This is a genomic window from Streptomyces sp. NPDC017943 (assembly GCF_044328425.1).
Classification (GTDB): domain Bacteria; phylum Actinomycetota; class Actinomycetes; order Streptomycetales; family Streptomycetaceae; genus Streptomyces; species Streptomyces djakartensis_A.
Genome location: NZ_JBIRHH010000008.1, coordinates 242,622 through 298,480, shown reverse-complemented (window position 1 = coordinate 298,480; position 55,859 = coordinate 242,622). Strand labels below are relative to the sequence as shown.

Here is a 55,859-nt window from a genome sequence, read left to right as displayed (position 1 = left end):
CGTACGCCTCCACGCCCGACTTGGACGCGCAGTACGCGGTCATCATCGGCGCCGGGGTGATGGCGGCCAGGGACGCGATCTGCAACAGATAGCCCCGGCTCTCCAGCAGCGCGGGCAAGAAGGCCCGTGCGGTCACCGCCGAGCCGATCAGATTCACCTCGATCACCCGCCGCCACGACTCCGGGTCGGAGTCGGCGAACGGACCGCCGGTCGCCACACCGGCGTTGGCCACGACGATGTCCACCCGGCCGAAGCGCTCCTTGACCGCCGCGGCGACCCGCGCCATCTCCTCGTGGTCGGTGACGTCGGCGTGCCAGTGGTCGCTGTCGCTGTGCAGCCGCGCCGAGACCTGCTTGAGCGCGTCCGGCTCCAGCCCGACCAGGGCGACCTTCACGCCCCGCGCGGAGAGCTTGCGGGCGAGCAACTCCCCCACGCCGCGCGCCGCTCCGGTCACCACGGCGACCTTGCCCTCGAGGCTGACCCTGCTCATGCGCTCTCCTCGGATTCGACCTGGATGTGGGTGGTGACGAGCTCGCGTATCGCCCCGGTGACCTGCTCGGGCGCCTCGATGGGCGCCATGTGGCCGATGCCGGGCAGTTCGGTGATCCCGGTGCACACCGGCAGCGCCTCGCACAGCGCCCGGGCCTGCGACGGCGGCGTCAGCCGGTCCGCCGTCCCGACGACGACCGCCGTCGGGACCCGCAACTCCCGCACGCCGTAATCGAGATCGAGCAGGTCGAGCACCTGCGACCAGGTGTGGCGGACCGTGCGGGGGCAGGCGTGCACGATGCGGGCGCACGCCTCGACCATGTGCGGCGCCGAAGCCGGCCCCATCGTCCCGTACTTGAGGATCCGGCGGGCCAGGGGCGTCACCGGCCCGAGCGGGGCACGCGAGCCGAGGATCCGCCGGGTCAGCCAGGTGCGCAGCCGCCCGGGCCGCAGGGGCACGACGGTGGAGGCCGCCACCAGCTGCGAACTGCCCGTGCTGCACAGCAGGACGGCGGCCGCGTGGGCGCGGAAGCCGGCCCGGGCGGCGGCCGCCATGACGGTCATGCCGCCCATGGAGTGCCCCGCGATCACGGCCTGCTCCCCGGGCGCCAGAGTGGCTTCGAGGACGGCTTCCAGGTCGTCGGCGAGCGCGTCGGTGCTGCATGCCCGGCTCGCCGGGCTGCGGCCGTGGCCGCGCTGGTCGTAGGCGATGACCCGGTGGTCGGCGGCCAGGTCGCGGATCTGCGCCGCCCAGAAGGCCGTGGAGCAGGTCCAGCCGTGGGCGAGGACCACCGCCGGGGCGCCCTCGGGCCCGTGGACCTCCACGTGCAGCCGGGCGCCGTCGGCGGAGACGGCGGTCAGCTCACGCGCCGGGGCGGGCGGGGCGTAGGGCCCGGAGTCGACGTGGAGGAGACGGCTCACGCGTCCACCCCCGCCTTCGTCGCGTCACGCTTCTCGCCCCGGCCGGCCGCGGGCGGCCGCAGCACGTCGTACTCGGCGAGGTCCACGCGCCGCGTCGCACGCCGGAACTCGGCCGTCGTCCCGGGCCAGATGGTGGTGTTGCGGCCGCTCGCGTCGAGGTACCAGCTGGTGCAGCCGCCGGTGTTCCACACCGTCCGCCTCATGCGTTCCTGCACGCGGTGGTTCCACCCCCGCACGGCCTCGGGCCGCGCGTCGAGGGCGACCCGGCCGCCCAGCACGTCCAGCTGGCGCACGAAGTCGGCCAGGTAGTTCAGCTGGGACTCGATCATGAGGATCATCGAGGAGTTCCCCAGGCCCGTGTTGGGCCCGATGATCGTCATCCAGTTCGGGAAGCCGGCCGCCGAGGCGCCGCGCAGGGCCTCCATGCCGCCCTGCCACGTCTCGGCCAGCGTCCGCCCGTCGGCGCCCACGACCCGGTCGGCGATGGGCATGTCGGTGACGTGGAAGCCGGTGCCGAAGACGATCGCGTCCACCTCGGCCTCACTGCCGTCGGCGGCGACCAGGGTGGAGCCGCGCACCTCGGCCAGACCGCTCGCCACGACGTCCACATTGGGCCGCGCGAGGGCCGGGTAGTACGCGCTGGACAGCAGGATCCGCTTGCAGCCGATGCGGTAGTCCGGCGTGAGCTTCGCCCGCAGCGCCGGGTCCTTGATCGCCCGGGCCATGTTCCGCTTGGCGAGCTGCTCGACGAAGCCCAGCTCGTTCGGGCGCTTGGTGAACGCCTGCACCTGCAGCTCCCGGATGCCCCACAGCAGTCCGCGGCGCAGCTGCGAGGTGAAGGGCAGCTGCCGGTGCAGCCACCGCTCGGCGCCGCTGACGGCCCGGTCCATCCGGGGCATCACCCACGGCGGGGTGCGCTGGAAGAGGGTGAGCCGGGAGACCTCCGGCTGGATCGACGGCACGATCTGGATGGCCGAGGCGCCGGTGCCCACCATGGCGACGCGCTTGCCGCGCAGGTCGTAGTCGTGGTCCCAGCGGGCGGAGTGGAACACCTTGCCGGGGAAGGACTCCAGGCCCGGGACGTCCGGGACCTTCGGGTCCGACAGCGGCCCGGTGGCCGACACGACCAGGTCGGCGGACAGGCTCCCGCTGCTCGTGTCGATGTCCCAGCACAGCCGCTCGCCGTCCCAGGCCATCCGCTTCACCTCCGAGTCGAAGCGGATGTGCGGCCGCAGCCGGAAGGTGTCCGCCACATGCTCCAGATAGGCGCGGATGTGCTCCTGGCCGGAGAAGGTGCGCGGCCAGTCGGGGTTGGGCGCGAAGGAGAACGAGTACAGGTGCGAGGGCACGTCGCAGGCGCAACCCGGGTAGCTGTTGTCCCGCCAGGTGCCGCCGACGCTGCTCGCCCGCTCCAGCACGACGAAGTCGGTGATCCCCTCCCGGCGCAGCCGCACGGCGGCCCCCAGCCCGCCGAACCCGGATCCGATCACCGCGACCCGTACGTGCTCGCGTTCACGCTCGCCCATGCCGACACCTCCACACACCACGAGAACCATGCCAGTGAACACTGGCGCAATGGGAGCGTAGGACAGGAACGTACCGATGGGTAGGGGGCAGGACGAGGAAGTTACCGGCGGTACGCCTTAAGGTGCCCAGGTGGCCGAGAAGCGTGAATACCGCATGGAAGAGCTGGCCCGCCTCGCCGGGATCACGGTGCGCACCCTGCGCTTCTACCGCGAACGCAAGCTGATCCCGCCACCACGCCGCGAGGGCCGCATCGCCTGGTACGACGACGACCACCTGGCCCGGTTGCGCACCATCACCGCCCTGCTGGAGCGCGGCCACACCCTCAGCGGCATCGCCGAACTGGCCGAGGCCTTCGACCACGGCCGGGACGTCGGCGACCTCCTCGGCGTCGGCCCGCCCACCGAGGAGGAACCGGTCCACCTCACCCCCGAGGAACTGGCCGACCACTTCGCCGGCGAGGCCACCCCCGAGAACCTCGCGGCCGCGATGGACCTCGGCTACCTCGGCACCGACGGCGGCGAGATCGTGCACATCAGCCGCCGCCTGCTGGACGTCTCCTCGGCCCTGGTCCGCGAGGGCATCCCGCTCGCGGAGGTCCTGGCCGCCGCCAAGGAGGTCCGCACCCACACCGACGCCCTGGCCGACCTCTTCACGGCCCTGGTCCTCCGCCACGCGACCCACCAGGACCTCCCCCGCCTGCGCCCCCTGGCCCGCAGCGTGGTGGAAGCGGAACTGTCCCTGGCACTGGACCGGCGGATGCGCGCGGGAGACTCCTAGGGCCGGACCGGTCTAGCGGTCGTAGACGACGGTCACGGGGGCGTGGTCGGACCACCGCTCGGCGTGCGTGGCGGCGCGCTCCACGAACCCCTTGACGGCCCGCTCGGCGAGCCCCGGGGTGGAGATGTGGTAGTCGATGCGCCAACCTGTGTCGTTGTCGAAGGCCCGCCCCCGGTAGGACCACCACGAGTACGGGCCCTCCGTGTCCGGGTGGAGGGCGCGGACCACGTCGGTGTAGCCGCCGTCCGCCGGGTCGAAGACCCTGGTCAGCCAGGCGCGCTCCTCGGGCAGGAAGCCGGAGGACTTCTGGTTGCCGCGCCAGTTCTTCAGGTCGGCCCTCTCGTGGGCGATGTTCCAGTCGCCGCAGACCAGCACCTCGCGCCCCTCGGCGGCGGCCCGTTGCCGCAGCTCCTTCAGGTGGGGGAGGAACTCGCCCATGAAGCGCTCCTTCTCGTCCTGCCGCTCCGTGCCGACCTCGCCGGAGGGCAGGTACAGCGAGGCGACGGTGACGCCCGGCAGGTCCGCCTCCACGTACCGGCCGCTGCCGTCGAACTCGGCGGAGCCGAAACCGATCCGCACCCGGTCGGGTGCGCGGCGGCTGTAGAGGGACACCCCGGCACGGCCCTTCGCGGCGGCCGGCGCGTGCACGACGTGCCAGCCCTCGGGCGCCCGGACGTGTTCGGGCAGCTGCTCCGGTTCGGCCCGCACCTCCTGGAGGCACAGCACGTCGGCCGCGGTCCCGGCGAGCCACTCCACGAAGCCCTTCTTCGCGGCGGCCCGCAGCCCGTTCACATTCACAGAGGTCACAGTCAGCACCCCGGCACGATACCGGCACCCTGGACTGCGTCCAGTTCCGGATCGCATACCGTATCCGTCATGGACATACGCCGGGTCTCCTTCGACCACCCCGACGCCATGAAGCTCAGCGACCAGGTCCAGGCCGAGTACGCCGTCCGCTACGGGGACGACGGCGACGCCACCCCCATGGCCGCCGCCGACTTCGACCCGCCGAACGGCACCTACCTGGTCGCCTACGACGCGGACGGCACACCGGTCGCCTCGGGCGGCTGGCGCACCCAGGACGCCAACGGCGAGGGCAACCTCGACGGCGACGCCGAGCTCAAGCGGATGTACGTGATCGAGCAGATGCGCGGCCGTGGCCTGGCCCGCCGCATCCTGGCCGCGCTGGAGGAGGACGCCCGGGCGGCGGGCCGCCGGCGCATGGTCCTGGAGACCGGCACCAAGCAGCCCGAGGCCATCGCCCTGTACACGTCCAGCGGCTACGCGCCCTGCGGGAAGTTCGGCTACTACCGTCATCACGAGGCGAGCCGCTGCTTCGCCAAGGACCTGCGGGCGGGCGGCTGACGGGCGCTCAGCAGATGTGGCTGCTGTGGCCCGTGTCACCCGGCGCGGGCCGCCGCCGGCCACCGGCTCGGCCGAGCGGGCCCTGAACATACGTCAGAGCCCGGTCGGTTTCCCGACCGGGCTCTGAGCTGCGTGGACCTGAGGGGATTTGAACCCCTGGCCCCCTCGATGCGAACGAGGTGCGCTACCGGACTGCGCCACAGGCCCTTGCAACGAGTGAAACTTTAGCACCCCGATCGGCCTGCTTGGAAATCCGTTCCGAAGGGGCGGCCACCTGCGGGTTCGCGGGCTACTCGTTGGCCGCCCGGGGGCGCTCGCCGTCCTCGTACTGGTCGAACAGGGGCGTGCGTCCGCGCTCCCGGGCCCGTCGGGCGGAGGCCGCGCGGCGTGCGTCGCTGCGCCCGTCGTCGTCGGCCGGCTCCTGGGGGCGGGGGTCCGCCGCGGCCGGCTCGGCGGGCGCGCTCTCGTGCTCGGCGTCCGGCGCGACCGCGCTGGAGCGGGCCGAGCTCCAGGTGTCGGGGGCGCCGAGGTCGACGTCGCTGGTGGCCCGCGGGGCGACCGGGGCGGTCACGTACGTCGGCAGGGGCACCGGCACCGGCTCCCAGCTGTCGCCACCCTGGCCGGGCCGCCGCTGCCGTTCGCGCTGCTGGTCGACCCACTCGGCGTGGTCGGTCTGCTCGACGAGGGCGCGCCGGTCGGCCGCGAGGGCGGACAGCCCGGGGTCGGAGACCGGCTCGGGCCCCTCCTCCGGCTCGGCGGCCGCCTCGTCGGCCGCCAGGCGCCTGCGGGGCTGGCGCTGCCGCTCGCGCAGCCGCTGGGCCGCGACCTCGGCCATGCGGCGGTCCATCTGGTAGGCGAACCGCCGGCGCTCCTGGGAGCGCAGGTAGGCGATGTACACGCTGAGCATGACCGCGGGCACGCCGGGAGCCCACAGGAACGCGAGTCCGCCGACGGCCGCGACGATCGCGCCGAGGGTGAAGGCGAGGAAGAGCATGATCGTGGTGCGCCGGCGGCGCGCGAGGACCTTCGAGCGCCGGGCCCGCGCTGCGGCCGCCTCGGCCTGCGGCGAGGGGCGCCGGGCGGCGGGGACGGACGCGCGGTCGCGGGTGCGGTCGCGGCCGGCCGGGTCCGGTGCCGGGTGGGCCGGCTGGTCGGGGGCGGGCGACGGTACGGGCACCTGGGTGTGCGGGCGGGTCTTGGACACGGCGAAGGCCCGGACGTCCACCGACTCGGTGGCGGCGTCCAGGTCGCCGGCGTCCTGCTCCCCCTCCTCGGTGGAGCGCGCCCGCAGGTCCTTGGCGTACCGGCGCTCCATGGCCGCCTTTCCGGACAGGAGCCGGATGGCGGTGCTGAAGCGTTCCGTCGGACGGGCCTCGTTCAGCTCGTCCTGCCTACGGAGCCACATCGGCACCAAGTAGGCGGCCCAGGCCCCGACAATGACTGCGTAGATGAGGCCGCTGCTGCTCACGCCTCACACCGTAGAGGGGTTTGCGTGAGGCCATCTGCCAATTGAGCCGGTGTGTCGCACGATCTGGCTGATATTTCGAACTTTTCTTGTGACCGATGCGATCAGCAGACCGCTCGGGCCGGGAATTCATGACCGCGAGACGGTCATCCGGCGATCAATTTCGAACACGCATTCAATTTCCGGGGTGGTGGCGCATTCCCGGATTACTCTGCGCGCGCGCCCGGTGCCAGCGCCTGAGCAGCCCGTCCGGCACTTCCTCCGCGGTGAGCGCGAAGACGAGATGGTCGCGCCAGGCGCCGTCGATGTGCAGATAACGCGGCCGCAGCCCCTCCTCGCGGAATCCGAGTTTCTCCACCACCCGGCGGCTCGGCCCGTTCTCCGGGCGAATGCAGACCTCGATGCGGTGCAGTCCGACCGTGCGGAAACAGTGGTCCGTCACGAGGGCGACGGCCGTGGGCATCACGCCGCGCCCGGCCACCGCCTCGTCCACCCAGTAGCCGATGTGCCCCGAGCACATCGAGCCCCAGGTGATCCCGGCGACCGTCAGCTGCCCGACCAGCTGCCCCTGGTACTCGATGACGAAGGGCAGCATCCGGCCCGCGTTCGCCTCCGACCGCAGGTGGCGCACCATCTGGCGGAAGGTCGGCCGGTGCGTCAGGGGCCCGCCCGGCGTGGGCGGCGGGATCGTCGCCTCCCAGGGGCGCAGCCAGTCGCGGTTGCGCCGGTTGACGTCGCGCCACGCCCGCTGGTCGCGCAGCTTTATGGGCCTGAGGACGATGTCGCCGTCCACCAGCTCGGCGGGCCAGGATGGGCGGTTCAGCTCGCACCCCCACTGCCGGGTCTCGGGTGGTCGCCGCCGCGCAGCTGCTCGACGGCGTGGACGAGCAGCGGCTCCAGGACGGTGAGGCCGTCCTTCACACCGCCGCTGGATCCGGGCAGGTTGACGATCAGGGTGCTCCCGGCCACTCCGGCCAGACCGCGGGACAGGGCCGCGGTCGGCACCTTCTCCCGGCCGAACGCCCGGACCGCCTCGGCGATGCCGGGCACCTCGTGGTGGATCACCCGGCGGGTGGCCTCGGGGGTGCGGTCGGTGGGCGAGATGCCCGTGCCGCCGGTGGTGACGATCACGTCGTAGCCGGCGTCGACCCCGGCGCGCAGGGCCGCCTCGACGGGGTCGCCGTCGGGGACGACCTGGGGGCCGTCGACGGCGAAGCCGAAGCGCTTCAGGCCGTCGGCGATGAGCGGACCGCCCTTGTCCTCGTAGACGCCGGCGGCGGCCCGGTTCGAGGCGGTGACGACCAGCGCGCGGTACGGGTCCGGCAGCGCGTCACCGGTCGGCGCGTCGTGTGTCATGCCCGGCTCCAGTCGCCCGACTTGCCGCCCGTCTTCTCCTCCACTCGCACGTCCGTGATGACCGCTCCCTTGTCGACCGCCTTGACCATGTCGATCACGGTGAGCGCGGCGACGGAGACCGCGGTGAGGGCCTCCATCTCGACGCCCGTGCGGTCCGTCGTCTTCACGGTGGCCAGGATCTCCACGGCGTCGTCCGCGACCGACAGGTCCAGTTTCACACCGGACACCGACAACGGGTGGCAGAGCGGGATGAGGTCGGGGGTGCGTTTGGCGCCCATGATCCCGGCGATCCGCGCGGTCGCGAGGGCGTCGCCCTTGGGGACGCCCTCGCCGCGCAGCAGTTCGATCACGCGGGGCGAGACCAGGACGCGTCCGCTGGCGCGCGCGGTGCGCGCGGTGACGTCCTTGTCCGAGACGTCGACCATGCGGGCCGCGCCCGCCTCGTCGATGTGCGTCAGCCGGTCCTGTGCGGGGCCGTCCCGCCTGGGTGGGTCCTGCGTGCTCATGCTGTGTGGCGCTCCCGGTCCGGGCCCGTCGCGGTGCGGCGCGGGGCCTGCTGTGCGCGACACGGTACCCCCAACCAGGGGCTATCGGCCGAGCAGGACCACCTCGACCTCGGTGCCCGGCTCGACGGACTCGGTGTCCTCGGGGACGACGATGAGGGCGTCCGCGTGGGCGAGGGCGGCGACCAGGTGGGACCCGGCCCCGCCGACGGGGGTGACACGGCTGCCGGAGCAGGTGGCGCGCAGGAACTGCCGGCGGCCCTTCGGCGAGGTCAGCGCCTTGTCCGCGACGAGCGTGGCCCGGGTCGTGGGGCGGTGCACGTCGTCCAGGCCCATGAGGGTGCGGATGGCCGGGCGGACGAACAGCTCGAAGGAGACGTACGAGGACACCGGGTTGCCGGGCAGGGCCAGCAGCGGGGTGTGGTCGGGGCCGATGGAGCCGAAGCCCTGGGGTTTGCCGGGCTGCATGGCGAGCTTGCGGAACTCCACGCCGCTGCCGGGCTCGTCCTCGTCACCGACGTGGGCCAGGGCCTCCTTGACGACGTCGTAGGCGCCGACGCTGACGCCGCCCGTGGTGACCACCAGGTCGGCGCGGACCAGCTGGTCCTCGATGGTGGAGCGCAGGGTCTCGGCGTCGTCGGCGACGGCGCCCACGCGGTAGGCGATGGCCCCGGCGTCCCGGGCGGCCGCGGTGAGGGCGAAGCTGTTGGAGTCGTAGATCTGACCCGTGCGCAGTTCCGTGTCGGGCTGGACGAGTTCGCTGCCGGTGGAGAGCACCACCACGCGCGGGCGGGGGCGTACGCGGACGGTGCCGCGGCCGATCGCGGCGAGCAGGGCGATCTGCGGCGGGCCGAGGATCGTGCCCGCCTGGAGGGCGCGGTCGCCGGCCTTCACGTCGCTGCCCTTCGCGCGCACGTGCGCGCGGGGTCCGGCCGGGCGGTGGACCTGCACCTGCCCGGTGGCGCCCTCGGGGGCGAGGCTGCGGGCGCGCATGCCGTGCACCGGGCCCTCGCCGAGCCCGCCGTCGGTCCACTCCACGGGCACGACGGTCTCGGCGCCGGGCGGCAGCGGGGCGCCGGTCATGATGCGGGCGGCCTGGCCGGGCCCCACGTGGAGAGGGTCGGCCTGGCCCGCGGCCACGTCCCCGACGACCTCCAGGGAGGCCGGGAACTCCTCGCTCGCGCCCGCCACGTCCGCGACCCGCACCGCGTAGCCGTCCATCGAGCTGTTGTCGAAGGGCGGCAGCGACACGGGCACCGTGACGTCCTCGACGAGGACGCAGCCCTGGGCGTCGAGCAGGTGCAGCTCGATGGGTTCCAGGGGCCGGACGGTGGCGAGGATGTCCTCCAGGTGCTCGTCCACCGACCACAGGTGGCCGGAGCCGGCGTGGTCGTGGCCGGTGACGCGGGGCGCGGCGCTGCTCAACGTGCTACATCTCCTCGGCTACGTAACTGCGAAGCCAGGTCCGGAACTCCGGGCCCAGGTCTTCACGTTCGCACGCGAGGCGGACAATGGCACGCAGGTAGTCGCCGCGGTCGCCGGTGTCATAGCGGCGGCCCTTGAAGACGACGCCGTGCACCGGGCCGCCGATCTTCTCGTCCTCGGCGAGCTGCTGGAGGGCGTCGGTCAGCTGGATCTCGCCGCCGCGGCCGGGCTCAGTGCGGCGCAGGACCTCGAAGATGTTCGGGTCCAGGACGTAGCGGCCGATGATCGCGTAGTTGGAGGGCGCGTCGGCCGGGTCGGGCTTCTCGACCAAGCCGCCGACCTTGACGACGTCGCTGTCCTCGGTGGTCTCCACGGCCGCGCAGCCGTAGAGGTGGATCTGCTCCGGGGCGACCTCCATGAGGGCGACGACGCTGCCGCCGCGCTGCTCCTGGACCTCGACCATGCGCTGGAGGAGGGGGTCGCGGGGGTCGATCAGGTCGTCGCCGAGGAGGACGGCGAAGGGCTCGTCGCCGACGTGCGGGGCGGCGCACAGGACGGCGTGGCCGAGGCCCCTGGGGTCGCCCTGGCGCACGTAGTGCATCGTCGCGAGGTCGCTGGACTCCTGGACCTTGGCGAGGCGGTTCTCGTCACCCTTCTTCAGCAGGGCCGATTCCAGCTCGTAGTTGCGGTCGAAGTGGTCCTCGAGGGGGCGCTTGTTGCGGCCCGTCACCATGAGGACGTCATCGAGACCCGCCGCGACGGCCTCCTCGACCACGTACTGGATCGCCGGCTTGTCGACGACCGGCAGCATCTCCTTCGGGGTGGCCTTGGTGGCCGGCAGAAACCGGGTGCCGAGGCCTGCCGCGGGGATGACAGCCTTGCTGATCCGAGGGTGGGACTGTGTCATGTCCGACACCCTAGCCGCTGCATTGTGCTGGAATCTGCTGCTCCGATGCATTGGTACTCATATGAGCTGATTGCGACGGTAAGGGAGCAACTATTGAGTCACTTCGCACGTCCGGGCGAGGCTAGCAAGCGCACCTTGAGGCGCGGACTAATTCAGATGAGAAGCAGGTTGACAGCGGATGACCTGCGGGAAACGGCGGCCGCGCTGGCCGGGCGAGCGCTGGGGCTGCCGGAGTTGGCCCACGCCGGAACGGTCGCGGCGTACGTCTCGGTGGGGAGTGAACCGGGCACGCTCACGCTCCTCGACGCTCTGTGCGCCCGGGGCGTGCGCGTGCTGCTGCCGGTGCTGCTGCCGGACAACGACCTCGACTGGGGCGTGTACGAGGGCGAGGCCTCACTGGTGCGCGTCCGGCACGGCGGCCGGATGGCCCTGTACGAGCCGGCGGGCGAGCGCCTCGGGCCGGACGCCGTGACGGGGGCGGACGCCGTCCTGCTGCCGGGGCTCGCGGTCGACACCCGGGGGATGCGGCTGGGGCGCGGCGGAGGCTCCTACGACCGGGTGCTGGCACGGCTGGAGCGCGCGGGTGCGCATCCCGCCCTGGTGGTGCTGCTGTACGACGACGAGGTCGTCGGGCGCGTCCCGGAGGAGCCGCACGACCGTCCGGTGCACGCGGCGGTGACACCGTCGGGGGTACGGCGGTTCGGCCGGCCGTCCTGACGGCGAACGGCCCTCCACGCACGCGTGGAGGGCCGTCGCCGTGCCGCCGGTGCCAGCCGCTCAGGGCTTGAGCACGAGCTTGTCGGTCGTGCTGCCGTCCACCGCCCGGTCCGAGAAGGACCACGGCAGCAGTTCGCCGTCGGCCCACTTGTCCGTCTGGTCGACGTAGTGGGCGCTGTAGGCGTGCCCGGAGGCGCCGGTGAGGTTGATCCAGCGGGACTTGTCGAGGTCGCCGAGGTTCACCACCATCCGCATGGACGGCACCCACACCACCCCGTAGCCGCCGGCGGCGTTCCAGCCGGTGGCGTTGACCGTGGCCTCGCCGCCGCCGAGCTCCCAGGGACCGCGGTTGAGGGCCTGGCGGACGAAGCCGGGCCCGGCCGTGCCGAGGGTCTGGTTCTTCAGGAACAGGCGGTGCAGCCGGCCCCAGCTCCAGGAGTCGATGTCCTTGCCGAGCTTGGCGGTCAGCTCCCAGCGGGCGTCGACCATGGCCCGCTTGAGCAGCTGGTCGCGGTTGACGGCACCGTCGCGGGTGCCCACCTCGGGCGTCCTCCACCAGTCGCTGTCCGGCTGGCTCATCAGCGTGCGGACCACCTCGTACCAGCGGTCGCCGCCGTCGGGCTGGGCCCGGTCGGGGTCGCGGCGGCCGCACTCGCGGACCTCCCCGGCCTCGTCGGCGGGGCCGGTGGTGTTGACCGGCTTGACCCACAGGCACTGGCCCTTGGCGCGCAGCTCCTTGGGCAGCTTGTTGCCGAAGGCGAGCTTGAGGACGTTGCGCCAGACGGCGTTGAAGTACGCGGCGGCGGCCGAGTCGGCGTCCTGGGTGTAGTCCCAGCCCTCCAGCAGCTTCTGCGCCTGGCGGACGTCCTTGTTCTCCGGGTCGATCTTCAGCAGCGTGGGCACCAGCAGCCGGGCGATCTCGCTGCTGTTGTCCAGCTGCATCTGCCGCATGTCGTCGGTGGAGACCTTGCCGCCGTCCTTGATCTTCGACTGGATCAGGTCGGTGATCCGCTGGCTGCGCGCGCCGTAGCCCCAGTCCGTGGTGAGGGTGTGGGGGTACTTGTCCTCGTCGATCACGGCCTGGTTGGCGGTGACGATGTAGCCGCGCTCGGGGTTGTACTCGTAGGGCAGCGCGTCCTGCGGGAGGTAGCCGGTCCAGCGGTAGTCGGGGTCCCAGCCGGGTGCGGGGACGGAACCGTCGTGGTCCTTCGCGCGCGTGGGGATCTTCCCGGGCAGGGTGTAGCCGATGTTGTCCTCGGTGTCGGCGTAGACCAGGTTCTGCGAGGGGACCTCGAACAGGGTCGCGGCCTTGCGGAAGCCGGTCCAGTCCTTCGCCCTGCCCATGGCGAAGACGGCGTCCATGGTCCGGCCCGGCTGCAGGGCGGTCCAGCGCAGCGCGACGCCGTAGCCGTCGCCCCGGTCGGGTGCGGCGGTGTCGACGGTGGCCTTGCGGCCGACCGTCACGAGTTCCTCGTCGCGGTCGGACAGCAGGGGCCCGTTGTTGGTCTCGCGGACGACGATCTTCTTGGGCGTCCCGCCGGCGACCTTGATGGTCTCCTCGCGCGTGGTGAATGGCTTGATCTTGCCGTCGTACTGGTAGCCGTCGCCGGTGATCTTCTCCAGGTAGAGGTCCGTGACGTCGACGCCGGAGTTGGTCATGCCCCAGGCGATGTCCTGGTTGTGGCCGATGATCACGCCGGGCATCCCGGCGAAGGTGTAGCCGCTGACGTCGTACTGGCAGGCGCTGGAGACGCTGCGGCAGTGCAGGCCCATCTGGTACCAGACGGAGGGCAGCGAGGGCGACAGGTGCGGGTCGTTGGCCAGCAGCGGCTTGCCGGTGATGGTGTGGTCCCCGCGCACGACCCAGGAGTTGGAGCCGATGCCGTCCCCGTTCACGCCGACGGCCGGGGGCAGGTCGTCCAGCACCCGGGTGAGGCCGGTGAGCTGGCTCTCCACGCCCGAGGTGCCGGACGGGCCGGACGTCCCGGCGGAGCCACCCGGGGTGCCCGACGCGCCCGAAGTGCCCGAACTGCCCGACGTGCCCGAGCCGGTGCCGCCGGTCCCGTTCGCGCCGGGCGTCCCGGAGGTGCCGGAGGTGCCGGAGGTCCCGGAACTCCCGGCCGTTCCGCCGGTGCCGGACGAGTCGCCCTGGGTGAAGGTGCCCGTCAGCGCGTCGACCTGGCCCTCCTGCACGATCGCCTTGTTCCGGCTGTACGGGTACTGCGGGTACAGGTCGGCGATCTGCTTCGGTCCCAGGCGGCTGGTGAGCAGGGCGCGGTCGATCTCGTCCTGCATGTTGCCGCGCAGGTCCCAGGCCATCGCCTTCAGCCAGGAGATCGAGTCGACCGGGCTCCACTTGTGCGGCTTGTAGTCGTTGGTGAAGCCCAGCGCCGCGTACTCCAGGGAGATGTCCTCGCCGTCCTTGCCCTGGAGGTAGGCGTTGACGCCCTCGGCGTAGGCCTGGAGGTACTTCTTCGTGGACGCCGACAGCTTGGTCTCGTACTCGCGCCGGGCGACGCGGTCCCAGCCGAGGGTGCGCAGGAACTCGTCGTTGTCGACCTGGCTCTTGCCGAACATCTCCGAGAGCCGGCCGGCGGCCATGTGGCGGCGCACGTCCATCTCGTAGAACCGGTCCTGCGCCTGGACGTAGCCCTGCGCCATGAACAGGTCGGCGTCGGAGGAGGCGTAGATCTGCGGGATGCCGTAGCCGTCCCGTTTGACCTCGACCGGGCCCGACAGGCCCTTGAGCGTGAGGGTGCCCGTGGTCTGCGGGAAGGAGGCCCGGACCGTGCTGATGGTCCAGTACGCGCCGAAGGCGACGCCCCCGAGGAGGGCCAGCACCAGGACGAGCACGAGGAGACGGGCCTTGCGCCCCTTTCTCCTGCCGGACTTGCCGGGCTGCTGACCCGTGGAGGCGGTGGTGTCGGTGGGCATCGCTGTCCTTGCTGTCCTAACGCGAGCGGCAGGTTCGGCTGTGCTTTTAACTGAGCGCTGGAGCAACGATAGGCGCAGGGCCTTGCGCCCCTTGACGCGGAGTCGGGAACCGGCACGGACGGACGTTCGATCTTGCCTTCTCGAGTGTCAAGAAATCGTCAAGAGTTAGGTAAGGTAACGAAGTAGTTGGCGCGATGCGCCACTGCGTCATGTGCGATGTACGTGAGCCCACGCGCGCGTGCGTGCGGGCCAGGGAAGGATTCGGCCGCTGACTGTCCATCACCTCAACCAGCTCCTGCTCGTCTGCTCGCTCGTCCTGCTCGTCGCCGTCGCAGCGGTACGGATCTCCTCGCGCAGCGGGCTCCCCAGCCTGCTCGTGTACCTGGGGATCGGCGTCGCCATGGGCCAGGACGGCGTGGGTGACATCCACTTCGACAACGCCGAGCTGACCCAGGTCATCGGGTACGCGGCCCTGGTCGTGATCCTGGCCGAGGGCGGCCTGGGCACGAAGTGGAAGGAGATCGAGCCGGTGATGCCGGCCGCCACGGCACTGGCGCTGGCCGGTGTCGCGGTGAGCGTCGGGGTCACGGCGTCGGCCGCGCACTACCTGGTCGGGCTGGAGTGGCGGCAGGCGCTGATCATCGGGGCGGTGGTCTCCTCGACCGACGCGGCCGCCGTGTTCTCCGTGCTGCGCAAGATCCCCCTCCCCGCGCGCGTGAAGGGCACGCTCGAGGCGGAGTCCGGCTTCAACGACGCCCCCGTGGTCATCCTCGTGGTGTCCCTGTCCACCGCCGGGCCGGTCGAGCACTGGTACGTGCTGCTGGGCGAGATCCTGCTGGAACTGGCGATCGGCGCGGCCATCGGCCTCGCGGTGGGCTGGCTCGGCTCCTGGGGGCTCAGGCACGTGGCGCTGCCCGCGTCCGGCCTCTACCCCATCGCCGTCATGGCCATCGCCGTCGTGGCGTACGCGGCGGGCGCGCTGGCCCACGGCAGCGGCTTCCTCGCGGTCTACCTGGCCGCGATGGTGATGGGCAACGCGCGGCTGCCGCACTGGCCGGCCACGCGCGGCTTCGCCGACGGGCTCGGCTGGCTGGCGCAGATCGGCATGTTCGTGATGCTCGGCCTGCTCGTCACCCCGCACGAACTGGGCGACGACATCGTGCCCGCGCTGGTCATCGGGCTGGTCCTGACGATGGTGGCGCGGCCGCTGGGGGTGTTCGCCTGCCTGACCCCGTTCCGGGTGCCCTGGCGGGAGTCGGCGCTGATGTCCTGGGCGGGCCTGCGCGGGGCGGTGCCCATCATCCTGGCGACCATCCCGATGGTGAAGGGCGTCACCGGAAGCGACCGGATCTTCAACATCGTCTTCGTCCTGGTCGTCGTCTACACCCTGGTCCAGGGCCCCACGCTGCCCTGGCTGGGCCGCACACTGCGCCTCGGGGAGGACGCGGAGGCCGCGGACCTCGGCATCGAGTCGGCCCCCCTGGGGCGGCTGCACGGGCACCTGCTGTCCGTGGCGATCCCCGCGGGGTCGAAGATGCACGGCGTGGAGGTGGCCGAACTGCGGCTGCCGCACGGTGCCGCCGTGACGCTCGTGGTGCGCGGGGGCGAGTCGTTCGTCCCGCTGCCGACGACGATCCTGCAGCGGGGAGACGAGCTCCTGGTGGTCGCCACGGACCCGGTGCGGGACGCGGCCGAGAACCGGCTGCGGGCCGTGGGCCACGGGGGCAAGCTCGCCGGATGGCTGGGCACGGGCGGACCGAAGCCCTGAGGGCGCTTTGCCCCTTTTGGCCTTTTGGTATTGCAGGGCGGGCGCCCCATGGTGCTCGCTTTCACAGGCCGGGCAGCCCTTGATCCCTGTAAGATGAAGGCGTACCCAGATCGAACCAACTCTGCCTGACGCAGAGCTGGCGCGACCGTATGGCGGTCGGGACACCCCTCCTCACCGGGCCCCGGCATCTACCGCAGTTCCGCGCAAGAGGACAGCTCTCGGCGAGGCCCACGACGGGGCCGGCGCTACCAGGCGGCAGAAAGGCACGGGCCGTGGAGTCCACGGTCACCTCGGAGAAGTCGAAGAACTCGACGGCTTCCGCCCGCCCGGGATACGGCCGGCTGCTGCGCACCCGCGGCGCCTGGACGTTCCTGCTCCCCGGCTTCGCGGCACGGCAGCCGTTCGCGATGCTCACCCTCTCCATCGTCCTGCTCGTGCAGCACACCACCGGCTCCTACGGCGCGGCGGGCGCCGTCGCGGCCGCCACCGGCGTCTCCATGGCGCTGTTCGCGCCCTACAGCGGCCGCCTCGCCGACCGCTACGGGCAGCGCACGGTGCTGGTCCCCGGGGTCCTGCTGCACGCCGTGTCCGGGCTGACGCTGACCGCGCTGGCCCTGATGGACGCACCCCTGTGGGCGGTCTTCGCGGCCGCCGTGCCGACCGGCGCCTCGGTCCCGCAGATCGGGCCCATGGTGCGGGCCCGCTGGGGCGTGAAGCTCAAGGACTCGCCCCTGATGTCCACCGCGGCCGCCTTCGAGTCGGTCACGGACGAGCTGACCTTCGTCCTCGGACCGCTGCTGGCCACCGCCCTGTGCACCGCCGTCGACCCGGCCGCGGGCCTGGTCGCGGAAGCCTCCCTCACCCTGGTCGGCGGCCTGCTGTTCGCCGCGCAGAAGAGCACCCAGCCGTCGGTCTCCGGCAGCGGCCACGCACGCGTGGAGCACGTCTCCGCCCTGCGGGTGCCCGGGGTGCGGGTGCTGATCGTGACGTTCCTGGGCATCGGCACCGTCTTCGGCGGCATGCAGGTCTCGCTGGCCGCGTTCACCGAGTCGATCGGCGAACCGGGTCTGAACGGCGTCCTGTACGGCGTCTTCGCCGCGGGCAACATGCTCTCCGGCCTGGTGTGCGGCGCGATCGCCTGGAAGGTGGCACCGCAGCGGCGCCTGGTCGTCGGCTACACCGCGCTCGCGCTGACCGCGTCGGGCCTGTGGGCCGCCCACTCGGTGCTGGTCCTCGCCGGTCTCGGGCTGCTGGTCGGCGTGTGCATCGCGCCCGCCCTGATCACCGGCTACACCCTGGTCGAGAGCCTCGTCCCGGCCGGTGCCCGCACGGAGGCCTTCACCTGGCTGACCGGCGCGGTGGCACTCGGCCAGGCCGCAGCCGTCACGGTCGCCGGGCAGCTGGAGGACCGCCTGTGGGACGGCGCCGGTTTCCTGGTGCCGATGGGCGGCACGGTCCTGGCCCTGCTGACCCTCTTGTCCCTGCGTTCCCGGCTGTCCGCACGGGGTCCGGGGCGGACCGTGGCACGTGGCGTGGGTCACCGCGTGCCGGTGGCAGTGGACTGAGCGGCCGGAATACGTCACTATGGAGCGTCGTTAGCACTCATCGAGTGAGAGTGCCAGGAGGAAGACAGTGCCCACCTACCAGTACCAGTGCACCGAGTGCGGCGAGGGCCTCGAGGCGGTGCAGAAGTTCACCGATGACGCTCTGACCGAGTGCCCCACCTGCAAGGGTCGCCTGAAGAAGGTGTTCTCGGCGGTCGGCATCGTCTTCAAGGGCTCCGGCTTCTACCGCAACGACAGCCGCGGCTCCTCGTCGAGCAGCTCCCCGGCCGCGTCGAAGTCGTCGAGCTCCTCGTCGTCGTCCTCGGACTCCGGCTCGTCGAGCTCCGGCTCCGGCTCGTCGTCGAGCGGCTCGTCGTCGAGCACGAGCAGCTCGGCCGGCAGCAGCACCACCGCCGCGTAGGGCCTGCCCCGCACCGCACTTCCTTACGGGACCCTGTCGCCCCCGGGCGACGGGGTCCTCGGTGTTTCCGCGTGCGGTTAGGGTGCGGGCATGGCAAACAAGGCGAAGGCGACGGGTGCGGTGGGCTCCGCGGACTCCGCGGATGCGGCGGTGGGCTCTGCGGCGGCGGGCGCAGGTGCGGGCGCGGACATCGGGGTCATCGGCGGCTCCGGGTTCTACTCCTTCCTCGACGATGTGACCGAGGTCCGGGTCGACACCCCGTACGGGCCTCCCAGCGACTCGCTCTTCCTCGGCGAGGTCGCCGGCCGCCGGGTCGCCTTCCTGCCCCGGCACGGGCGGGGCCACCACCTGCCGCCCCACCGGATCAACTACCGCGCCAACCTGTGGGCCCTGCGGTCGGTCGGTGTGCGCCAGGTCCTCGCCCCGTGCGCGGTGGGCGGCCTGCGCCCCGAGTACGGGCCGGGCACACTGCTGGTGCCCGACCAGCTCGTCGACCGCACCAAGGCCCGCGCCAACTCCTACTTCGACGGGCTGCCGCTGCCCGACGGGTCGGTGCCGAACGTGGTCCACGTGTCACTGGCCGACCCCTACTGCCCCACCGGGCGGACCGTCGCGCTGAAGGCGGCACGCGGCCGGGACTGGGAGCCGGTGGACGGCGGCACGCTGGTCGTGGTCGAGGGACCGCGCTTCTCCACCCGCGCGGAGTCGCTGTGGCACCAGGCGCAGGGCTGGTCCGTGGTGGGCATGACCGGCCACCCCGAGGCGGCACTCGCCCGCGAGCTGGAGCTCTGCTACACGTCCCTGACGCTGGTGACCGACCTCGACGCGGGCGCGGAGACCGGGGAGGGCGTCTCGCACGACGAGGTGTTGCGGGTGTTCTCGGCGAACGTGGACCGGCTGCGCGGGGTGCTGTTCGACGCGGTGGCCGGGCTGCCGGCGAACGGCGAGCGGGACTGCCTGTGCGTGGGGGCGCTGGGTGGGATGGATCCGGGGATCGTGTTGCCGTAGTCGGGGTGCCGGGGCCGGGGTCCGGGGTCGGGGTGCCGGGGCCGGGGTCTGGGGTCGGGGTGCCGGGGCCGGGGATGAGAGGACAAGGGCAACGGCCGGGGCGAGAGGGCAACGGCCGGGCGGGAGGGCAGCGGCCGGGCGGGGCGGAAGTTGTCGTTCCGGTGAGGGAGTTGTCCACAGGTCCGCGGTGCGTCCACAGGCCTCAGCGGGCGGCCGTGCGGAGCCTCATCGTGGGGAGCGCAAGCCGGTCCCTCGTCGCAGGTGGTGGTTCCCGTGTCCCTCGCCCAGTCGTTGTCCGTCCCTCCGCCCGTCCGCCCGTCCGGGTCGCCCGGAGCCCTTGCGCCTTCGTCGATCCCCGCCGCCGTTCCTCCCCGGCCCGGCGGGTTGTCCCCCCGGCCGCCCGCCGTTCCCGCCTGGGCCGCTGCCGCGGCGGGGCCGCCGGAGGCGCAGGTGCCCGCCACGCGCGAGGTGCCGCGCTTCGATCCCGTGCGGGTGCGCGGGGGCCGGTGCCTGCCCGGCCGGCTCGGGCGGCAGCGGCGGGTGGCCCTCGCGGCCGGGCTCGCCGTCGTCGCGACCGCGTTCGCCGTGGCGGGCCCGCGTGACGCGGACGGGGCCCGCGGCCATCCCCGGGCCGAGCCTCCCGCGCACGACGCGTCGCTCTCCGGCGGGCCTGCCGCCCCGGCGCGTCCGCCCGCGGAGCGGGTGACGGCGCCCGTCCGCATCGCCGACGCGGCCACCGTGCGGCTGCTGCGTCCCGGCGACCGGGTCGACGTCATCGCCGCCGAGGAGACCACCGGGGGCGGTGAAGCCCGGGTGGTCGCCCGCGGGGTCAGGGTGACGAAGGTTCCCGAGCCCCTGGAGGACACTCCGGACGCCGGGGCGCTGGTCGTGCTCTCGGTACCGCGGGAGACCGCCGCCCGCCTGGCCGGGGCGAGCGCCGCCGGACGGTTGGCGGTGACCCTGTGGTGAGGTCCGCCGCGGCGTCCGCGGAGCTCTCGTGCACGGTCTGGTCGAGTCCCGTGTCCGGTCCCTCGTCAGAGGGACCCGGGTGCGCTGTTCGGCCCAGCGTTGACGTAGGTTGCGGAGCGTTTTGTTCCACAGGCTGCGCGTGCGAGAAGAGGCCCCGAGGTGAGCGAGAAGAAGGATCCGAGCGTCTGGCAGGGCTTCAAGACCTTCCTGATGCGCGGGAACGTCGTCGATCTGGCGGTCGCGGTCGTGATCGGTGCCGCGTTCACCAACATCGTCAACGCGGTGGTGAAGGGGATCATCAACCCGGTCGTCGGGGCCATCGGCACCAAGAACCTCGACCACTACAGCTCGTGCCTGAGCACGTCGTGCGACGGCGACCAGGGCATCCAGATCCTGTGGGGCTCGGTCCTGGGCGCCACGCTCAGCTTCGTGATCACCGCGGCGGTCGTCTACTTCCTGATGGTTCTGCCCATGGCCAAGTTCCTGGCCCGGCAGGAGGCCCGCCGCAAGGCGAAGGAGGGCACGCAGGAGGTCCTCGAGGTGACCGAGCTGGAGGTGCTGAAGGAGATCCGCGACGCGCTGGTCGCCCAGCGCGGCGCCGGGCACGACCGGCCGTAGGAGCGCGGCGGGTCGTAGCGGCGCGGGCGGCGGCCCGGCTGCTTCACAGGTGGTGGGGCGGCTTCTCGTCGAGGAAGCGGCGGAGGTCGGCCGCGGCGCCCCCGGAGTCGGTGCGGTCGCCCCAGCCGCGGTCGGTGTCGTCGGAGGACTGCTGGTCCAGCGGGTCGTCGAAGACCAGCGCGGGCCTGGGCTCGCGCGGCTCGGCCTCGGGGCGCTCGGGCTCGGAAGCGGACGCGGACTCGGGGGCGGTACTCATGCGTCCAGGGTACGGTCGCGGAGAAAATCCCCCCGCCTTCTGCTGTGCTGGGAATCATGACCTCCAGCACCGCTCCCCCGCCCGCCCCCTCCGACGGCCCAGGTGGCTCAGGCGCCCCGGACCGCCGCGGTCCCCTGCGCAGGCTCCGAGCGCGCGACCGCGAGGAGGCGCACCGGGCCGCCTCACCGCTGGAGCTCTTCTTCGACCTGTGCTTCGTGGTGGCCGTCGCGCAGGCGGGCATCCAGCTCGTGCACGCGGTCGCCGAGGGGCACGCGGGCGAGGGGATCCTCGACTACGCGATGGTGTTCTTCGCCCTGTGGTGGGCGTGGATGAACTTCACCTGGTTCGCCTCCGCCTACGACAACGACGACGTCCTGTACCGGGTCGTCACCCTGGTGCAGATCGCCGGCGTGCTGGTCCTGGCGGCCGGGGTGTCGCGGGCCTTCGAGGAGCACGACTACCTCCTGGTATGGCTGGGCTACGCCATCATGCGGCTGGCGCTGGTGTCGCAGTGGCTCCGGGTGGCCCGGGCCAGCGAGGGCCCGGAGCGTGCGACGGCCCTGCGGTACGCGGGCGGTGTGCTGCTGTGCCAGGTCGGCTGGCTGGGGCTGCTGTTCCTGCCGGGGGACGTCCGGCCGTGGTGGTTCCTGGTGATGGCGCTGCTGGAGATGTCCGTGCCACCCATCGCGGAGAGGCACCGCTCCACGTCCTGGCACCCGCACCACATCGCGGAGCGATACGGGCTGTTCACCATCATCGTGCTGGGCGAGACGATCGCCGCGGCCACGGTCGCCGTGAAGTCCGGTGTCGACGAGAACGACGCGCTGGGCGAGCTCCTCCCGATCGCCGCGGGCGGGCTGCTCATCATCTTCGCCGCGTGGTGGGTGTACTTCGCGGTGCCCATCCACGGCCATCTGCGCTCCAACCGGCAGGCGTTCCTCTGGGGCTACGGCCACTACCTGGTCCTCGCCTCGGCGGCCGCGATCGGGGCCGGCCTGGAGGTGGCGGTGGAGCACACGGTCGGCGAGGCGCACATCTCCACGCTGTCGGCGTCGGCGGCCGTGACGCTGCCGACGGCCCTGTACCTGCTCACCCTGTGGGCCTTGCACTCGCGGTACTTCAAGCGGGGCATCGGCCAGCAGATGGTGCTGCCGACGACGGCCCTGCTCGTCATCTGCTGCACGTTCCTGGGTGACTGGGCGGTACTGGCCGCGGGCCTGGTCTGCGCGCTGTCGGTGGTGGCGGGGGAGGCCCTGGCCACGCGCCGGACCGCCGGGAGGAGCGGGGCGGCGCCCCGGACGGTCTGACGGCGGCACCGGCGCACCGGCCGGCGTCTGCACGAGACTGTCCGTCATGACAGTTGACGCTCTGACGGATGTCGCCGGTCTGCGGGTGGGGCATGCGACGCGTGCCGGTGACGGTTGGCTCACGGGCACCACGGTCGTGCTCGCCCCGGAGGGCGGGGCCGTGGCCGCCGTGGACGTGCGGGGCGGTGGTCCCGGCACCAAGGAGACGGACGCGCTGGACCCGCGCAACGTGGTCCGCACGGTCGAGGCGATCGTGCTGACCGGGGGCAGCGCCTACGGGCTGGACGCCGCGTCGGGGGTGATGGCCTGGCTGGAGGAACGGGGGCGAGGGGTCCGCGTCGGGGCGGATCCGGCGCACGTGGTGCCGGTGGTGCCGGCCGCCTGTGTCTTCGATCTGGGCCGGGGCGGCGACTTCCGCGCCCGGCCGGACGCGGCGACGGGCCGGGCCGCCGTCGAGGCCGCGGCGGCGAGCGAACCCGGTGCTCCCGTGGCGCAGGGGTGTGTGGGTGCCGGTACGGGCGCGGTGACGGGGGTGGTGAAGGGCGGCGTGGGCAGCGCGAGCACGGTGCTCGACAGCGGCGTGACGGTGGCGGCGCTGGTGGTGGCGAACGCGGCGGGATCGGTGGTGGATCCGGAGACGGGGGTGCTGTACGGGGAGTTGTTCCAGGGGCGCGTGGCCTACCCCGCGGCCGAGGTGCACGCGGCGGCGGTGCGGCGGCTGGCCGAGACGGCGGCGCGCAGTGCTCCTCCTCCGCTGAACACCACGCTCGCGGTGGTGGCCACGGACGCCGGCCTGACCAAGGCGCAGGCGCAGAAGCTGGCGGGCACCGCGCACGACGGGATCGCCCGGGCCGTGCGGCCGGTGCACCTGCTCAACGACGGGGACACGGTGTTCGCGCTGGCGACGGGCGAGCGCTCCCTGGACGCGGCGGACCCGCTCGCCCTGAACGAGATCCTCGCCGCCGGGGCGGACGTGGTGACCCGGGCGATCGTGCGGGCGGTGCGGGCCGCCGAACCGGTGGACGGGCCGGGCGGGGCGTGGCCGTCGTACGGGGAGCTGTACGGGGAGTCGCACGGGGAGTCGCACGGGGAGCGCTGAACCGGGGTGGCCGGGCACGGCGGCTGCGCCCGGGGGCCGGACTTTTGTCGCGGTTCTGTCACGTGATGGCCTTCACCGCGCACGGGCGGAACCCGGTCCGCGGCCCGGGCCCTCTTCCCTGGCGTACCGGAGCGGATCACGCACATCACTTGACCTGGGAGCAGCCCGTGACAACGCCGAACATTTCAGCGCGGCGCACTCTGGGGGCCTGTGCCGCCCTGGTGGTCGGCGCCCTCACGCTCACCGCCTGCGGCGGCAGCGCCACCGCCAAGGACGACGAGAAGGGCGGCGGGAACGACGCGAAGACGTCGGTGGCGAAGATCGCCATCTCGGCGAAGGACGGTTCGACCGGCGCGTCCATCAACAAGACCGGGGTGAAGGTCAGCGGCGGCAAGCTGACCGAGGTGAAGATGACGGTCGCGGACAGCGGTGCGGCGGTCACGGGTTCGCTCTCCGCCGACGGCAAGGTGTGGAAGCCGAAGGAGCAGCTGGAGCGCGGGACCAAGTACCGGATATCGGCGACCGCCAAGGACGGGGACGGCAGGACGGCCGCGGCCAACTCCATCTTCACGACGGTGTCGACCTCGAACAGCTTCATCGGGACGTACACGCCGGACGACGGCACCACGGTGGGCGTGGGCATGCCGGTGTCGTTCACCTTCGACAAGGCGATCACGGACCGCAAGGCCGTGCAGTCGCACATCTCGGTCACCTCCAGCAGCGGGCAGAAGGTGGTGGGGCACTGGTTCAACGGCCAGCGGCTCGACTTCCGGCCCGAGGAGTACTGGAAGGCCGGCTCCAAGGTCACCATGGACATCGACCTGGACGGGATCGAGGGCGCCAACGGCGTCTACGGGGTGCAGAAGAAGACGGTCACCTTCACCATCGGGCGTTCCCAGGTCTCCACGGTCGACGCGAACACGCAGACCATGACGGTCGTCCGGGACGGCAAGACGCTCAAGTCGGTCCCCATCTCGACCGGCGACGCGCAGCACACCACGTACAACGGGCAGATGGTGATCTCCGAGAAGTTCACCCAGACCCGCATGAACAGCCGGACGGTCGGGATGGGCGGCGAGTACGACATCCCGGACGTGCCGCACGCGATGCGGTTGACGACGTCGGGCACGTTCCTCCACGGGAACTACTGGTACAACAAGGGCAACCCGCCCTTCGGTCGCCAGGGCACCAGCCACGGCTGTGTGGGACTCGCCGATGTGCGGGGCGCCGGCGGCGACACCCCCGCCAAGTGGTTCTACGACAACTCCCTGATCGGGGACGTGGTGATCGTGAAGAACTCCCCCGACAAGACGGTGGCGCCGGACAACGGGCTCAACGGCTGGAACATGGCGTGGAGCCAGTGGGTCGCGGGCAGCGCCTCCTGACCGGGCGGAGGACCGCCCTGACCGGGTGAACGACCGCCCCGACTGGGGTTCTTGACGCATCGGCCGGGCCGCGCGGGAACTTTTCGCGCGGCCCGTGCGTTTTCCCGGACGTACGTTTTCTCGGTTCCCGGACATGATGTCCGACCGAGGGGCTACGGTATGCACCCACAAGGTGACATGCAGCAACGCCGGGAGAAACCTTGAGCGTTCCGTACGAGACGGCAGCGTACGAAGGCCATGACTCGCCCGAGTCTCCGGAGGAGCACCTCGCGCGGCTCCTCGGCCGCGCCCTCAACTCCTTCGAGTTGCCGGACGAGACGATAAGGCTGCTCGACTGCGCGCTGGCGCACGACGGCTCGCTGCACTCCGCCCACCACAGCGAGGGCCTGCACCGCGAGACGTACCGGCACACCTGGCTGCTGGCCGACGGGTGCGCGCTCACCCTGTGGGAGCTGGTGCACAACACGGTGCCGGGCGGCGAGCCGCAGCACGAGGTGTACGCCGACGAGGAGGAGCTGCGCGCCGCGACGGCGCGGCTGGCGCTGCCGCCGGAGACCCCGGACTTCGAACTGCCGGTGACGGTCCAGCTGTCGGCGGTCGCCGCGCCGCGGCACGCGTACGCCGGGGAGGGCTCGGCGGACCACGCGCGCCGTTTACTGCGCCGGGCGGAGAACCCGGACCGGCCGGGCGCGGACGTGGCGGCCCTCCTGGCCACGGCGTCCGGCCACCAGATCACCCAGGCCTTCGGCCGCCCCAGCCGGGCGGGCCGGGCGGTCCTGTCCTTCACGCTGTACGAGCACGCGTTCCTGCTGCGCGACGGCGAGGAGGTCTCCCTCTGGGAGGTCGAGCACACGGCGACGCCGGACGGGCGGCACATGTGCGAGGTGTACGCCGACGAGGAGGCGGCGCGTGCGGCGATGGAGCGCCGCGCGGACCAGTTCTCCTGGTCGGACGGGGAGTTGGCGGGCCGGGAGCTGACGGGTCGGCAGGTGACGGACCGGGGGCTGACGGACCGGCCCTCCGGCTCGGACCGCCTGTCCTAGACGGTTCGGCCGCCGAGGCGGCGGACCAGTTCGGAGAAGGCGTCCCGCTCCTCGCGGGTCAGTTCCACGGACTCCGACCGGTGCCCCGTCTGCCGCTGCTGCGGGAGAGCGGGGAGAGGCCGGCCTTCGGGCCATCGGGAGACGTGCTCGGGCATGCCGCCCAGTGAACACCACGGCCCGGGACTGCGGTCCCGGGCCGTGATTTTCGTGATCTATCTCGCAGGTGGCATGAACCGTTCAGACAGCCCGAATGGGGCGAAGACCGGTCGGGGCCATGGCACCTGCTCTCATGCCGCGACCGACTCCTTCTTCTCCGCGGCCGTCTTCGCGGCCGTCTCCGCCGCGGCCGGGACGGCGGAGTCCTCGCCGGTGGCCGTCGCGGCGCCGGGGGCGGATGCGCGCAGACTCTTCAGGACGATCACCAGGGTGGTGGTGACACAGACGCCCGCGGCGATGGCGACCAGGTAGAGCAGCGGGTTGCCGATCAGCGGGACCACGAAGATGCCGCCGTGCGGGGCGCGCAGGGTGGCGCCGAAAGCCATCGACAGGGCGCCGGTGACCGCGCCGCCCGCCATGGACGCGGGGATGACGCGCAGCGGGTCGGCCGCGGCGAACGGGATCGCGCCCTCGGAGATGAACGAGGCACCCAGCACCCAGGCGGCCTTGCCGTTCTCACGCTCGGTCCGGGTGAAGAGCGTGCCCCGCACGGTCGTCGCCAGGGCCATGGCCAGCGGCGGGACCATGCCGGCCGCCATCACCGCGGCCATGATCTTCATGGCCGCGTCGCCGGGACCGGCGACGGCGATCCCGGCGGTGGCGAAGGTGTAGGCGACCTTGTTGACGGGGCCGCCCAGGTCGAAGCACATCATCAGGCCGAGGAGCATGCCGAGCAGGATCGCGTTGGACCCGGACAGGCCGTTCAGCCAGTCGGTCATGCCCTTCTGGGCCTCGGCGATGGGCTTGCCGATGACGACGAACATCAGGAACCCGACGATCGCCGAGGAGATCAGCGGGATCACCACCACCGGCATGATGCCGCGCAGCGCGGCGGGGACCCGCACCCGCTGGATCGCCAGCACCACGCCGCCGCCGATCAGACCGGCCGCGAGACCGCCGAGGAACCCGGCGTTGATGGTGAGGGCGATCGAGCCGCCGACGAACCCGGGCACGAGGCCGGGCCGGTCGGCCATGCCGTAGGCGATGTAGCCGGCCAGGACCGGGACGAGGAAGCCGAAGGCGACGCCGCCGATCTGGAAGAGCAGGGCCCCCCAGCTGTCGGCCTGCGTCCAGAGGAAGTGGTCCATGACGGACGGGGCCTTGTCGACCTTGTAGCCGCCGAGCGCGAAGCCGAGGGCGATCAGCAGACCGCCCGCCGCGACGAACGGGACCATGTAACTGACGCCGGACATCAGCCACTTGCGCAACTTGGTGCCGTAGCCCTCGTGCGAGTCGCCCGCGCGCTCGACCGGGGTGGCCGGGGCGGAGCCGGCGGTGACCTCGCCGCGGGCGGCCTTCTCGCGGACCTCGGCGATGAGTTCGGCGGGACGGTTGATGCCCGCCTTCACACCGACATCGACGGTCGGCTTGCCGGCGAAGCGTTCCTTCTCCCGCACGGGCACGTCGTGGGCGAAGATCACGGCGTCCGCCGCGGCGACGACCGCGGGGTCGAGCCGCGTGAAACCGGCCGAGCCCTGCGGCTCGACGGTGAGTTCGACGCCCGCCTCGCGGCCGGCGTTCTCCAGCGCCTCGGCGGCCATGTAGGTGTGGGCGATGCCGGTGGGGCAGGAGGTGACCGCGACGATCCGGAACGCGGGCTCCCCGGCCCGGCCGGACGCCTCGACGTCTCCCGGCGCCTCGGGTTGTCCCGGTGCCTCGGGCTGTTCCGGCGCCTCGGTCCGGCTGTCCGCCTCGGTCCCGCTGTCCGCCCCGTCCCTTCGGTCCGCCCCGGCCCCGGCGGGCGCTCCGGCGCCGGCTGTGACCGTGGCGGCGGTGGGAGAGGCCGCTCCCGCCGCCGCCACGGAGTCGGGGGAAGCCGCCCCGGCGGGCGGCACCGGCTCGTCGCCGCGGATGAGGGCGGCCGCGGCGGCCGGGTCGCCCACACCGCGCAGCGCGTCGGTGAACTCGCTGTTCATCAACTGCCGGGCCAGGGACGACAGGATCGTCAGGTGGGCGTCGTCGGCACCGGCGGGCGCGGCGATCAGGAAGATCAGGTCGGCGGGACCGTCGGCGGCGCCGAAGTCGACGCCCCGGGCGCTGCGCCCGAAGGCCAGGGTCGGCTCGGTGACGTGCGCGCTGCGGCAGTGCGGGATGCCGATCCCACCGTCGAGGCCGGTCGGCATCTGGGCCTCGCGGGCGGCCACGTCGGCGAGGAAGCCGTCCAGGTCGGTCACCCGGCCCAGGGCCACCATGCGCTCGGCGAGGGCGCGCGCCGCCGCCTCCTTCGTGTCGGCGGACAGGTCGAGGTCGACCAGCTCCGCCGTGATCATGTCGCTCATCGCGGGCTCCTTAGCACGCGTATCGCCCGGTGGGAGGGATGGGCGGGGAGGGGACGGGGTCGGGGTCGGGGACGCGGTGCGGGGTGAGAGGGGAGGGCGGGGACGCGGTGGAGGGTGAGGGGGACGGGTGCGGGAGGTGGCGGGGCGGCCCGCCGCTCCCGTAGGCGCGCCTGCGGCCGGCCGTACGTCATGACACCGGCTCCCGCAGCGGGCGGTCGGCGGGGACCTCCGGTGTGACCGTCACCGCGGCCGGGTCCAGGTCGGCCGGCGTCGGCATGACGCTGCCGGGCAGCCGGACGGCGGCGGCGCCGTGCGCGACGGCGGAGGCCAGGGCCTCGGGGCCGTTGCCACCGGCGATGAGGAAACCGGCGAGGGAGGAGTCGCCGGCGCCGACGTTGCTGCGGACGGACTCGACGCGGGCGCTGCCGAACCATGTGCCCCGTTCTGACACGAGCAGCTGCCCGTCGGCGCCCAGACTGGCCAGGACGGCCCGGGCGCCCCGCTCGCGCAGTTCCTCCGCGGCCTTCAGGGCGTCCCCGACGGTGGCCAGGGGACGGCCCACCGCCCCGGACAGTTCCTCGGCGTTGGGCTTGACCACGTCGGGCCGCTCGCGCAGGGCCGCGAGGAGGGCGGGCCCGGAGGTGTCCAGGGCGATCCGGACCCCGGCGGCGTGGCTGCGGGCGACCAGGTCGGCGTACCAGGAGGGGGCGAGGCCGCGCGGGAGGCTGCCGCAGCAGGCGATCCAGGCGGCGTCGCGGGACTGCCGCCGCACGGTCTCCAGCAGCAGTTCCGTCTCGGCGTCGGACAGTTCGGGACCAGGCGCGTTGATCTTCGTCAGGACGCCGTCGGACTCCGCGAGGGCGATGTTGGAGCGGGTGGCCCCGGCCACGGGGACCGGGGCGACTTCGATGCCCTGCTGGTCGAGCAGCTCCGCGACGAGCGCTCCGGGGGCGCCGCCCAGGGGCAGGACCGCCACCGTGCGCCGCCCGGCCGCGGCGACCGCCCGCGAGACGTTCACGCCCTTGCCCCCGGGGTCCACCCGTTCGCCCGTGGCGCGGACGACCTCGCCGCGGTCGAGGGACGGCACCTCGTAGGTGCGGTCCAGGGACGGGTTGGGGGTGACGGTGAGGATCATGCGCGCACCGCTTCCGTGCCGCCGCGCTCGATCGCGACGACGTCCTCGGTGCTCAGCCCGCTGTCGGTGATCAGCAGATCGACGTCGCTCAGGTCGCCGAACCGGGCGAAGTGCTCCTGGCCGTGCTTGGAGGAGTCGGCGAGCAGCACCACCCGGCGGGCGGCGGCCACGGCCGCGCGCTTCACGGCGGCCTCGGCGAGGTCGGGGGTGGTCAGCCCGTGGTCGGCGGAGAAGCCGTTGGCGGCCACGAACAGCACGTCGGCGCGGATCTCCGCGTACGCCCGCAGCGCCCAGGCGTCGACGGCGGCACGGGTGCGGTGCCGTACGCGGCCGCCGACGAGGTGCAGCTGGATGCCGGGGTGGTCGGCGAGGCGGGCGGCGATGGGCAGGCTGTGGGTGACGACGGTGAGGGAGGCCTCCAGCGGCAGGGCGGCCGCCAGGCGGGCCACGGTCGTGCCGGCGTCGAGGATCACCGTGCCCTCGGCGGGCAGTTCCGCGAGGGCCGCCTTGGCGATGCGGTCCTTCTCGTCGGCGGCGGTGGTCTCCCGCTCGGCGAGGTCCGGCTCGAAGTCCAGCCGTCCGGCCGGGATGGCACCCCCGTGCACGCGGCGGACCAGCCCGGCGCGGTCGAGGGCCTTCAGGTCCCGGCGGATCGTCTCCGCCGTCACCTGGAACTCCTCGGCCAGCGACACGACGTCCACCCGGCCGCCGTCACGGGCGAGCCGGAGAATCTCCTGCTGCCGCTCCGGTGCGTACATGCCCGTTCGCCTCCACCTCATGCCCGAACGTGTGGTTTCAGCGGGAGGCTACGCCGTGATGTCCGCGAAGTAAACAGGTTCGGACGCACTTCGGACTCAGTCGGGCACGAGCGGAACGCGAACACATGAACATATGACGGACCTACGAGCGCATGCCGGACCTACGAACGGACGCGGGCACACGAACGGACCCGGCACCTAGCGGTGCCGGGTCCGTGACCGGGTCCGAGCGGTGCCGGGGTCCGTGGCCGGGTCCGTCGCCGAGGCCGTCGCCGAGCCTGCTGCCCGGTCCGTCGTCCCCTCGCCCCCGTCGTCCCGTGCTCAGACCAGCGCGGCCTTTTCGCCCTCCCGGACGGCGTGACCGTCCTCGTCCGCCGTCTCAGGCTCGTCCGCCGTCTCGGGCTGTCCGCCCTCGATGTGCTGGGCGGGCCGCTTCGGCAGCGCGAACATCAGCAGGAAGATGGCGCCCATGACGCCGGCGACCCAGCCCAGCGCATGCTGGAAGGCGTCGACGAAGGCCGGCCCCACCTGCGCCGGGCGGAGGTGGTCGGCGATGGTGCCGAAGAAGACGACCGAGACCAGTCCCAGCCCCAGCGCGTTGCCCATCTGCTGCACCGTGCTGATCAGCCCCGACGCCGAGCCCGCGTGCTCGCGCGGCACCTCGGAGAGGATCGCGTCGGTGAGCGGGGCGACGATCAGGCCCATGCCGGCGCCCATGACGACCAGCGGCAGGGCCATCTGCCAGGGCGTGACGGCCAGACCGTAGTGCCCGGCCTCCCAGAGGTACAGGAGCACTCCCACGCCCATCACCAGGGCGCCCGCCTGAAGCACCTTGCGTCCGAACACCGGCACCAGCTTCTGCACCGAGACACCCGCGGCCACCGACACCGCGATCGAGAACGGCACTCCGGTCAGCCCGGCCTTCAGCGGGCTCCAGCCCAGCCCGAACTGCATGTAGAGGGTCCACACCAGGAAGAACACGCCGAGCGCGATGCCGAAGACGGTCTGCACGGCGATACCGGCCGCGAAGCTCTTGACCTGGAACAGCGACAGCTCCACCAGCGGCGAGCCGTCCCGCCGTGCCTTGCGCCTCTCGTACACCACCAGCGCCGCCAGGACGAGGACCGAGCCGGCCATCGAGACGTACCCCCACGCCGGCCAGCCCAGCTCGCGGCCCCGGATCAGCGGGTAGAGCAGCATCAGCAGGCCCAGCGTCACCAGCGCGACGCCCACCAGGTCCAGCTTCAGGGCGCGGGGCGCCTTGGACTCGGTGATGAAGCGGCCGCCGAGGACCAGGGCGGCGACGCCCACGGGCAGGTTGATCAGGAAGATGGCGCGCCAGCCCCACCCGAACAGGTCCCACTCGGTGAGCAGCGCGCCGAGCAGCGGCCCGGAGACGGCACCGAGGCCGACGACCGCGCCGAACAGCCCGAACACCTTGCCGCGCTCGTGCGCCGGGAAGGTCGCGTGCACGATCGACAGCACCTGCGGCACCATCAGCGCCGCCATCGCACCCTGCAGGAAGCGGGAGGCGACCAGCATGTCCGGGTTCACCGCGAGACCGCAGAGCGCGGAGGCGACGGTGAAGCCGCCGATGCCCAGCAGGAAGATCCGCTTGCGTCCGTGGATGTCGCCGAGCCGCCCGCCGGTGATCAGCCCCGCGGCGAAGGCGAGGGCGTACCCGGCGGTGATCCACTGGATCTCGCTGAACGACGCCCCCTCCTCGCGCTGGATCGACGGGATGGCGATGTTGACGATCGTGACGTCGACGAGGTCCATGAAGGCCGCGGTCATCACGATGGCGAGGGCGAACCAGCGGCGGCGGTCGCCCCCGCCGGCCGGGCCGGCCGGGCCGGCCGCACTGCCGAGGGTGGTGTCGGTGGAGTTCATACCGTGAAGGTAGGGGGCCTATAGGTCAGGTCATGTCCTAGTGGTACGGCATCCTCGGGAACATGACGACGGACACCCCGGCCCGGCTGCTGACGCTCCTCTCCCTCCTCCAGACGCCCCGCGAATGGCCCGGCGGCGAGCTCGCCGAGCGGTTGCGGGTCTCGCGGCGCACGGTCCGGCGGGACATCGACCGGCTGCGCGAGCTCGGCTATCCCGTGCAGGCCACGAAGGGCTCCGACGGCGGCTACCGGCTGGTCGCCGGGAAGGCGATGCCGCCGCTGGTGCTCGACGACGAGGAGGCCGTCGCCATCGCGGTCGGGCTGCGCGCCGGGGCCGGGCACGCGGTCGAGGGCCTGGACGAGGCGTCGGTACGGGCCCTGGCGAAGCTGGAACAGGTACTGCCGGGCCGCCTGCGCCACCGCGTGACGACCCTCCAGGCCGCCACCACTCCCCTGACCAGCGGGGACGGACCCAGCATCGCGCCCGAGACCCTGACCGTCATGGCCTCGACGGCGGCCGGGCACGAGCGCCTGCGGTTCGCCTACCGGGCGGCGGACGGCACCGAGTCCCGCCGGCTGACGGAGCCGTACCGGCTGGTGTCCACCGGCCGCCGCTGGTACCTGGTGGCCTACGACATCGACCGGGACGACTGGCGCACGTTCCGCGTGGACCGGGTGAGCGAGCCGTTCGCCACCGGCGCCCGGTTCGTCCCGCGCGAGCTGCCCACGGGGGACGCGGCGGAGTACCTGCGGCGGTCCATGCAACGGCAGCAGCGGACCTACGAGTTCGAGGTCGACTTCGCCGCCCCCGCCGAGTACGTCGCCGCCCGCGTGCCGCACTGGCTCGGCCGACCCGAGCCACTGGACGACGGCAGGTGCCGGCTGCGCGGGTCCGTCGGGGACGCGGTGCAGTGGATGGCGTTCCGGCTGGCGATGCTGGAGTGCGACTTCGTGGTGCACAGCCCGGCGGAACTCGTCACGGCCGTGCGGGAGTTGGGGGCGCGGTTGAGCAGGGCGGCGGAGGGCGGGGTCCCCCGGCCGGGGGTGTGAACCGGAGGCGCCGGAGCCGGGAGGGGGAGGCCCGGGCCCGCGCGCCTCAGCCCGCCCAGGGGAAGTCGCGCAGCGCCGCGAGGTTGCGCAGGGCGAGCTCCGCCGGTCCGCCCGGGCCCTCCACCGGACCTTCGCCCTCGGCCCAGTCCTCCATCGCGGTCCGCACGGCGGCGCTGGCCACGGCAGCGGCGAACCGCAGGTCAGCCCCGGGGGCAACGTTGTCCAGGGACGCCTCACCGGCCCCGGCGACACGTGTCAGTCGTTCCTCCAGCACCTCGGCCAGCAGCCGTTCCGACGCCTGGCAGACCTCCGCCCACACCCTGCGCAGGGACGGGTTGGCGTCGGCCAGGCGCAGCAGTGCGCGGACCCACTCCCAGGAGGCCGTGGAGACACCGCCCCCGGGGGTGAGGGTGTGGCGCGCGCCCTCCTCCAGGGCCCGGAGCAGCCCGACGCCGGCCGGGGCGGCGCGTACGGCCTCCGCCCAGCGCCGGGACCCTGCCGCGTAGAGCGGGGCGACGGCCTCCTCCTTGGTGGCGAAGTACCGGTAGAAGGTGCGCGGGGCGATGCCGGCGGCCTGGGCGATGTCCTCGGCGCGGGTGGCGCGCAGGCCGTGCCGTACGAAGAGGCCGGCCGCCGCCCGGGCGATCTCCATGCGCGTCTCTGCCTTCCGCCGCTCGGTCAGCGAGTGCGGAGGCGGGCTGGGGGTGGTGCTGCTCACGCCCGGCAGGCTATGCCCATGTGACACAATCTGCCATCTGGCGGGCCACCCCGTGGTTCAGGTACGGGGTGCCCCGCCCCCCAGCAGGCCCTTCCGACCACGTCGGAGGCCGCGGGGCGGGCCGCAGAAAGCGAGCCGGGCCCCGGCGTCCGGGGGGAGGGACGCCGAAGCCCGGCTGGGGAACGTCCCGGCGCCGGGGGGAGTGCGACGGGACGTGGTGTGCGGGGATCGAGGACCGCGCCCCGATCCGAACTGGTGGACCCAGAAGTCTTGTTCCCTGCGTCCGGGGATTGAAGCGGCGTTACAACGCCATGTTTGCGCGGTCTTTCGCCACCCGGCGTACGCGGTGCCCCCCGGGCGCCTCCGGTGCGTCGCCCACGGGTCGTGGGGACGGGCCGGGCGCCCGGACGCTCACCGTGCGGCGGGGGTCAGGCCGCCGCGTCGAAGCCGGTGCTGCGGGCCAGCTTCTTCAGCTCCAGCAGCGCGTGCTTCTCGATCTGGCGGATGCGCTCGCGGGTCAGGCCGTGCTCCTTGCCGACCTCGGTCAGCGTGCGCTCCCGGCCGTCCTCGATGCCGTAACGCATCTTGATGATGGACGCCGTGCGCTGGTCGAGACGGCCGATGAGGTCGTCGAGCTCCTCGCTGCGCAGCAGCGTGAGCACCGACTGCTCGGGCGACACCGCCGAGGTGTCCTCCAGGAGGTCGCCGAACTGGGTCTCGCCCTCGTCGTCCACCGACATGTTCAGCGAGACCGGGTCGCGGGCCCAGTCCAGCACGTCGGTCACGCGCTCGGGCGTGGAACCGAGCTCGGCGGCGATCTCCGCGGGCTCCGGGTCCCGGCCGTGCTCGCGGTTGAACTCGCGCTGCACACGGCGGATCCGGCCCAACTCCTCCACCAGGTGGACGGGCAGGCGGATCGTGCGGGACTGGTCGGCTATCGAGCGGGTGATCGCCTGGCGGATCCACCACGTGGCGTACGTGGAGAACTTGAAGCCCTTGCGGTAGTCGAACTTCTCGACCGCGCGGACCAGGCCGGCGTTGCCCTCCTGGATCAGGTCCAGCAGCGGCAGGCCGCTGCGGGGGTAGCGGCGGGCGACGGCGACGACCAGACGCAGGTTGGAGCGGATGAAGATGTCCTTGGCCCGCTCCGCGTCCGCGACCAGCGCCTCGAGCTCCTCGCGGCTGGCGTCCGTCTTCGTCTCCTCGAATCCGTCGAGGACCTGCCGTGCGAACACACCCGCTTCGATGACCTGGGACAGCTCGACTTCCTTGGCGGCGTCGAGCAGCGGTGTGCGCGCGATCTCGTCGAGGTACATGCCGACCAGGTCGCGATCGGCGATCTCGCCGCCATGGGCGCGAACACTGCTTGCCGCGTTCGCCGTCTCGCCGGTGGCGGACTGACGACGGGCGACGGCACGGGTTGCCATGCGTGCTCCCTTGCGAATTGAGGTCAGCGGGTGGTCCTTCGGACGCGGACTCCGTCTCGGGGACCCTTTCCGGACTCTCCTCGGGTGCCCTGCATCCGATGGAAACAACGACTGGAATCAGGACAGAATTCCCAACCCGGCGCTCGATTTTTCTGATCATGCAGTATCCTGCCCGGCCACAGGAGGAGGAACGGTGTTCACCGAGCGTGCAGAGGTGCAGGTCAGGCCGGGAGTCGAGGATGACCTCGAGGCCCTCACGGCCCTCTACCACCACTACGTGCGTGAGACGGCGATCACGTTCGACACGGTGATCTTCACCCCTCCGGAGCGCCGCTCGTGGCTGCTCTCCCACCCTGAAGACGGGCCGCACCGCCTGAGGGTTGCCATGGAGCCGCGGACCGGGCGCATCCTGGGCTACGCGACGTCCGGCCCGTTCCGCGCGAAGCCCGCGTACGCGACCTCGGTCGAGACGACGGCGTACGTCGCCCCCGACGCCGGCGGGCGCGGCATCGGCTCCCTGCTCCACAAGGCCCTCTTCGCCGCGCCGGCGGGCGAGGACCTGCACCGGGCCTACGCCGGTGTCGCGCTGCCGAACGAGGCGTCCGTCCGGCTGCACGAGCGCTTCGGGTTCCAGCACGTCGGCACGTACCGCGAGGTGGGCCGCACGTTCGGCCGGTACTGGGACGTGGCCTGGTACGAGAAGCCGCTGTAGCGGCGCCATACCGAGGCGCCGGGGCCACACCGAGGCGCCGGGGTCTCATCCAGGGTGGCGGGGCCTCACCGAGGCGCCGGGGTCACACCGAGGCGCCGGGGGGGCCGGGTCAGCCGAACTGCACCGACCGCTTCGCCAGGCCCATCCAGAACCCGTCGATCACCGACTCGTGCGCGTCCAGCTCACCGGCGGCGTCCGCCGCGCCCATGGTCACGAACAGCGGGGCGAAGTGCTCGGTGCGCGGGTGGGCCAGCGTCCCGGCCGGCGACTTGCGGGTGAAGTCCAGCAGCGCGTCCACGTCCCGGCTCTCCAGGGCCCGCCGGCCCCAGTCGTCGAACTCCGCCGACCAGGCCGGGATGCCGCCCTGCCGGAGCGCCGCGAGGTTGTGGGTGAAGAAGCCGGAGCCGACGATCAGGACCCCCTCGTCGCGCAGCGGGGCGAGGCGGCGGCCGATCTCCATGAGCCGGACCGGGTCCAGCGTCGGCATGGACACCTGAAGCACCGGGATGTCGGCCTCCGGGTACATCTCGACCAGCGGGACGTAGGCGCCGTGGTCGAGGCCGCGGTCGGGGACGTCCTGGACGGGGGTGCCGGGGGCGCGCAGCAGCTTGCGTACGGACTCGGCGAGCTGCGGTGCGCCGGGGGCGGCGTAGGTCACCTCGTAGTAGTGCTGCGGGAAGCCCCAGAAGTCGTAGACGAGGGGGACGGTGTCGGTCGCGCCGAGGGCGAGCGGGGCCTCCTCCCAGTGGGCGGAGACGACGAGGATCGCCCGCGGGCGCGGCAGGCGGGCGGACCAGGCGGCCAGTTCGCCGGGCCAGACCGGGTCGTCGGCCAGGGGCGGGGCACCGTGACTGAGGTAGAGAGCGGGCATGCGCTCCCCGATGGCGGCGGACATGCTGCGGCTCCTTCCGGGGACCTGTTACTTGAAAACTGTAAGACACACTTGTTTAAAGTTCAAGGAGAGTCCGCGTACAGTGGAGCACATGAAGGCACCCGCATCCGCACCGTCGCCGGGCTCCGCCGCGGAGCCCCTGGAACCGCGCTGGCTCACCGACGAGGAGCAGCGCGTGTGGCGGTCGTTCATGGAGGGCGTCACCCTCCTCGACGACCATCTCGACCGTCAGCTCCAGCGCGACGCGGGCATGCCGCACGTCTACTACGGCCTGCTGGTCAAGCTCGGCGAGTCACCGCGGCGGCGGCTGCGGATGACCGAGTTGGCGAGACTGGCGAAGATCACCCGCTCCCGCCTCTCGCACGCGATCGCGCGTCTGGAGAAGAGCGGCTGGGTGCGGCGCGAGGACTGCCCCGACGACAAGCGCGGCCAGTTCGCCGTCCTCACCGAGGAGGGCTACGAGGTGCTGCGGCAGACCGCGCCGGGCCATGTCGAGGCCGTACGCCAGGCGGTCTTCGACCGGCTCTCCCCGCAACAGCAGAAGTCCCTCGGCGAGATCATGCGGATCATCGCCGAGGGACTCCAGCCGGCCGAAGCGGGTGCGGACCTGCCCTGGCTCCGCTGAGCCGGAGCAGGTCCGGATTGCCGCGGGTACGAGGCGTCCCCTTCCCCGTACCCGCGAAACGGCCCGAAGGTGGGCGCCGCCGTCAGTGGGCGACGACCGGGATCTGCACCTCGTCCGCCGCGCCCTCGCCGGCACCGGTCGCCGGGGTCATGTTCGGACGGCCGGCGTTGACGAGCGTCAGGGCGATCGCGGCGGCCACCACCAGGATGCCGACCGCGAACCAGATGGCGCTGGTGTAGCCCTGCACCTGGCCCTCCAGCTGGACCAGCTGCTGCTGGGACCGGCTGGTCGCGCCGACGATGTGGTCGGCGATGTACGAGGTGGTCGCCGAGGCGGCGATGGTGTTCAGCAGGGCCGTGCCGATCGCGCCGCCCACCTGCTGCGAGGTGTTGACCATCGCGGAGGCGACACCGGCGTCCCGCGGCTCGACGCCCTGGGTCGCCAGCGACATGGCCGGCATGAACGCCGTGCCCATGCCGAGGCCGAGCAGCAGCATCGCCGGCAGCAGCAGGGCCGCGTACGAGGAGCCGATCTCCAGCTGGGTCAGCAGCAGCATGCCGAGCGCGGCGACCAGGAAGCCGGGGCCCATCAGCAGGCGCGGGGCGACCCGGGTCATCAGGCGGGTGCCGATCTGCGTCGAGCCCGTGATCATGCCCGCGATCATCGGCAGGAACGCGAACCCGGTCTTGACCGGCGAGTAGCCCTTCACGATCTGCAGGTAGTAGGTCAGGAAGAGGAACAGGCCGAACATCGCGATGATCGCGAGACCGAGGGAGAGGTAGATGCCCCCGCGGTTGCGCTCGGTGACCACGCGCAGCGGCAGCAGCGGGGCCTTGACCTTGGACTCGACGACCACGAAGGCCAGCAGCAGCACGGCCGAGGCGACGAACATGCCCACGGTCACGGCGTCGCTCCAGCCGTCGGACTCGGCGCGGGTGAAGCCGTAGACCAGGGCGACCAGGCCGAGGGTGGACAGGACCACGCCGGGGATGTCGAGCGGGGAGCGGTTGCGGCCGCCCTTGGGCTCACGGATGACGAAGTAGGCACCGGCCGCGGCGACGACGGCGAACGGGATGTTCACGAAGAACGTCCAGCGCCAGTCCAGGTACTCGGTGAGGAAACCGCCGAGGATCAGGCCGACGGCACCGCCACCACCGGCGATGGCGCCGTAGATGCCGAACGCCTTGGCGCGCTCCTTGGCGTCGGTGAACATCACGGCGAGCAGGGAGAGCGCGGCGGGCGCGAGCAGGGCGCCGAAGACACCCTGGAGGGCGCGGGCGCCGAACATCATCGCCTCGTTGGTCGCGGCGCCGCCGAGCGCGGAGGCCGCGGCGAAGCCGCCCAGTCCGACCACGAAGGCCTTCTTGCGGCCCCACAGGTCGGCTATCCGGCCGCCGAAGAGCAGCAGACCGCCGAAGGCGAGGGCGTAGGCCGTGACGACCCACTGCCGGTTGCCGTCGGAGATGCCGAGGTCCTGCTGGGCGGAGGGCAGGGCGATGTTCACGATGGTGGCGTCCAGGACGACCATCAGCTGGGCGAGCGCGATGAAGACGAGCGCCTTCCATCGACCGGGATCCGGTTCGTCCGGTACGGCCGGGGTGACGCGGGCCTTGGAGGCTGTTTCAGACATGGGGGTACCCACTTCGGGACTTCGTGACGGAAAAGTGCGACGAAAGGTGACGGCTCGCCCGGTGCGGCGGCCGCTGGGACTGTCGCCTGGTCTACAGACGGGTGGAAAGGGCGGAACTAATCGGTCAGGGGCGGCGCAGGTCCTCCAGGGTGGCGGCGGTGCCCGGCAGGACGGAACGGGCGGGAGCCCGCAGCCCGTCCAGGAACAGCTGGAGATGACGGTGGACGAAACGGTCGGCGCGGAAGCAGTCCGTACCGGCCGGGGGCCTGCTGAGCTGGGCCACGCCGATCATGACGTCCCCGACGTCCACGTCGGAGCGCAGCTGACCGGCCTCCCGGGCCCGGTTCATGACCTCCTCGATCTGCCGCTCGACGCGCTCGCGCGCGGCCTCCAGGTCCGGGTGGTGCTGGTCGAACGTGCTGGAGACCATCGGGCAGAGCGCGCTGATCCGCTCGTCCGCGGCGGCGTGCACGAAGCGCTCCAGCGCCTCGAACGCGTCGCCGGTCTCGGCGAGCGCGGACTCGGCCGCCGCGATCGTGCGGTCCATGACGGAGCAGACGACCTCGCGGACGAGGGCGTCGCGGTCGGGGAAGTGGCGGTACACCGTGGCGTTGCCGACGCCGGCCCGGCGGGCGATCTCGTCGAGCGGCACCTCGGGGCCGTGCTCGACGAACATCTCCCGGGCGGCGGTGACGATCCGCTCCCGGTTGCGCAGGGCGTCGGCACGGGGCCGGGGCGCCTTGCGCTGTGCGGGGGTGGCGGTCTGCACGGTGCCCTCCTGTGGCAAGGGGTTGATGATCCGGGGAGAGGCTCCCCGTTTCAGTCGGACACCTGGCTAAACGGGGAGTGGGTCCCCGGTATTTCCCGAACGCGGGAACTTTATATGTGACCTGGGTCACATTCCTCGGAGATGGGCGGAGGGGGCCGCACAGCCGGAGCGATGGACCGACAGGGCCGAGTACCCGGGAGCCCTCCCCCGCAAGCCGACGTCCGCCGACGATCCGGGCTACTCGCGGGAAACCCACGATCGGTCTCGTCCAGCGGGCGACCCCGCACCCGGCGCCGCAGGGTGAGCGCAAGGGTGCAGCCGGAGACGGGAGGCTGCCGTGGCGCGGGAGGTCCCTTGCAGGTCCCTGGCACGCAGCCACAGCCGCAGCCGCGGCCCCGGCGCCCCCGGACGAGCAACGCGGGGCCGCCCGGCCACCGCATACGCCGACGCGGCGGCGAGGACGACGGCGAACAGGTCGGCGGCGGCATATCCCGGCGGGGGGAGAGCAGCGGGCACGCGCCCCGAGGCACCGGCACGGGCGGCCACGGCACGGGTGGCAACGACGAGGGCGGTCCCGGCACCGGCGGTCCCGGCAGGGGCGGTCCCGGCAGGGGCGGCCCTGGCAGGGGCGGTCCCGGCACGGGTGGCCCTGGCAGGGGCGGTCCCGGCACGGGTGGCCACGACAAGGGCGGCCACGACGACGGGAGTCCCGGCAAAGGCGGCCACGACGAAGGCGGTCACGGCAAGGGCGGCCACGACGAAGGCGGTCACGGCAGGGGCGGCCACGGCACGGGCGGCCACGGCAGGGGCGGCCACGGCACGGGCGGCCACGACGACGGGAGTCCCGGCAAGGGCGGCCACGACGACGGGAGTCCCGGCAAGGGCGGCCACGACGAAGGCGGTCCCGAACCGCTCGCCCGCTGCCGCCGCCGCATACCCCGGCGGCGCCTGGCCGCGCTGGCCTGCGTCACCGCACTGACCTTCACGGTGAGCACGTCGGCCGGATCGGGGCGCTTGGCCCCCGACGCCATGACGGCGGGAGCGGCCCCGACCACCCTGTCCCGCACGCCCGCGCACACCCCCTGCCTGATCCGCCCGGCCCGCGAGGTCCAGATGTCCGAGGGCATCCCGACGTCGGCCGGTTACGCCCGCTCCACCGGCACCGTGCGCGCCCTCACGCTGATGATCGACTTCTCGGACGCCCCCGGCGAGGGCCGGGCCCTGGACCGCTACCGGGAGTTCTTCCCGCAGACCACGGAGTGGTTCCGCACCAGTTCCTACGGCCGCCTCGACTACCGCCCCGAGACCCCGATATCCGACTGGCTGCGGATGCCGAAGTCCTTCCACGACTACGGCATAGAGCGCGGGGCCCCCTTCGAGCCCGGCTACCGCGCGCTGGTCCAGGACCTCGTCGCCGCGGCCGACCCGCAGGTGGACTTCGGCCGCTACGACCTGCTGAACGTCCTGGTCACTCCCAACGCGGGCCCCTCCGCCCTGGACACCGTCCTGTCCGTCACGTTCGCCGGCAACACCGAGGCCCCCCAGGCCGACGGGGTTCCCGTCGCCAACGCCTCGTTCGTCTACTCGCGCCAGGACGACGGATCGGGCTCCTACGACCGCACCGGCTACCGCGTGCTCCCCCACGAGAACGGCCATGTCTTCGGCCTGCCCGACCTCTACACCGCCGAGGGCGGGGGCGCGGTCGGCCACTGGGACATCATGAGCGAGGACTGGGGGGCCAACAACGACTTCCTCGGCTGGCACAAGTGGAAGCTGGGCTGGCTGGACGCGTCCCAGGTGCACTGCGCGGCCGCCGCCGGCACGACGGAGTTCACCCTCACGCCCCTCTCGCAGGCGGGCGGCCCCAAGCTGATCTTCCTCCCCGTCGACGGCAGGACCGGCTACGCCGTGGAGGTCCGCACGCGCGCCGGCAACGACGAGGCGGTGTGCCGGCCGGGCGTGCTGATCTACGAGGTCGACGCGGAGGTCGACACGGGCATGGGCCCGGTCACGGTCCACGACGCCCGCCGCGACAGCGGCGGCTGCGTCCGCTCCCCGAATGTCCACGCCGAGCTGTCCGACGCGCCGTACACCCCCGGCGAGACGTTCCGCGACGCGCGAAGCGGGGTGGAGGTGCAGGTCACCGGGGAGGGCCCGGAGGGCGGTTACCGGGTCAGGGTGACGCGGGGCGCCCGCACGGGCACGGGAAGCCCACCGGGCGTGGCAAGGGGCACCGCCCCCCTTCTCTCCCCCGCCCCGACCCCCCACCGTCCCGACCCGCATCCGGTACGCTGACGCCTGTGGTCTTCCGGACCACACGACTGCCTTCGTAGCTCAGGGGATAGAGCACCGCTCTCCTAAAGCGGGTGTCGCAGGTTCGAATCCTGCCGGGGGCACCAGCCAAAAGGCCCCGGACCGATCATGGTCTGGGGCCTTTTGCATCCACTTCTGACATCAGCGCGGGCTTTGGACCGGCCCGGCGAGGTCTGGGAAGTCTGCCCAGTTCCGGGGCTGTTCCGCTGACATCAACGGGCCCGGACAGCGGCATACAGCAGCGCCCATGCGCGGCCACCGGACCAGCCGACGACGAGCCCAGGTACGGGCGTAGATCGAACTCCTAAAGCGGGTGTCGCAGGCAGGGATGCGCACCCGCTCTTGAGCGGGTGCAGGTTCGAATCCTGCAGGGGCATCAGACAGAAGGCCCACGTACGACTTTCGTAGGTGGGCCTTTGACGTCCACGCCTGACTTCATTGCGGGCGGTCACTCGCGGATGCGGCGTGTCCTGGACGACGTGCCCTATGGGTCAGGGCCTGGCCTAGATGCCTCCTAGCGTTCTACCTGCCCGGCGGAACACGAATCACGGAAGGCAGCCATCATGAGCGGGACCACGACTGTCAACGAACCGGCCAACGGCGACTCGGCCTCCACCGGCGAGCGCGCCGATCTGCTGGAGTCCCTGGCCAAGCATCGGCACTTCTTGCGCTTCACCACCCGTGACCTCACCGACGAGCAGGCCGGGCGCCGGAGCACCGCCAGCCAGCTGTGCCTAGGTGGCCTGATCAAACATGTGACTGCTGTCGAGTGGGCCTGGGCGCGGTTCATCGTGGACGGCCCGTCGGCGATGCCCGACTTCACCACCATGACCGAGGCGGACTGGGCCCGACGGGCCGACGAGTTCCAGATGCTGCCCGGCGAGACGCTGGACGGTGTGCTCCTCGCCTACGCTGACGCGGCCCGCCGAACCGACGAACTGGTCGCCAGCCTCTCCGACTTGAACGCCACACAGCCGCTGCCGAAGGCCCCGTGGTCCGAGCCGGGTGCACGATGGTCGGCTCGCCGGGTAGTGATGCACATCATCACCGAGACCGCTCAGCACGCCGGCCACGCCGACATCATCCGCGAGTCCCTGGACGGCGCCAAGACCATGGGGTAGTCGGCCGCACGACAGGGTGCAGCCCTCCCTCTAAGGGGGCGCGGTCCGCCGGTGACTGCGCAAAGGCCTTTGCCGCGTGCTCCGCCGGTCCGGAACGTCGGCGGAGCGGCTGGCATCCCGATCCCGTTAAGGCAGAAACACGATGAGAGCTGCCGAGTAGAGGGCGACACTCAGGGTCGCGGTATAGGCCTCGTACATTCTGACACCTTTTTGATCCTCATTCCTGAGCGCGTGCGCCGTGCGCTGCACGCCGACGAAGATGCCTCCCATGGCAAGCAGAAGACCGCTGCCCACAAGCGCGTTGACACTTGTCGAAGTGGGGGCGAAGTGGCCCAGGAATGTTCGCGCTGCCATGGCCAGCAGGATGGGGATCGCCCCGAAGACGGCCAGGCGCTGTGCCTGCTTGTAGGCGCTTTCCTGATCCTGGATCCACTGCTTCGCAAGCCACGCCGGGCGCACGCTCGGATCGCGAGGGCCCGTGCGGTAGCAGTCGCCCACGGTGAAGGACGTGAAGTAGGCACCAGCCAGCCCACCCACCCCGGTGATGATCGAGAACAGCGTCCGCGCCGTCGGCAGATAGATCGCTGCCAGCACTTCGAAGGCTGCAAGAACAGAGACGATCGATACGACGACCGCCACGGCTATGCACATCACCGCGGGTGGAAGGTTGGCCGTTTCGTCCCGTTCGGCGCCTATCGCAGCCAGGCCGATCGAACCGGTGAGGCTCGCGATGATGGCGATGACGAGCAACCCCGTCGCCATCGTGACCAGGAGTCCTTTGCCAGGAGGTGTGCTGGTGAACAGAACCGTAACCGTGGGAACCGCGAGAGCCCCGAACGCGCCCACGATCGGAGCGTACGTAGCTGCTCCACGCCGCACGTCGTAGTGGCCGTCGGCTTCCGAAAGAGTGGGCGCCATAGAATGACTTTTCCTCATAGAGCGGTTTCCATACCTTGGCAAAGCCAACTGACTTGTCCTGTCCAGGTGTTGCTTCAGTCAGCCTTGGCCTCGGCGGCACGGCTTCGTCGAGTGCTGGTGCGGCCCTCGCCTTCGCGTCGATCCCGGCCATGAGGGATAGCCACACCCCCCTTACCCCGTCGTGATCGTTCGAGAAGGGGAGGGTCGATGAAGGGCTCTGAGCTTGAAGAGTTCCGGGAGTTCGTGGCGATGCGGTCCACCGCGTTGCTGCGGCTCGCGGTGCTGTTGACCGGAGGGGACCGGCATGCTGCCGAGGATTTGCTGCAGATCGCGCTGATGAAGGTGTACGGGCGGTGGGCGCGCATCGAGCAGCACGAGGCGTACGTCCGGCAGGTCATGTACCGCCAGCAGGTCAACCGCTGGCGGCTCCGCAGGCATCGCGCCGAGACGACGGTGCCCGTGCTGCCCGATGTCGCGACGGACGCCGACGCCGACGCGGGCTCCGAGGTGCGGATCGCCCTGTGGGCGGCGCTCGGGCGTCTGAGCAAGCGGCAGCGGGCCGTTGTCGTGCTGCGGTACTTCGAGGACCTCCCCGAGGGCGAGGTCGCGGCGCTGCTGGGGTGCCCGGTCGGGACGGTGCGCAGCACGGCGCACCGGTCGCTCGCCAAACTCCGCGCCCTGGTGCCGGAACTCGGTCCCGATGGGCCCGGGCAGCAAGTGCAGTCCGGGCAGCCCGGGCAGTCCGGGCCGCAGGTGCAGTCGCTCAGCTACACGCCGAAGGAGGTCCGGGGATGACCACGGAGCAGGTGGAGGCGAAGGTCCGGGAGACGCTGCACGCGGTCGACCTGGACGGGGTGCGGGCGCCCGGCGATCTGGTCGAGCGGGTGGTGCGGCGGCGCGGCCGGCGGCGCTTCTCGCAGGCCGCGGGAGCGACGGTCGCCGTCGTCGCGATCGCGGCCGGGGCGGTGTTCGGGCTGGGGGACGGTGGCGCGGGCGGGCATGAACGGCCCGCGCGCCCGGCTGCCACGCGTCCGGCGACTCCCCCCGACGGCTGGAAGCCCTGGCAGGGGGAGATCCGGGGAGCGGGTGAGCGGGGCTGTCTGGTCGACGGTGGCGCGCTGTACTGCGCCGGGTCGCGGTACGACGTGGCGAAGTTCGACGCCGGCACCGGGAAGCGGCAGTGGACCGTCGCCGTCAACCGCGAGGGCGGCGGGATCGATCACCCCTTCGCGGCGCGCGACGGGGTCGTCTACGCCTACCGGAATCACACCGCGGAGAACCTGCCGGACGGCGACTACGCGGGCGGCACCGATCTCATGGCCGTGGACGGCGGGAGCGGTGAGGTGCTGTGGAAGGCCGAGATGCCCCAGGACGACCGGACGGGGCAGGCCGCCCTGCTCATCGACGGCGCGGTGCTGGCCAACACACCGACCATCCGGACCATGTCGGCCCTGGATCCGCACACCGGCGCGGAGAAGTGGCGGTTCAGCTGGGCCAAGGGGACGGTGTGCGAGCGGGCCGCGGTGAGCGGGGTGCCCCATCTGCTGTGCACGCGGGACACCGAGGAGCCCCATGACACGGACGTCCTCCGGCTCGATCCGGCGACGGGACGCGCCACGAAGGTGACGACCCTGGACGGCAGGGCGGATCTCGTCGGTACCTCGGGGGGCCGGATGGTGCTGCTCGCGTCGAAGGGCGGGGCCGGGAAGAACCTGCGGCTGATCACCGTCAGCGGGTCCGGGAAGCAGACCTCGTGGCCCTACCGGGTGGGGCCGCTCGCGGCGCTGGAGGTCGCCGGTGACCGCGTGGTCTCACTGTCGCGGCAGGGCGCAGCCTCGGTCTTCTCCCTGTCCGCGGGCAGGAGCCTGTGGACGCGCCCCGCGGGTGTCGAGGTGCCGGGACCGGACGCGTTCGCACAGGCCGTGTCCCCCGTGGTGTCGGAGCGGCAGGGTGTCGTGTACTTCGCCGACGACACCGGGAACCTCTCCGCGCTGGATCTGCTGACGGGTGAGCGGGTGTGGCGCGGCCACGCCGACATCGGCACGCCGGGGTCGGGTTCGGCCGGCTCACCTCAACTCCTGCTCCACGAGGACGCGCTGATCGTCCGGAACGGTCCGCGGACCGTGTCGCTGCTGCCGCGGACCGGGGGCTGACGGGAGGGACCCCCACAGGACCGACGCGCACGCGAGGCCCCTCGATCGCCTTGAGGATCTCGGTGCGCGCTATGTCCGCGAGTGCCATGCGGGAACCCTAGCGGGCTGGTTGGGGGGCGTACCTGAGTACGCGTGCTCATGACCGTGGCGGGGTGGGCGGTGAGGCTGGGGGCATGAGGACACGGGGAATGGTTGCTGCCGGAGCTGCGGTCGTGGGTCTGGTTCCTGTTGCTGCTTGGGGGTTGACGGGGCGGCAGGACTACGCGGGGTTGCCTGCCGGTGAGCTCGACTACGCGTTCCAGCCCTGGGGGGTGGGGGACGGGGTGGCCGCGGTCGTCGGGGGAATCGCCCTGGTGGGGGTCGCGGCCGGTGCGGTGGTGCTGATGCGGGGTGCTCGGCGGGGTGTGCTGGATCCGCGCTGGTGGAGTGTCGTCGGGCCGCTCGTGGTCGTCGGGCTCATGGCCGGAGTGGGGTGGCGGGTGCTGACGGCGGGGGTCGTCGGGGCGAACATCGGGGCCGGGTTGCTCCTCGTCCTCGGTGCGCCTGTCGCCGCCGGGTTGGTGGTGTGGGCCGTGGCGCGGGGCGTGTGGCTGATCGCCGGGCGGCGCGGGGGTGGCGTCGCGTCGCCGGGGGTGTAGCGCGGCGTGTGGGTGAGGGCCGGGGGGGCTCGGGTGTGTGCGGTTGTGCGGCGCGGTGGGGGCTGGTCGCGCAGTTCCCCGCGCCCCTGAGTCGGTGTCGTACGCGGCGCTCCACCCTCCCGGCCCCCTGCCCATGCGCAGTTCCCCGCGCCCCTGAGTCGGTGTCGCTCACGGCGTTCCATCGTCCCGGCCCCTGCCCGTGCGCAGTTCCCCGCGCCCCTGAGTCGGTGTCGCTCGCGGCGTTCCATCGTCCCGGCCCCTCTGCCCATGCGCAGTTCCCCGCGCCCCTGGGTGGGCGTCGTTCGCGGCGTTTCCTCGTCACGGCCCCCACGCCGGCAGTCGGGTCTGTCACCCGTCCGGGGTGGTCCGAGGGAACCCGTCTGCTCTTCCGTTGGATAATCACGGCATGTCCGACCCCGACGACGTCCCCGAGCCCTGTCTTCGGCTCGTCGGTGACGTGCTGGCTGTCGGGGAGGCGTACGGGCTCGTCCTGGCCGGGGGGTACGGGATGGTCGCCCACGGGCTCGCCGCGCGCGGTGGTCCGGAAGTGGGGCTCGCCACCGAGCATCCCGCCGGGATGGACGAGATCGCCGGTGCCGTACGGACCGGGCTCGTGGCGCGCGGCTGGCTCGTGCGGACGCTGGAGGGCGATCCGCTGGCCGCCGGTTTCCTCGCGACGGACGCGGCGACCGGGCGGGAGTGCGGGGTCTCCCTGCGCAAGGAAGTGCTCTGGCGCCCTCCCGTGCCCACCGGACTGGGACCGGCGCTGTCGCTGGAGGACCTCGTCGGCATCCGGGTGCGCGACCTGGCCGATCAGGGACTCGCCCGCGACCTCGTGCACGTCCACGCCGTCTCCTCCCGCTGGAGCCATCCCGAGCTCGAGGAGCTCGCCCGCCGGCACGCCCCGGACTCCTTCGACCTGACCGACCTCCAGGCCCGGCTCACCGGCACGGACTGGCTCGACGACCGGGCCTTCGTCGCCGAGGGTGTCGAGCCCGGGAGCGTCGCCGGGCTGCGGCGCTGGGCCCAGGAGTGGGCCGACGACATCGCCGAACGCCTCATCGAGGGGGAGGCCCCCGACGACGGCGGCGCGGAGGGCGGTGCCCCCGGGGACCGGTTCGGCGACCGGCCGTGACGGCGCCCGGTCGCCGAACCGGTCCTGTCCGACCGATCCTGTCCGACCGATCCTGTCCGCCCGGTCCCGTCCGACCGGTCCCGTCCGACCGGTCCCGTCCGACCGGCCCTCTCAGCCGGGCACCGCTACCGCCCCGCACCGCTACCACCCCGCCCCGCCACCGCCCGGCACCGCCACCGGCCGCCGCCGTACCCGTCCGTCCGCCGCCATGAGCAGCAGCGTCACGGCCGCCGAGGCCGCGGCCATCGCGGTCATCGCCCCGGCGGGGGAGGTCAGTTGGGCCACCGAGCCGGCCAGTGCCGCCGCCACGCCCTGCATCGTGAGCATGCCGGCGGAGTGCAGCCCGAGCGCGTGGCCCGTCATGTCGTCGGGGGTCAGTTCCACCAGGCGTTCCTGCTGGACGAGGCTCGCGCCGAAGCCGGCCGAGGCCAGGGTGACCGCGGCGGCCGCCAGGGGCAGGGGCGGCAGCAGCAGGAACGGCACGTACGGCAGGGCCAGGAGCAGCAGGAGGGGGAAGCCGAGGCGCCGGCGCAGGGCCGGCGGCAGCAGGCGGCCCACCAGGACGTCCCCGGCCAGCATGCCGAGCGCGGCGCAGGCGAACAGCGTGCCGGCGGCCTCCGGCGCGTAGGAGACGTACAGGGACTCGCAGCCCACGACGAGGCCGTTGGGGATCCACAGGGCGAGGTAGACCTGGCGGCGCGGCGGGGACGACCACAGCAGGGCGTTGGCCCGCCAGGTGGCCCGCACCGAGGGGCGGCCCGTGGTCCGGGGCGGGCGGACGGTCAGGCCGAGGCGGAGGGTCGCGGCCGCCGCGAGGTACAGGCCGGCGGCCACCAGCAGGGACGCCCTCGGGGACAGCAGGGCCACGAGGGTGCCGCCGGTGGCGTACCCGGCGATCTGCATGACGCCGCTCATCATGTTGAACACCGACCGGCCGAGCAGGTAGCCGTCCTTGGTGAGGATCTCGTTCAGCAGGCCCCAGCGCACTCCCCCGCCGACGGACTCCGCCAGTCCTCTGGCCAGGACGATCGCGAACAGCGCCGCGACGGACAGCCCCGGCAGGGCCAGGGCCGCCGTGGCGGCGGCGAACAGCAGGGCCAGGGAGGTCAGGGCGGCGCGCGGGGGCAGGCGGTCGGCGGCGGAGAGCAGGAACGTCGCGCCCAGCACCTGCACCAGCGACGAACCGAACATGCTCACCGCGGACAGCAGGGGCGATCCGGTGGCGCGGTACACCAGGGTGCCCAGGGCGAGTCCGGCCATGGTCTGGGCGACGGTCTGCGCCGACGCGGCGACGAAGAAGGGGGTGAACTCAGGGGTGCGGAACAGTTCGCGGTAACTGCGCATGCCCGGAGTCTCCGGGCGGCCCACGGGGCGGGGTTACTGTTTCGCGCACACGCGAAACGTCGAGGACATGGCCGGGAGGGCGCCCGTGGGCTGGTGGCAGATCAACGCCGACACCCTGGCCGGCAGCCGGTTCGTGATCTCCCCGTTCGCCGAGGTCTTCGCGAGCCTGCGCCTGCTGCACGGGGCGCGGGCCGCGCACCCCGGTGAGCGCGGCTGGCTCGACGCCCATCTGCCGGCCTACCGCGCGCGCCTGACGCGGGACCCGGTGACCGCGCGGCTCGTCGGGGCCGGTATCGGGACGGAGTGGACGGCCGACTTCCTGGCCCCCACGCCCTGCGACGGCGAGACCTTCGAGCAGGCGGTGGCGCGGGTGCGGGCGGCCTGCCCGCGGGCGGCCCGCACCGATCTGACGGTGTCCCTGCGCGGCCCGGTGCCCCCCGTCCTGGACCGGGACGATCTGCCCGCGCGGGCCGCGGATCTGCTCACGTACGTCTGGGAGACGGCCGTGCGCCCGTACTGGCCGCACCGCCGGCGGATCCTCCAGGCCGATGTGGTGGCCCGGACCGCCCAGGTCAGCAGGGGCGGCTGGGCGTCCGCCCTGGACACCTTGCGGCCGGGCACGCGCTGGCTCGGCGAGAACCGGCTCCAGGTCAACGCCCACGAGTACCCGCCGCGTGAGATCTCCGGCGCGGAGCTGGTGTTCGTGCCGATCACCGTCCAGCGCGTCGGCTGGGTGTCGTGGGAAGGCACGGACCGCTACGCGCTGGTCTACCCATGCGCCGGGGCGCTCGCCGACCCCGGGGGCAGACCCGTGCCCGCGAGTCTCGGCGCGCTGCTCGGCACCGCCCGCGCCGGGGTGCTGATCCGGCTCGCCTCGCCGCTGAGCACCAGCCAGCTGGTGGCGGTGACCGGGCAGGGGCTCGGCTCGGTCGGTCGGCATCTGCGGGTGCTGCTGGACGCGGGGCTGGTGGAGCGGACGCGGGCGGGCCGGTCGGTGCTGTACGCGCGGACCGCGGCCGGGCAGACCCTGGTGGAGGCCCAGAACCGGGACCGTCACCGGCCGGAGCTAGGGTCTGCTCCATGACGACTTCCCCTGCTTCTTCCTCCGCTTCCTCCCCTCTCGACGTCGAGATCGGCGCCCTCCAGGGCGGCTCGGCCGACCTGTCCCAGTACGCGGGCCGTGCGGTGCTCGTGGTGAACGTGGCCTCCAAGTGCGGTCTGACCCCGCAGTACGCCGGACTGGAGCGGCTGCAGGAGCGGTACGCCGGGCGCGGCTTCACCGTCCTCGGTGTGCCCTGCAACCAGTTCCTCGGGCAGGAGCCCGGCAACTCCGAGGAGATCGCCGAGTTCTGCTCGGCGACGTACGGGGTGACCTTCCCGATGACGGAGAAGGTCGAGGTCAACGGCGACGGGCGGCACCCGCTGTACGAGCGCCTGACCGGCTTCGCCGACGCCGAGGGGCACAGCGGGGACATCCGCTGGAACTTCGAGAAGTTCCTCGTCGGCCGGGACGGGCAGGTCGTGGCCCGCTTCTCGCCGCAGACGGAACCGGAGTCGCCGGAGCTGGTCGCGGCCGTCGAGGCCCAGCTGTCCTGACGCCCGCGGTGCCGCCCGGGCGGCGCCAACCGCCCGGTGCCGCTCGTGCGGTGCCTCCCGCCCGGTGGTGATCGCCCGGTGGTGATCGCCCGGTGCCGGCCGGGCCGCTTGACCTTGCCCCTGGGTCAGGCCGCAGCGTCCTCCTCGTCGGGCGGAACGGCCGCCCGATGACGGAGGATGCGGTCGTGGACGTACCGGACGGGGAGCTGCTGACCATCGGCGCGTTCGCCGCGCGGGCCCGGCTGTCGCCCAAGGCCCTGCGGCTGTACGACCGGCTGGGCCTGCTGTCCCCGGCGCACGTGGACGAGGTCACCGGCTACCGCTACTACCGGGCCGGGCAGGTCGAACGGGCCCGGCTGGTGGCGATGCTCCGGCAGCTGGACATGCCGCTCGCCCGGATCGCCGAGGTGCTCGCGACGGGCGGTGGCCCCGCGGCGGCGGACCTGCTCGGTGCGTACTGGGCGGACGTCGAGGCGCGACGCGCCGGTCAGCGGACGCTCGCCGCGTACCTCCGTGGACGGCTGTCGGGAAGGAGTCCCGGTATGGACGGGAAGTTCGCGGTGGAGACGGTGGACGTGCCGGCCCAGGTGGTGATCACCGAGAAGCGGCACACGCTGGCGGACGAGCTGCCGGCGTGGATCGGCGCGGCGCTGGGCCGCCTGGAGGAGGCGGCCCGGGAGTGCGGGGGCGTGGCGGGCGTGCCGTACGTCGCCTACCACGCCGAGGTGTCCATGGAGAGCGACGGCCCGGCCGAGGCGTGCGTACCGGTCGCCGACGAGGCGGCCGCCCGCCGGTGGGCCGAGCGGCACGGGCGGACCTGGGAGACGGCGGTACGGGTGGAGCCGGCCGGGCGGCTGGCGTACACCAGGATCACCAAGGCGCAGGTGGCGCACCCGCAGATCCTGGCCGCCTTCGAGGCGGTCGAGGAGTGGATCGCGGCGCGGGGACTCGCCCCGGCCGGTCCGTGCCGGGAGCTGTACTTCGCGGACTGGACGGCGGCAGGGCCAGAGGACCTGGTGTGCGACGTGGCGTTCCCGGTGCGCTGAGGGATCTCCGGTTCTCCGGACTTCCCGTCGCCCTCGGGCACAAGCGGAGCCCTCTCGGCTAGGACGGCGATACTGGTCGAGAGGGCCCGATCGGTGGTGCTTGTGCTGTTGTCGTGCCGCGGCTCAGGCCTTGACCGACGCCACGAAGGCGCTCCACGCGTCGGCGGGGAACGCCAGCTTGGGGCCCTCGGGGATCTTGGTGTCCCCGAGCTCCAGGGCCTCTTCGACGGTCGACCTGACCATCACGCAGGCGCCGTTGTTGTTGGTGTAGGAGGACGTCGTCCACGTTTCCGTGGCGCCCAGACGAATAGCCATGATCGCTCCGTAGCCAGTTGCGTTTACGCCAACCCGTGCTGGTGGTTGGCGTGATCGACGCTACTCGCCCGCCTCATCGTTCGGCGCAGCCATTCACTCGACCGGATGGCATATTCCAGTGGAGACTTCCAGTCGGCCGTGTCAGAGGTGTAGCATCCGGCGGCCCGTCCGGCGGACGGTCGTCCTCCGGTGCCGCTCAGCGCGCGTAGTCCTTGGCCAGACGCTCGATGAGCTGCCGGGACTGGTCCACGTTCAGGGCCTGGGCGCGCAGGTGCTCGTACATCACCGTGTACTTCTGCACGTCGAGCGGCTTCTCCAGGTACAGGTCGCTGGTGACGCCCTCGATGTAGACGACGCTGGAGTCGGCCGCGTCGGCGAACTCCAGGATGGAGTACTGGCCGTTGATGCCCGCGTGGGCGCCGACCTCGAACGGCAGGACCTGCACGGTGATGTGGGGCAGCTGCGACATCTCGATGAGGTGCTCCAGCTGTTCGCGCATCACCGGGCGGCTGCCGACGACCCGGTGCAGGGACGCCTCGTCCAGCACCACCCACAGCCGCAGCGGCTCCGTCTCGGCGGTGATACGTCCCTGCCGGCGCAGCCGGACCTCGACGCGCTTGTCGTGGTCCGCGTCCGACGCCTCGGGCGACCCGCCCCGGATGATGGCCTCGGCGTACGCGCGGGTCTGCAACAGGCCCGTGATGATCTGGGGTTCGTAGACCCTGAGCGACTCGGCGTCCGTCTCCAGGCCGATGTAGACGCTGTACGGGATGTCGCCGAACGCGTGCCACCAGCCCTGCTGGCGCGAGTCCTTGGCCATCTGCATCAGCGACTCGACGATCCGCTGGTCCTCGACCTCGTAGACCCCGCACAGATCGCGCACGTCGCGCTGGCTGATGCTGCGCCGCCCGTTCTCCAGCCGGCTGATCTTCGACTGGGACACCAGCAGCCGCTCGGCGACCTCTTCGGCCGTCATGCCCTTGAGCTCCCGGAGCCTGCGGAGCTCCTGGCCGAGCCGGCGCCTCCTGACGGTGGGATTGACATTGGACGCCACGGGACGTGCACCTCCGGCTGCGTGCCTCTACTTTGCGTATCTGCTGTTGAGCAGACTGCCACCAAGGTGCTCGCCACCGCTGGGAAACGGTGGATGTGCGACGGGTACACGCCAGTCCGACGCGCCACGGCACGCCCGAGCGGGGTGGCGAGAGCGCCGGCTCTCGCCACCCCGCTCGGACAGCGGCTCCCGTGACCGGGCTCGTGGGGTCCCGTGAGGTGTTCCGGTCGTCGGGCGGTTCGGGTCGCGGACGGTCAGTGGACCGCGGCGCGCGCCATGCTTCCGTGGCGCGGCTGCATCGGAACACCCCGGGCCGGTTCCGGTGCGGGCCCGGGTCCGCCGGCGGCCTGGCGGCCGGGCGGGGCCGGGTTGCGGCGCGGCTGTGCCCCCACGCCGTTCTGGACGTCCATCACGGCGTGCGCGACGAGGCCGCCCATGGGGTCGTGCCTGATCAGGTCCCTGAGCCGGGAGCGAGAGGAGCGTCCCTCGTTGCCCGGGTACAGGTGCTTGCCCAGTCCGACCGCGTGGGCCAGCGCGGCGAGCGCCGCGGTCCGCGGGTCCGGCGGTACGCCGGTGCGGATCGCGGAGTCCAGCCGGGCCCTGATCTCCCGGCTGATCTCGGTGTCCGTCGCCTGGTAGCGAGTCGTCGGCAGCACTCCGCACATCTGGCCCGCCACGGCATGCACCATGCCGCACCGCTCCAGATGCGAGAGGTAGGTCTGACGGAGCCCCAGTCGGGGTCCGCCGATCCAGTGGACGGCACGCACGGGAGCGCCACGCCTTCGCAGCAACTCCAACGCGCAGTCCAGTGTCGGATCTCCGGTCGGCCGTGGTGCCACCACGGCGATACGATCCCCGTCCGGGGCTATCCGTCCGGCCAGCGCCAGCTCCACTAGCTGTGCTCCGGCCAGACCCAGGTCGAGCGACTGCGGCTGTGCAGTGGTACCCGTGGCCGGGTCCAACGCCAGCAGCAGAAGCTCCTCCGGAAGTGTTCTGCGGCTCCTGCCCATCCATGCCTCCCCGCGTGGATGAAAGACAGGGTGACCCCTCTCACATTGGTCTGTCGAGGGTGCGTGACCGGTTCGTAGTGGAACCAGTAGGTATGTCGTTCTCGTCTACCGGATGGATCTGGTCCGCGCACAGGACACTGGTACATGGTTCGGACAGCGCCGGTGTGCGGGGTCAGGGCGGCGGTAGAGGTTCGGTACGCGTTCGCGGGTGGTGCGGCGCGAGGAGGAGGCATCGGTGGCGGGCGAGTCCCCCGACAGGTCGAAGCAGCGCGAGTCGTCGGCAGAACCGACGTCGGGGAGCGCGGGTCCGGTTCCCGGGGCCAGGAGCGAGTCCGCCGATCCGCGGCTCGCGGTGGCCCGGGACGCGAAGAGTTCGAAGACTTCCTCCGCGGGGCGCGGTGGCGTCGACACGGCGACGCGCGTCCTGTCCGTCCCCGCGGACGGGGACGCGAAGGCCGCGTCCGCCGAGGCGGAGCCGGAGCGTACGGACGCCGAGCCGGACGCGACCGACACGACCGGCACGACTGACGCGGCCGACACGACCGCGAGCGCCGAGCAGGCCGGGAGCGACGCCGGCACGCGGGAGGCGGAGCGCGCCGAGGGCGACTCGGGGGCGGACGCCGAGCCGGGTGACACCCGGGGTGGCGGCGCCGGTGACGAGGACGCCGCGTCGGCCGAGGCTTCCGGCGAGGGAAGCGACGACGCCGGTGCCGCCGGGCGGGACGAGGACGCCTCCGACCGTGACGGGCGGCTCAGGGAGGCCGTCGCCGCGTGGGTGGCCACGGCCGACCAGGACGGCGAGGACGGCGAGCCCGACCGGAAGCCGGGGTCCGACGACGCACGGGGCGACGAGGACGGTGAGCCGGAGGCGGACCGTTCCGCCGGGTCCGCCACCGAGGCCCCCGCCGCGAAGGGGGACGCGGCCTCGGACGCCACCGCCGACGCCGACACCACCGCCGACGAGGACCCTGCCGACGCCACGGACGCCGGTCGGACCGGCAAGGGCCGCGACGGTGACGAGCCCGCCGCTCCCCACGTCGACCGGCCGACCGCCGTCTTCCGGACCGACGGCAAGCCCGTCGCCGGGGGCACCCAAGGCACGGCCTCCAAGGACACGGGCAAGGCCGACACCAAGGACACCGGCAAGGCCGACACCAAGGACACCACCGAGGGCGACGGCGGCGACAGCGACGGGAAGTCCGCGAAGCCCGCCGCGCCCCACGTCGACCGGCCGACCGCCGTCTTCCGGACCGACGGCAAGCCCGTCGCCGGGGGCACCCAAGGCACGGCCTCCAAGGACACGGGCAAGGCC

At 72.6% G+C, this 55,859-nt stretch carries 51 protein-coding genes, 2 tRNA genes and 2 pseudogenes (1 of these 55 only partly in view); 27 read left to right on the top strand and 28 right to left on the bottom strand.

Going from position 1 to position 55,859, the window contains the following annotated elements; genetic code table 11:
• The 3 genes in view from ACH4C6_RS26320 to ACH4C6_RS26310 are tightly spaced (each overlapping or abutting the next) and all read right to left on the bottom strand, a layout consistent with a single transcriptional unit that may run on beyond the window.
• Window positions 1-490 carry the 5' portion of an SDR family oxidoreductase gene (locus ACH4C6_RS26320; RefSeq protein ID WP_398111049.1) on the bottom strand. The gene continues 395 nt to the left of window position 1, outside the view, so only the first 490 of its 885 coding nucleotides appear in the window; its start codon is at window positions 488-490; its stop codon lies off the left edge, out of view.
• A complete protein-coding gene (locus ACH4C6_RS26315; protein WP_398111048.1) occupies window positions 487-1,410 on the bottom strand; it encodes an alpha/beta fold hydrolase in 924 nt (307 codons plus the stop codon). Before ACH4C6_RS26315 ends, ACH4C6_RS26320 begins: the two co-directional genes overlap by 4 nt.
• Window positions 1,407-2,936, bottom strand: a complete 1,530-nt coding sequence (locus tag ACH4C6_RS26310) for a flavin-containing monooxygenase (RefSeq protein WP_398111047.1) — start codon at window positions 2,934-2,936, stop codon at window positions 1,407-1,409. The genes ACH4C6_RS26315 and ACH4C6_RS26310 overlap by 4 nt, the downstream gene beginning before the upstream one ends.
• Window positions 2,937-3,090: 154 nt before the next feature.
• Here ACH4C6_RS26310 and ACH4C6_RS26305 point away from each other — a divergent pair, with 154 nt between their 5' ends.
• The gene (locus ACH4C6_RS26305) at window positions 3,091-3,714 is read left to right on the top strand and encodes a MerR family transcriptional regulator (protein WP_398111148.1); all 624 of its coding nucleotides are present in this window, start codon (window positions 3,091-3,093) and stop codon (window positions 3,712-3,714) included.
• Between the two features lie 12 nt (window positions 3,715-3,726).
• On the opposite strand, the gene ACH4C6_RS26300 is transcribed toward ACH4C6_RS26305, so the two are convergent.
• A complete protein-coding gene (locus ACH4C6_RS26300; protein ID WP_398111046.1) occupies window positions 3,727-4,530 on the bottom strand; it encodes an exodeoxyribonuclease III in 804 nt (267 codons plus the stop codon).
• Window positions 4,531-4,590: 60 nt separating this feature from the next.
• Between ACH4C6_RS26300 and ACH4C6_RS26295 the strand changes: the two genes are divergently transcribed.
• Window positions 4,591-5,079 (top strand): GNAT family N-acetyltransferase, encoded by a 489-nt coding sequence (locus tag ACH4C6_RS26295; RefSeq protein WP_398111045.1) that lies wholly within the window; start codon window positions 4,591-4,593, stop codon window positions 5,077-5,079.
• A 133-nt stretch (window positions 5,080-5,212) separates the two neighbouring features.
• Here the strand turns inward: ACH4C6_RS26295 and ACH4C6_RS26290 are convergent.
• From ACH4C6_RS26290 to galU, 7 genes are all read right to left on the bottom strand, one after another.
• Window positions 5,213-5,286, bottom strand: a tRNA-Ala gene (locus ACH4C6_RS26290).
• A gap of 82 nt (window positions 5,287-5,368) precedes the next feature.
• On the bottom strand, window positions 5,369-6,547 hold the full coding sequence (glpR, locus tag ACH4C6_RS26285; RefSeq protein WP_398111044.1) for a gephyrin-like molybdotransferase receptor GlpR: 1,179 nt from the start codon (window positions 6,545-6,547) through the stop codon (window positions 5,369-5,371).
• A 172-nt stretch (window positions 6,548-6,719) separates the two neighbouring features.
• The gene (locus ACH4C6_RS26280; RefSeq protein WP_398111147.1) at window positions 6,720-7,340 is read right to left on the bottom strand and encodes a GNAT family N-acetyltransferase; all 621 of its coding nucleotides are present in this window, start codon (window positions 7,338-7,340) and stop codon (window positions 6,720-6,722) included.
• A 23-nt stretch (window positions 7,341-7,363) separates the two neighbouring features.
• Entirely contained in the window at window positions 7,364-7,900 is a 537-nt protein-coding gene (locus ACH4C6_RS26275) for a molybdenum cofactor biosynthesis protein B (RefSeq protein ID WP_398111043.1), read from the bottom strand.
• Window positions 7,897-8,406, bottom strand: coding sequence for a cyclic pyranopterin monophosphate synthase MoaC (gene moaC / locus ACH4C6_RS26270; RefSeq protein ID WP_376326778.1), 510 nt, complete (start codon window positions 8,404-8,406; stop codon window positions 7,897-7,899). Before moaC ends, ACH4C6_RS26275 begins: the two co-directional genes overlap by 4 nt.
• A gap of 81 nt (window positions 8,407-8,487) precedes the next feature.
• Complete coding sequence (gene glp, locus ACH4C6_RS26265) at window positions 8,488-9,828, bottom strand: gephyrin-like molybdotransferase Glp (protein ID WP_398111042.1); 1,341 nt, start codon at window positions 9,826-9,828, stop codon at window positions 8,488-8,490.
• A 4-nt stretch (window positions 9,829-9,832) separates the two neighbouring features.
• Window positions 9,833-10,735, bottom strand: a complete 903-nt coding sequence (gene galU / locus ACH4C6_RS26260) for a UTP--glucose-1-phosphate uridylyltransferase GalU (protein WP_398111041.1) — start codon at window positions 10,733-10,735, stop codon at window positions 9,833-9,835.
• Window positions 10,736-10,891: 156 nt separating this feature from the next.
• Here galU and ACH4C6_RS26255 point away from each other — a divergent pair, with 156 nt between their 5' ends.
• Entirely contained in the window at window positions 10,892-11,452 is a 561-nt protein-coding gene (locus tag ACH4C6_RS26255; protein WP_398111040.1) for a 5-formyltetrahydrofolate cyclo-ligase, read from the top strand.
• 60 nt (window positions 11,453-11,512) lie between these two features.
• Here the strand turns inward: ACH4C6_RS26255 and ACH4C6_RS26250 are convergent, their stop codons facing one another.
• Window positions 11,513-14,386: a penicillin acylase family protein gene (locus ACH4C6_RS26250; RefSeq protein WP_398111039.1), complete on the bottom strand. Its 2,874-nt coding sequence runs from the start codon at window positions 14,384-14,386 to the stop codon at window positions 11,513-11,515.
• A gap of 238 nt (window positions 14,387-14,624) precedes the next feature.
• Between ACH4C6_RS26250 and ACH4C6_RS26245 the strand changes: the two genes are divergently transcribed.
• The 6 genes from ACH4C6_RS26245 to mscL all read left to right on the top strand — a co-directional run bounded on the left by ACH4C6_RS26245 (window position 14,625) and on the right by mscL (window position 20,714).
• A complete protein-coding gene (locus ACH4C6_RS26245) occupies window positions 14,625-16,154 on the top strand; it encodes a potassium/proton antiporter (protein ID WP_398111038.1) in 1,530 nt (509 codons plus the stop codon).
• 272 nt (window positions 16,155-16,426) lie between these two features.
• Window positions 16,427-17,719, top strand: coding sequence for an MFS transporter (locus tag ACH4C6_RS26240; protein ID WP_398111037.1), 1,293 nt, complete (start codon window positions 16,427-16,429; stop codon window positions 17,717-17,719).
• A 67-nt stretch (window positions 17,720-17,786) separates the two neighbouring features.
• Entirely contained in the window at window positions 17,787-18,119 is a 333-nt protein-coding gene (locus tag ACH4C6_RS26235) for an FmdB family zinc ribbon protein (protein WP_398111036.1), read from the top strand.
• A 90-nt stretch (window positions 18,120-18,209) separates the two neighbouring features.
• Window positions 18,210-19,127 carry an S-methyl-5'-thioadenosine phosphorylase gene (locus ACH4C6_RS26230; protein WP_398111035.1) on the top strand — a complete coding sequence of 306 codons (918 nt, stop codon included), beginning with the start codon at window positions 18,210-18,212 and terminating at the stop codon, window positions 19,125-19,127.
• 450 nt (window positions 19,128-19,577) lie between these two features.
• Window positions 19,578-20,096 carry an RcpC/CpaB family pilus assembly protein gene (locus ACH4C6_RS26225; RefSeq protein WP_398111034.1) on the top strand — a complete coding sequence of 173 codons (519 nt, stop codon included), beginning with the start codon at window positions 19,578-19,580 and terminating at the stop codon, window positions 20,094-20,096.
• A gap of 159 nt (window positions 20,097-20,255) precedes the next feature.
• Window positions 20,256-20,714: a large conductance mechanosensitive channel protein MscL gene (mscL, locus tag ACH4C6_RS26220; RefSeq protein ID WP_398111033.1), complete on the top strand. Its 459-nt coding sequence runs from the start codon at window positions 20,256-20,258 to the stop codon at window positions 20,712-20,714.
• A gap of 43 nt (window positions 20,715-20,757) precedes the next feature.
• Here the strand turns inward: mscL and ACH4C6_RS26215 are convergent, their stop codons facing one another.
• Window positions 20,758-20,970 carry a hypothetical protein gene (locus ACH4C6_RS26215; RefSeq protein WP_398111032.1) on the bottom strand — a complete coding sequence of 71 codons (213 nt, stop codon included), beginning with the start codon at window positions 20,968-20,970 and terminating at the stop codon, window positions 20,758-20,760.
• Between the two features lie 56 nt (window positions 20,971-21,026).
• Here ACH4C6_RS26215 and ACH4C6_RS26210 point away from each other — a divergent pair, with 56 nt between their 5' ends.
• From ACH4C6_RS26210 to ACH4C6_RS26195, 4 genes are all read left to right on the top strand, one after another.
• Window positions 21,027-22,277, top strand: a complete 1,251-nt coding sequence (locus ACH4C6_RS26210) for a low temperature requirement protein A (RefSeq protein WP_398111031.1) — start codon at window positions 21,027-21,029, stop codon at window positions 22,275-22,277.
• A 46-nt stretch (window positions 22,278-22,323) separates the two neighbouring features.
• The gene (locus tag ACH4C6_RS26205; RefSeq protein WP_398111030.1) at window positions 22,324-23,376 is read left to right on the top strand and encodes a P1 family peptidase; all 1,053 of its coding nucleotides are present in this window, start codon (window positions 22,324-22,326) and stop codon (window positions 23,374-23,376) included.
• Window positions 23,377-23,543: 167 nt separating this feature from the next.
• Window positions 23,544-24,761, top strand: a complete 1,218-nt coding sequence (locus tag ACH4C6_RS26200) for an Ig-like domain-containing protein (protein WP_398111029.1) — start codon at window positions 23,544-23,546, stop codon at window positions 24,759-24,761.
• A 200-nt stretch (window positions 24,762-24,961) separates the two neighbouring features.
• Window positions 24,962-25,804 carry a DUF6227 family protein gene (locus tag ACH4C6_RS26195; RefSeq protein ID WP_398111028.1) on the top strand — a complete coding sequence of 281 codons (843 nt, stop codon included), beginning with the start codon at window positions 24,962-24,964 and terminating at the stop codon, window positions 25,802-25,804.
• Here the strand turns inward: ACH4C6_RS26195 and ACH4C6_RS26190 are convergent.
• From ACH4C6_RS26190 to ACH4C6_RS26170, 5 genes are all read right to left on the bottom strand, one after another.
• Window positions 25,801-25,959 carry a hypothetical protein gene (locus tag ACH4C6_RS26190; RefSeq protein WP_398111027.1) on the bottom strand — a complete coding sequence of 53 codons (159 nt, stop codon included), beginning with the start codon at window positions 25,957-25,959 and terminating at the stop codon, window positions 25,801-25,803. The genes ACH4C6_RS26195 and ACH4C6_RS26190 overlap by 4 nt on opposite strands.
• A 132-nt stretch (window positions 25,960-26,091) precedes the next feature.
• A complete protein-coding gene (locus tag ACH4C6_RS26185; RefSeq protein WP_398111026.1) occupies window positions 26,092-28,299 on the bottom strand; it encodes a fructose-specific PTS transporter subunit EIIC in 2,208 nt (735 codons plus the stop codon).
• A 187-nt stretch (window positions 28,300-28,486) separates the two neighbouring features.
• Entirely contained in the window at window positions 28,487-29,434 is a 948-nt protein-coding gene (gene pfkB / locus ACH4C6_RS26180) for a 1-phosphofructokinase (RefSeq protein WP_398111025.1), read from the bottom strand.
• Window positions 29,431-30,192, bottom strand: coding sequence for a DeoR/GlpR family DNA-binding transcription regulator (locus tag ACH4C6_RS26175; protein WP_398111024.1), 762 nt, complete (start codon window positions 30,190-30,192; stop codon window positions 29,431-29,433). The genes pfkB and ACH4C6_RS26175 overlap by 4 nt, the downstream gene beginning before the upstream one ends.
• A gap of 321 nt (window positions 30,193-30,513) precedes the next feature.
• A complete protein-coding gene (locus ACH4C6_RS26170) occupies window positions 30,514-32,082 on the bottom strand; it encodes an MFS transporter (protein ID WP_398111023.1) in 1,569 nt (522 codons plus the stop codon).
• Window positions 32,083-32,144: 62 nt separating this feature from the next.
• On the opposite strand from ACH4C6_RS26170, the gene ACH4C6_RS26165 reads away from it, so the two are divergent.
• Window positions 32,145-33,131, top strand: a complete 987-nt coding sequence (locus ACH4C6_RS26165) for a helix-turn-helix transcriptional regulator (protein ID WP_398111022.1) — start codon at window positions 32,145-32,147, stop codon at window positions 33,129-33,131.
• A gap of 46 nt (window positions 33,132-33,177) precedes the next feature.
• Here ACH4C6_RS26165 and ACH4C6_RS26160 read toward each other — a convergent pair whose 3' ends face one another.
• Complete coding sequence (locus tag ACH4C6_RS26160; protein WP_398111021.1) at window positions 33,178-33,849, bottom strand: TetR/AcrR family transcriptional regulator; 672 nt, start codon at window positions 33,847-33,849, stop codon at window positions 33,178-33,180.
• Between the two features lie 428 nt (window positions 33,850-34,277).
• A complete protein-coding gene (locus ACH4C6_RS26155; RefSeq protein ID WP_369194527.1) occupies window positions 34,278-35,276 on the bottom strand; it encodes an RNA polymerase sigma factor RpoD/SigA in 999 nt (332 codons plus the stop codon).
• 193 nt (window positions 35,277-35,469) lie between these two features.
• Here ACH4C6_RS26155 and ACH4C6_RS26150 point away from each other — a divergent pair, with 193 nt between their 5' ends.
• On the top strand, window positions 35,470-35,988 hold the full coding sequence (locus tag ACH4C6_RS26150) for a GNAT family N-acetyltransferase (protein ID WP_398111020.1): 519 nt from the start codon (window positions 35,470-35,472) through the stop codon (window positions 35,986-35,988).
• A 109-nt stretch (window positions 35,989-36,097) separates the two neighbouring features.
• On the opposite strand, the gene ACH4C6_RS26145 is transcribed toward ACH4C6_RS26150, so the two are convergent.
• Window positions 36,098-36,883: a dioxygenase gene (locus ACH4C6_RS26145; RefSeq protein ID WP_398111019.1), complete on the bottom strand. Its 786-nt coding sequence runs from the start codon at window positions 36,881-36,883 to the stop codon at window positions 36,098-36,100.
• Between the two features lie 88 nt (window positions 36,884-36,971).
• Between ACH4C6_RS26145 and ACH4C6_RS26140 the strand changes: the two genes are divergently transcribed.
• Complete coding sequence (locus ACH4C6_RS26140) at window positions 36,972-37,505, top strand: MarR family winged helix-turn-helix transcriptional regulator (RefSeq protein WP_398111018.1); 534 nt, start codon at window positions 36,972-36,974, stop codon at window positions 37,503-37,505.
• A gap of 82 nt (window positions 37,506-37,587) precedes the next feature.
• Here the strand turns inward: ACH4C6_RS26140 and ACH4C6_RS26135 are convergent, their stop codons facing one another.
• Together ACH4C6_RS26135 and ACH4C6_RS26130 are read right to left on the bottom strand one after the other, a co-directional pair.
• A complete protein-coding gene (locus ACH4C6_RS26135; protein WP_398111017.1) occupies window positions 37,588-39,135 on the bottom strand; it encodes an MFS transporter in 1,548 nt (515 codons plus the stop codon).
• 124 nt (window positions 39,136-39,259) lie between these two features.
• A complete protein-coding gene (locus ACH4C6_RS26130) occupies window positions 39,260-39,904 on the bottom strand; it encodes a TetR/AcrR family transcriptional regulator (RefSeq protein ID WP_369194532.1) in 645 nt (214 codons plus the stop codon).
• Between the two features lie 948 nt (window positions 39,905-40,852).
• On the opposite strand from ACH4C6_RS26130, the pseudogene ACH4C6_RS26125 reads away from it, so the two are divergent.
• The 3 genes and pseudogenes from ACH4C6_RS26125 to ACH4C6_RS26115 form a co-directional block, all read left to right on the top strand.
• Window positions 40,853-42,091: pseudogene (locus ACH4C6_RS26125) on the top strand (M6 family metalloprotease domain-containing protein); the annotation flags it as partial.
• Window positions 42,092-42,227: 136 nt separating this feature from the next.
• Window positions 42,228-42,303, top strand: a tRNA-Arg gene (locus ACH4C6_RS26120).
• 477 nt (window positions 42,304-42,780) lie between these two features.
• The gene (locus ACH4C6_RS26115; RefSeq protein WP_398111016.1) at window positions 42,781-43,338 is read left to right on the top strand and encodes a DinB family protein; all 558 of its coding nucleotides are present in this window, start codon (window positions 42,781-42,783) and stop codon (window positions 43,336-43,338) included.
• A 126-nt stretch (window positions 43,339-43,464) separates the two neighbouring features.
• On the opposite strand, the gene ACH4C6_RS26110 is transcribed toward ACH4C6_RS26115, so the two are convergent.
• Window positions 43,465-44,184, bottom strand: coding sequence for a hypothetical protein (locus ACH4C6_RS26110; RefSeq protein ID WP_398111015.1), 720 nt, complete (start codon window positions 44,182-44,184; stop codon window positions 43,465-43,467).
• A 279-nt stretch (window positions 44,185-44,463) separates the two neighbouring features.
• Here ACH4C6_RS26110 and ACH4C6_RS26105 point away from each other — a divergent pair, with 279 nt between their 5' ends.
• The 4 genes from ACH4C6_RS26105 (at window position 44,464) to ACH4C6_RS26090 (ending at window position 48,182) form a co-directional block, all read left to right on the top strand.
• Window positions 44,464-45,051, top strand: coding sequence for a SigE family RNA polymerase sigma factor (locus tag ACH4C6_RS26105; protein ID WP_398111014.1), 588 nt, complete (start codon window positions 44,464-44,466; stop codon window positions 45,049-45,051).
• Entirely contained in the window at window positions 45,048-46,409 is a 1,362-nt protein-coding gene (locus tag ACH4C6_RS26100; RefSeq protein ID WP_398111013.1) for a PQQ-binding-like beta-propeller repeat protein, read from the top strand. The genes ACH4C6_RS26105 and ACH4C6_RS26100 overlap by 4 nt, the downstream gene beginning before the upstream one ends.
• 269 nt (window positions 46,410-46,678) lie before the next feature.
• The gene (locus ACH4C6_RS26095; RefSeq protein WP_398111012.1) at window positions 46,679-47,047 is read left to right on the top strand and encodes a hypothetical protein; all 369 of its coding nucleotides are present in this window, start codon (window positions 46,679-46,681) and stop codon (window positions 47,045-47,047) included.
• A gap of 406 nt (window positions 47,048-47,453) precedes the next feature.
• The gene (locus tag ACH4C6_RS26090) at window positions 47,454-48,182 is read left to right on the top strand and encodes a hypothetical protein (protein ID WP_398111011.1); all 729 of its coding nucleotides are present in this window, start codon (window positions 47,454-47,456) and stop codon (window positions 48,180-48,182) included.
• Between the two features lie 141 nt (window positions 48,183-48,323).
• On the opposite strand, the gene ACH4C6_RS26085 is transcribed toward ACH4C6_RS26090, so the two are convergent.
• The gene (locus tag ACH4C6_RS26085; protein WP_398111010.1) at window positions 48,324-49,526 is read right to left on the bottom strand and encodes an MFS transporter; all 1,203 of its coding nucleotides are present in this window, start codon (window positions 49,524-49,526) and stop codon (window positions 48,324-48,326) included.
• A gap of 85 nt (window positions 49,527-49,611) precedes the next feature.
• Between ACH4C6_RS26085 and ACH4C6_RS26080 the strand changes: the two genes are divergently transcribed.
• The 3 genes from ACH4C6_RS26080 (at window position 49,612) to ACH4C6_RS26070 (ending at window position 52,168) form a co-directional block, all read left to right on the top strand.
• Window positions 49,612-50,610, top strand: a complete 999-nt coding sequence (locus tag ACH4C6_RS26080; RefSeq protein ID WP_398111146.1) for an ArsR/SmtB family transcription factor — start codon at window positions 49,612-49,614, stop codon at window positions 50,608-50,610.
• Complete coding sequence (locus ACH4C6_RS26075) at window positions 50,607-51,122, top strand: glutathione peroxidase (protein WP_398111009.1); 516 nt, start codon at window positions 50,607-50,609, stop codon at window positions 51,120-51,122. Before ACH4C6_RS26080 ends, ACH4C6_RS26075 begins: the two co-directional genes overlap by 4 nt.
• Before the next feature lie 167 nt (window positions 51,123-51,289).
• Window positions 51,290-52,168 carry a MerR family transcriptional regulator gene (locus tag ACH4C6_RS26070; RefSeq protein ID WP_398111008.1) on the top strand — a complete coding sequence of 293 codons (879 nt, stop codon included), beginning with the start codon at window positions 51,290-51,292 and terminating at the stop codon, window positions 52,166-52,168.
• 123 nt (window positions 52,169-52,291) lie between these two features.
• Here the strand turns inward: ACH4C6_RS26070 and ACH4C6_RS26065 are convergent, their stop codons facing one another.
• The 3 genes from ACH4C6_RS26065 to ACH4C6_RS26055 form a co-directional block, all read right to left on the bottom strand.
• On the bottom strand, window positions 52,292-52,483 hold the full coding sequence (locus ACH4C6_RS26065) for a DUF397 domain-containing protein (protein WP_010035575.1): 192 nt from the start codon (window positions 52,481-52,483) through the stop codon (window positions 52,292-52,294).
• 196 nt (window positions 52,484-52,679) lie between these two features.
• Entirely contained in the window at window positions 52,680-53,537 is an 858-nt protein-coding gene (locus ACH4C6_RS26060) for a helix-turn-helix domain-containing protein (RefSeq protein WP_398111007.1), read from the bottom strand.
• A gap of 254 nt (window positions 53,538-53,791) precedes the next feature.
• Window positions 53,792-54,547, bottom strand: a complete 756-nt coding sequence (locus ACH4C6_RS26055) for a GPP34 family phosphoprotein (RefSeq protein ID WP_398111006.1) — start codon at window positions 54,545-54,547, stop codon at window positions 53,792-53,794.
• A 235-nt stretch (window positions 54,548-54,782) separates the two neighbouring features.
• On the opposite strand from ACH4C6_RS26055, the pseudogene ACH4C6_RS26050 reads away from it, so the two are divergent.
• Window positions 54,783-55,859: pseudogene (locus ACH4C6_RS26050) on the top strand (hypothetical protein); the annotation flags it as partial.

Excerpts from the sequence above, each read along its gene's own strand:
- ACH4C6_RS26145 (WP_398111019.1), bottom strand. The coding sequence starts at position 36,883 with ATGTCCGCCGCCATCGGGGAGCGCATGCCCGCTCTCTACCTCAGTCAC.
- ACH4C6_RS26255 (WP_398111040.1), top strand. The coding sequence starts at position 10,892 with ATGAGAAGCAGGTTGACAGCGGATGACCTGCGGGAAACGGCGGCCGCG.
- galU (WP_398111041.1), bottom strand. The coding sequence starts at position 10,735 with ATGACACAGTCCCACCCTCGGATCAGCAAGGCTGTCATCCCCGCGGCA.
- ACH4C6_RS26310 (WP_398111047.1), bottom strand. The coding sequence starts at position 2,936 with ATGGGCGAGCGTGAACGCGAGCACGTACGGGTCGCGGTGATCGGATCC.
- ACH4C6_RS26115 (WP_398111016.1), top strand. The coding sequence starts at position 42,781 with ATGAGCGGGACCACGACTGTCAACGAACCGGCCAACGGCGACTCGGCC.
- ACH4C6_RS26230 (WP_398111035.1), top strand. The coding sequence starts at position 18,210 with ATGGCAAACAAGGCGAAGGCGACGGGTGCGGTGGGCTCCGCGGACTCC.
- ACH4C6_RS26105 (WP_398111014.1), top strand. The coding sequence starts at position 44,464 with ATGAAGGGCTCTGAGCTTGAAGAGTTCCGGGAGTTCGTGGCGATGCGG.
- ACH4C6_RS26295 (WP_398111045.1), top strand. The coding sequence starts at position 4,591 with ATGGACATACGCCGGGTCTCCTTCGACCACCCCGACGCCATGAAGCTC.
- ACH4C6_RS26070 (WP_398111008.1), top strand. The coding sequence starts at position 51,290 with ATGACGGAGGATGCGGTCGTGGACGTACCGGACGGGGAGCTGCTGACC.
- ACH4C6_RS26210 (WP_398111031.1), top strand. The coding sequence starts at position 21,027 with ATGACCTCCAGCACCGCTCCCCCGCCCGCCCCCTCCGACGGCCCAGGT.
- ACH4C6_RS26305 (WP_398111148.1), top strand. The coding sequence starts at position 3,091 with ATGGAAGAGCTGGCCCGCCTCGCCGGGATCACGGTGCGCACCCTGCGC.
- ACH4C6_RS26135 (WP_398111017.1), bottom strand. The coding sequence starts at position 39,135 with ATGTCTGAAACAGCCTCCAAGGCCCGCGTCACCCCGGCCGTACCGGAC.
- ACH4C6_RS26065 (WP_010035575.1), bottom strand. The coding sequence starts at position 52,483 with ATGGCTATTCGTCTGGGCGCCACGGAAACGTGGACGACGTCCTCCTAC.
- ACH4C6_RS26175 (WP_398111024.1), bottom strand. The coding sequence starts at position 30,192 with ATGTACGCACCGGAGCGGCAGCAGGAGATTCTCCGGCTCGCCCGTGAC.
- ACH4C6_RS26090 (WP_398111011.1), top strand. The coding sequence starts at position 47,454 with ATGTCCGACCCCGACGACGTCCCCGAGCCCTGTCTTCGGCTCGTCGGT.
- ACH4C6_RS26165 (WP_398111022.1), top strand. The coding sequence starts at position 32,145 with ATGACGACGGACACCCCGGCCCGGCTGCTGACGCTCCTCTCCCTCCTC.
- ACH4C6_RS26275 (WP_398111043.1), bottom strand. The coding sequence starts at position 7,900 with ATGACACACGACGCGCCGACCGGTGACGCGCTGCCGGACCCGTACCGC.
- ACH4C6_RS26205 (WP_398111030.1), top strand. The coding sequence starts at position 22,324 with ATGACAGTTGACGCTCTGACGGATGTCGCCGGTCTGCGGGTGGGGCAT.
- ACH4C6_RS26250 (WP_398111039.1), bottom strand. The coding sequence starts at position 14,386 with ATGCCCACCGACACCACCGCCTCCACGGGTCAGCAGCCCGGCAAGTCC.
- ACH4C6_RS26185 (WP_398111026.1), bottom strand. The coding sequence starts at position 28,299 with ATGAGCGACATGATCACGGCGGAGCTGGTCGACCTCGACCTGTCCGCC.
- ACH4C6_RS26215 (WP_398111032.1), bottom strand. The coding sequence starts at position 20,970 with ATGAGTACCGCCCCCGAGTCCGCGTCCGCTTCCGAGCCCGAGCGCCCC.
- ACH4C6_RS26075 (WP_398111009.1), top strand. The coding sequence starts at position 50,607 with ATGACGACTTCCCCTGCTTCTTCCTCCGCTTCCTCCCCTCTCGACGTC.
- ACH4C6_RS26085 (WP_398111010.1), bottom strand. The coding sequence starts at position 49,526 with ATGCGCAGTTACCGCGAACTGTTCCGCACCCCTGAGTTCACCCCCTTC.
- ACH4C6_RS26170 (WP_398111023.1), bottom strand. The coding sequence starts at position 32,082 with ATGAACTCCACCGACACCACCCTCGGCAGTGCGGCCGGCCCGGCCGGC.
- ACH4C6_RS26055 (WP_398111006.1), bottom strand. The coding sequence starts at position 54,547 with ATGGGCAGGAGCCGCAGAACACTTCCGGAGGAGCTTCTGCTGCTGGCG.
- ACH4C6_RS26140 (WP_398111018.1), top strand. The coding sequence starts at position 36,972 with ATGAAGGCACCCGCATCCGCACCGTCGCCGGGCTCCGCCGCGGAGCCC.
- ACH4C6_RS26100 (WP_398111013.1), top strand. The coding sequence starts at position 45,048 with ATGACCACGGAGCAGGTGGAGGCGAAGGTCCGGGAGACGCTGCACGCG.
- ACH4C6_RS26190 (WP_398111027.1), bottom strand. The coding sequence starts at position 25,959 with ATGCCCGAGCACGTCTCCCGATGGCCCGAAGGCCGGCCTCTCCCCGCT.
- pfkB (WP_398111025.1), bottom strand. The coding sequence starts at position 29,434 with ATGATCCTCACCGTCACCCCCAACCCGTCCCTGGACCGCACCTACGAG.
- moaC (WP_376326778.1), bottom strand. The coding sequence starts at position 8,406 with ATGAGCACGCAGGACCCACCCAGGCGGGACGGCCCCGCACAGGACCGG.
- ACH4C6_RS26155 (WP_369194527.1), bottom strand. The coding sequence starts at position 35,276 with ATGGCAACCCGTGCCGTCGCCCGTCGTCAGTCCGCCACCGGCGAGACG.